The sequence below is a fragment of the Microcoleus sp. Pol14D4 genome (assembly GCF_036701245.1).
Lineage (GTDB): Bacteria > Cyanobacteriota > Cyanobacteriia > Cyanobacteriales > Microcoleaceae > Microcoleus.
Genome location: NZ_JAUBQM010000014.1, coordinates 1 through 57,671, shown reverse-complemented (window position 1 = coordinate 57,671; position 57,671 = coordinate 1). Strand labels below are relative to the sequence as shown.

Sequence of the window (57,671 nt, the reverse complement as noted above, 5' to 3'; positions counted from 1 at the left end):
TCAAGGAACTGCAACAGCTTCTATATCATTGGACCTATTATTTTGGCCCGATGGACGGTATCTTCGGCATCCAAGTTCAAAACGCGGTCAAAGGCTACCAACACCGCGTCTTTTTAAAAGAAGATGGGATTGTCGGCCCTATCACTTGGGAAGCACTATACTCTGGTGCACCTGTGAATATGCCGGTAGTAATGAAGGGCAGTTCTGGTAATGCTGTTAAAATTGTTCAGAATGTCTTGAAAATCAATGGATACTATTTCGGCTTCATTGACGGATCCTTCGGGACGATGACAGATGTAGCAGTGCGACAATTGCAAATTAGCATGGCTTTACCGCAAGATGGAATTGTCGGCTACAGAACTTGGCACGCCCTCAGCAAGTTGCCGCACTAATGACGGGTTGGATTCACTTTCAGTGATATCGCCCAAAATCCGTAGATAAATTAGGGATTTAGGCAAAGCCAAAATCCCTAATTTTCCTTAAGGGGAAGGCAGCGCGCGGGAAGGGGCGCCAATTCTGTTACCGTTCCCGGCGATTAAAAATATTCTTAAATTTCCTATGTTTTTTTGTTAGTATATCCTAGGAAATTGGGAGTCATTCGATTTGAGATTTTAAATTTTAGATTTTGTATTGACCCCACGGATAAATTAGGGGGCTTGAGGATTTTAGATTTTGGATTGATTCCACGGAGAAATTAGGGGGCTTGTACCATCAAGAAATTTTTGGTCACAATCCGGTTTATTTCCCTTCTGATTTAGTTGTAAATAGTTGCACTCAGAAAATTATTATTATTATTATTCCGATACTTACCTAACAAGACTTAGGCATGGGGGGCTTATTCCCGGTTTATACGAAAATTTCCAGGTTGAGTAACGAGAAATCTAGGAATCAACCGGGTTTTTAAGCCAAGCGCGCGCAAGTCCCGAACTAGCCTTTGATGAACTTTTCTAATTTGTGAGCCATCTTCTCTATAATTCCCTCTGAAGTATCTGCAGCCGATGATTCAGCTTCAATACGCTTGACCACATCCTCTGAAAGATTCAGCAACTGCACTAATTTTTGATAAGCTGCGGCTTCTTCAGCGTTAATTTTGGGTTCATCGGGAGTGCGAGAACTAGAAGAAATCACTTCATAGCCGAGTTGCAAGACTAATTCCTTTTCATCTTGAGTTTCTAGTTGACCTATCAACTCGTCAAGGGGGATATTTTGCATGATGTAATCCCGCAGTTCTTGTTGCATTTGTTGTCCGTCGGTATCTGGGGCAAACAAACGACAAAAGCGATCGAGCATTAAATTAACTTCTTCTGTGGCGAGTTCGCCGTCAGCCCAGGCCATCGAGGCAACAATTCTCAGCAGATTCATCTGGCGGGGCGTAATTGATGGAGGAGGTGGGGTTTGCATAATTAAAATGGGTAATTGGGAATTGAAAATTGGTAATTGGGAATTGGGAATTAGGAATTGAGCCTGATTCCTTCTTGTCTTTTCTTTCCCGTTCCCCTTCATTTATGTCACAATTTCGACAGAGGAACTCCCAGCCATCCAGTAAAGTTTTGTTTCTGAATAGCGGTGGGCTGTTCCACCGGCACGATCGAGTAGCGGCCAGGGCGGGGCGGCGCGAGAGTCACACGACGAGTCCGCAGTTCGTCTTGGTGAAAAACTGTCACCTCTATTGTGTCCCCCGGCTGATAATCTTTAAGCCTCTCGCCCGCTTGTTCTGAATTTACCCGAAAACCTTCGATCGCCAGCAACTCGTCTCCAGCGTCAATTCCCGCCAATTGTGCCGGAGAGCCTATTTCGACAAATTTAACCATTTCCCGCCCGTTTTCGGTTCCCAACGTCCAACCGATGCGAGGCGTTCGGTCAGTTTCATCTACCCCAATTTGCAGCCCAAAAGGTTCGAGATATTTGTTGTAAGGCAACTCTTCTGTGCCGTCTATATAGCGCGCAAAAAAGTCGCTCAAATCGATGCCGGCGACGGACTCGATCGCACTTTGCAACTCTTCGGGAGTAAAGCCTATTTCTGCAGGCAGCGAAGGAGAATTTAACTCTCCGTTTGATGTCAAATGCGCCGACTTGCCATCTGTTTCCGACTTCAGGTCAAAATCGCCATTTTGGGCAGAATTAGCATTGCCAAACTGCTGCCACATCAAACGCATCACATCATCGAGCGATCGCTCGTTGCCGTGTCTAGCTCGAATCAACAAATCGAGCAAAAACGAAACAACTTCCCCTTTCAAATAATAGGAAATCTGCGAATTATCACTGTTAGCATCCCGGCGATAAAGTTTAATCCAAGCATCCCAGCTAGACTCGCTCACAGGCTGCACGCTGCGCCCCGGAGTCGTCTGCAAGCGAGTAATTTCCTTAGCCATACCTTGGAAAAAACCTTTGACGTTGTAGAGACCAGCTCGAAAAGGAATCACCAAATCGTAATAACTGGTAGTGCCTTCAGAAAACCATAAAGAAGGAGTGTAATTCTCTTTTTCGTAGTCAAATACTTCCAGAGCTTTCGGTCGAATGCGCTTGACATTCCACAGGTGAAAAAACTCGTGAGCTACCAACTGAATAAAGCGTTCATACTTTTCCTTGGCCCGAAAACCAAAACGCGGATAGTTGAGAGTGCAACTCTCCTTGTGTTCCAAACCGCCAAAACCAGAGCCGGACAAATGCAGGAAAAACACATAGCGTTCGTAAGGCAAGCCGCCGAACATTTTTGCCTCGACTTCGATTATTTTTTGGATGTCTCGAATCGTGCGATCTGGTTCTAAATTGCCTTTCCCCCAAACAACTAGCTGGTGGGTTTTTCCCATCACTTCAAACTCGTACACTTCATGATAGCCAATCTCAAAAGGACTGTCTACGAGAGTGTCAAAATCGGCAGCAGCGAAAGTAAGATTTTGGCCGGGAACAGGTGGCAAAGTAGTAACGGTGCGCCATTGGGGCTTCGGTGGCACAACAGTCACGGTGTAGCAGTTGCTCTCAAAACCAGGCAAGAAAAAACATAAAGCCGCTGGATTGAAATAACCGTGAGTCGAGTCTAAATGATTGGTTCGCACTGTCAGTTCGTTGGCAAAAATGCGGTAGCGAACCGTGATATCTGACACCGAATCGGTCTCGATTTGCCAGTGATTTTTGCTTTTCTTGCGCCAAGGTAAAGCACGCGTGGCGTAGCTATCCCGCAGGGAATCGCCCGCCTGGGAGCTAAAATCTTGCAGGTGGCGGGCGTACTCTCGAACCAAGTAAGAACCGGGAGTCCAGACAGGCATTTTTAAATCCAGAACAGGCTCCGACCAACCTTGCACGCGCAAAGTTACTTCAAAGAGATGGGATTCAGGATTGGGCATCGCCACCGAATATTGAATTGTCGGTGCTGTTAGTTGCCCCTGACGGTTGCCGGCAGCCGACGAGGTATCCAAAGAAGTAACATCAGTCATTGACTTGCCAAATTAATCAAGTGCTTGAGGTTGATCAAATGGATAGTTTGGTGGTCTGGATCGATATTGATCCAACCTTTACTATCGAGTTTTTCCATAATTTTGCTGGTTTCATCTAGGGTGATATCTGTCACATCAGCTAAGTCTTCATAAGGAATATTGAAGATATCTTTGCCCTCAGCAGTTTTCTGACCGTAGTTTTCTGCCAGCTCGACTAAAGTATTTGCTAGTTTAACCGCTGGCTGCCGGTTTCGGAGTTGATAGCGGAGATTGGTTTGGCGGAGTCGCCGCACCATCAGTTGCAGCATCCGGTGGTGCAATTGCGGGTCTTTAAAGAGGGTTTGGATAAATCGCTGAGCTGTGACGCTGAGAAGTCGCACGGGCGATAGAGCAAGTACGTCATTCGATCGAGGAGATTCGTCCAGAATGGCCATTTCGCCGAAGAAGGCACCCCGTCCTAAAATAGCCATTGATACAGCTCGATCGTTTGACAAGCGCCGGACTTTTACCCAGCCAGACACGACAAAGTAAATTGCGTTGCCCCAAGAATCCTCCATCACCACAGCTCGGCCCGGGGGATACTCATGCTTGACGGCATTTGATAGTAGCCCTCCCAAGGTTTCTGGGTTAGCACCCTTAAATAGAGGGAATAGCTCACTGAAAGCTTCTGTCTTCATGCAAACTCGCGGAGGTGGGAAATATGATTAGGCGACACCCAACAGCTAGGGAACGATCGATGTTTGGGAACACAAACAATCTGTTGCTCCTTTAATTGATGATAAGGGTGCAGAGGCCCGGTTCACGTAAAATCGGCAGATTCTTTAATCTTAAACGGGTTTACAAGCCGGCCACTGCCTGTTGAACTTTACCCAACAGAGGTTCTATGTATTCCGGCCAGCCGATCGCGATTGACTGCGTGTGGGCCAGAGTTTCCGGCTCGATCGCATCTTTAGTCCACCTCAGCGGTTGACCTTGCAAGTCGCAACAAACCAATCCGGCTGCTTTTGCTAAAGCCAGAGGACCGGCGGTATCCCACACTTTAACTCTGCCGTTGAGATACAGGTACAAACCGGCTCTACCGAAGATAACTTCCATTACTTTTAAGCCAAAGCTGCCCAGCGAGTAAAATTCGGCTCCGGGGATGCTTTGGGCGATCGCCCGGGCGTAGTTTTTTTGGTCTTTGTCTCCGAGAATAATTTTACAATTTTCCGCTGTCGGAGCCGGGGGTGTGCACAGGGCGATCTGCTGCGGCGCTTGGGTTCCCACACTTTGGAACAATCCCCAATCTTTGCCGCCAAAATACATTTGGTCAAAAGCTGGGGCGTAGAGCCAGCCGGCCACCGGTTCCCCTTCAAGCAGCAGCCCCACCATCGAAGCGTAGTGAAGTTTTCCCCGAATAAATTCTTCAGTCCCGTCGAGGGGATCGATGCACCAGAGGCGCTGGTAATTGCCCCCATAAGCTGCTCTGGAGGCGCTGTTTTCCTCCGTGATCCTCCCATCTTCAGGAAACAAAGCGCTAAATGCTGCCGATAGTTGTCGGTCTAGGTATTGATCGATACTCGTCACGTAGTCGTTCGGCCCTTTCTCGGAAACTTCAAAAGGTTCGGCTGCTAGCTTGTAAGCTTCTTGACCGCACTCGCGTAGGGTGTAGCGAATTTTTTGGTCTTGCTCTGGAGAAATATACATGAGGTTAAACATAAATTCTTTAGCTAACTTCAGCATAAAAGCTTAAGTCCTTTGAATCGATCGGCGCGTGTCACTGTTTTTGATTCGTACAGGATTTGCGCCCGGTTGTCCGTAAACCCGGTTTCCTAAGCATGAGGGCCGTTGCTATACAAGCCCCAGACAGGATTGGTGAAATTAAAAAAATTTAGACATGACTGAGAACCCCCAGATTCATCATGTGTAGAGTCAATCTAAAATCTAAAATCTAAAATCTAAAATCGACTGACTGACCGCACCACCACTTTCAATAGTTGAGGATAGAATTTTCTGAGGTTAGATAATTTGTGCCATCACCAAATTGCAGTTTGTTTGGGGGGCAATAAATATGCTGCTGGAGTGCAGTTTTTACTGGAAGCAATGGCCTGCAAGCGCCCGGTCGTCATCACTGGGACTCAAGGTAGGGTCGAGTATTTAGCTGCCCCGGATCTTGGCAAAGTGGTAAAGGTGGGAGATGCAACAGGTTTGCGGGAGGCGATCGTCAATTTGCTAAAAAATCCTCAACAAGCTGAATCTCAAGCGCAGCCAGGCTACAAAATGGTTGTGAACCCACAACAGCGAACTTTATATCGATGTTTTGGTCGAGAAATTGCAATGCTTTGATAAAACTGTAAGGTGCGCCGAGGCACACCATAACTCACGTCCGAATGATGCAGCAGAATGCACACCTTACTGCTATAAATAGAACGTCAAAATGTTGACGATCTAAGTCATATTTAAAAAGTAATGAGTTATGAGTTGCCATTACGAATTTAATCTTACAGCAGTTACTCACCCCTACTCAATCAACAGGGTTTTCAAAACATAATCGAAAGCCTCAAACAAGTATTTTCGTCCATCCAACCCGGTTGATGCACCTATGATTATCTTACTCAAGACTCAAAACTCAAAACTATTAAGACTCCCGTCCACTCGCCCACTTATCCCGCCATTTCACAGTCCCTTCCGAAACTAAAACCCAGCGGCGACAAACCAGATTTTCTCGGAGAGGCGACAGTCCTTCCCGTAGAAGTGCATACTTATAAGAAATCAACTTCCCCGCACTTTCATTAAAAGGAATTTCACCAAACCAAGTATTAGTATTGATATACTCCAAGGGGAAACCCTTACTAATATCCCAATTCCCCAATTCAGGACAATCTCCAATCACCACAATTCTTTCACCAGGCTGAGTTCTAACGCTGTTAAGCTGGGCCCGCACAATAGTTTTTGCCTTAACTCGCTCTCCGACGCGGCTAAAAATCATTACTTCTCGCGCACCCAATTCTAAGTTGTACAGCATTCCATCTTTAACTTCAAACTTACGGCGCGATAAAACCTCCGTATGCTCTCCATCAGGCAGCTCAGTATCAACCTCTTTAATTGTAACAGCATTGCCACGATTCATCGCTACAAACACCACAGAATCGCGATAGCGGCGCACGTAACAATAAACATCAGCAGTTAAATATTTTTGCCACTGACTCCCCATCGAAATAGCTGGATTCAGCCGCCGCAATCCCGACAGCAACCGCACATCCCGGTAAATTGGCGAATCAGTATCCCACTTTTCCATCATCGGGCGGTTGTATGGGTCATTGCCCCCATCTGTATCATCGTGCAAATACTGTTCGGTGCCGTAATAAATGCAGGGAATGCCGCGAGTCGTCATAATTAAACATATCGCCAACTGCAGCATTTCTGGATCGGGATTCAACGACTGAAACCTCGGCATATCGTGGTTGTCAATAAAAGTAATCAACTCCGTCGCGCCGTAGTAGCGGTGATCTAAATTCAGGACATCTTGGACTAACTTAAATCCTGCCTCGGCACCCTTTCCTAATACTTCTCGAATGGCCACGCACAGACCAAAATCTAAAATAGTCATCCCCGACTCGTTGACAAATTCCACAGAACGATCGTTTCGAGGATCGCTGTAAATCCATTCGCCAAAAATGAAAACATCAGGTCTGTGTGTTAAAATGTCAGCAGTAAATTCCTGCCAAAACCAAATAGGCATATGCTTGACTGTATCAACCCGCAAAGCATCAACACCTCTGTCCAGCCATTGTTTAATTGCTGACTTAATGTAATTCCGGTAGGCAATATTATTTTCGTTAAAAGTTGCTAAACCCGACAGTTCGCAGTTTTGGACTTGCCATTCATCTTCCCAGTTGGTGACTTCGCCATAGTGGTGATACCAGTCATCTTCATCGTCATTAAAGTCAGCTATTTTTACGCCGTCGTCGTAGAGTTCCCCTTTTTTACCGCTAAAATCTGGGTTGCTGTGATTGCAGACAATATCGAGTACGAGTTTCATGTTTCGCTGGTGCAACTCGTGTACTAATTTGTCAAATACCGTATCTTTACTTTCTTGTGTTTGGTTAATAGAAGGATTGTCGCCTTTGGCAATAAAGCGGGGATTTAGTCGCTTGAAATCTTTAGTCCAGTAGCCATGAATTGCAGCTTGTTCGACAAATAATGCTTCAACTTGCTCGAACAGTGGCGTCAGCCAAACTGCGCTAACTCCCATATCTTTTAAGTAATCGAGTTTGTCAATAACTCCCTGCAAGTCGCCGCCCCAATATCTGCCCCAATCTTTGCCTTCGGGATCGTAAAGTTCTGGGTTTGGGCCTTCGTTATTTGTGGGGTCGCCGTCGTAAAAGCGATCGACTACAATGAAATAAATTGTTTCTTGTCGGAATTCAATGTCTCTGGTGTAGAGGAATTCTAAATCGAGTTCGCTTTCTGGCTTAACTTCTTCTACCAGAGACTCAATTTTTTCTTCTGGTTCGCTAACTTCGTATTGAGAGGAAGTTTGATTGGGAGTGACTGATGTCATGAGATGTATTTTTTTATATTGTAAGATTGGTCAGTTATTGGGATCTCAAGTCGGAAATAGCTTTCCCCTCGGACTGAGTTTTACAGCATCATACGGAATTTACTCGTTTAAAGAAATCTTCCTTCAGAGAGAGGGCAGACTCATCCTTAAGGATTAGGTGAATGAGAGTTAATATTTAGCGTAATTCTCCCTCAAAGAGGCAGATCCTCAAACACCTGCCGTACCAGACTAAGCCTGGTAATGAGAAAAGGTGTACTAATTGTGCGATCGTCCTTTTTTCCTTCCTTTCATTCCTCCCGCAAACTTTGGATATCTTCAACCCTCAAACCAATTGTTTGAGTAATGGTTTGATTGTCAATTAGATTGAGAAGCTGCCTAGGAATTTGCAGAGCATTTTCTCCCATTCCTTGCTGCATTACTTGCTACAATTCTTGTTGTAATCCTTGTGCAAGTCCTTTATCCTTATATCTTGCACCATTCTCGCTCGCACAGGCTTTCGGGCCGGTTCGACAAAGAGTTGATTTTTTTGTGGGAGGGCAGGAAAGCCCGATCTGAAAGGATTCTTGAGAATCGTGCCACATCTCAGCTACCCTGACTATGCAGCAGTATTTAACTAGAGCGATCTACTTATCCCAAAAAAGAACGATCGCCCGACATCCACCCCAACCCTAGCTAACCACAGCCACCGCAGACTCTGGAACCTGAGAATGCTCCACCCGAAAAACATTCGCGCTCAAATTAGCAACAATTTGTTTCCCCTGCTGCGTTAGTTCCAAATAGCCGATCGCATCCTTCACATATCGATAAACCACATTCCAATAAAACTTCGGATAACCATTTCGCAACTCTCCCGGATTTTGATAGCCCAAAACCAGATTTTGCCCAGTCTCCTCAAACTCATAAAACAGCGCCGCAATCTTTTGCAAATATCGTGGATCGCTCAACTGACCAATTAAATCAGCAGCGCGCACTAAACCTGGATAATTGACAGTCTCTTGATAATCTTCATCGGCAGGAACTGGGAAACGAGTCAGCTCAATATTACGCTTAACCACCTCAGCATCAATCAGTTTGTGACCGCCAAAACGCTCATCAATAAACATTTTTCCGCGATCGACATGATAAGGCGTCAAACTCGCATCCGTCGCCCCCGGAGGTAGCTTCACTTGCGAATCCTCTATCCCCGTTGCATACAGCCTCAAATCAGTTCGATCTTGCCGACAAACCCCCTTCACATACCCGATATCGTGACACAGCAAAGCAATGTGGAAATGCAACCAATGTTCACATAAAACACCACCCTCCCGGATGTGCTTGCCGCGCAAAATCTCCTGTCCCACCAAAGTCACTAAAATAGTGTGTTCCACATTGTGATAAAGAGCATCGCTATTAGCAATATTTTCCAAAGCCATACTCGCTGCCCAAGCAATAATTTCACTATAGTCAGATTTCAACCCGCCGTAGGTGTACCGGTAGCCTTCAATCAGTCGATTTACAAAAGCATTAATCAGCAGTTCAGTTGCATTAAACATATTCACTTCCCTGAGCCCACGTAGATCATTAAATTATTTTTATAGTTATTGTTTTTGGTGCTACCGTTTAATGTTATTTTTGGCTTAAGCGCGACGATGGAGACCAACTCCTATCGAGACGCATCCATTGATATTATCAACAATTATGGCTTAAATTATGGCTCTCGCAACTACCAGAGCGACACACCCCATCAATAATTGAGATAAATGGACGATCGAGGTATGACACCCCTCAATCAGCAGTACGGTGTTCCATCTTCCGTGCATACGTCAGTCGATTTTAAATTTTAGATTTACTCGACAGATACATCTGGGGGCGAGAAGTAGGATCTAAAATTTTGGGTTGCTCACCACTGTTGTCGGAAACTTGTATCTGTTTTCGCTGCTTCCGCCCAAAAACGAGAGCGATGGAAAACGCAACCCCATTAATTCCTCATACACAGGATTAAGCTTGCACATAGGCGGTATGTAGAAAAGATGGTGTCCCAATAACTGAATATATCTCTCTCAACAACACCGTGCGAGTATAACTTGGCACACCGCTAAGTTACTGGCGGCTCTCCCCCTGCATGCAGTGCTATCAAGTCACTGTCGCACTGCTTGCACGAGGCGATCGCTAAAAGTTAAGTCTAGGCAGTGATTTTCCGGGAAAATACTTACAGTCAACTTCATGATTTATCTCAGTAATCATTACTAACAAAAACTTAGGCATCACCCGACTTAATTCTCAACGAAACCCACTGTTGCTCCGATGACCTGAATAAGTTTTATGGGTGACATTCACAGTCGCCAAATGTGATGCGAAGAGCTAGCATTTGTGATTCAAAACTCGCTAAAGTGTGAGACAGATCACGCCCTCTGTTCCCTACAGAATCTATACTTGGATAGATGGCAAGAAAATAAGACAGAATCAGTGGCAGCCCTCCCTCGCAGCTCCCCTCTCCGATCATCTGCGATCTACGACTCTGTATACTTACTAATATAAGGTTTCAGGCAATGATTAAACAAAAACATAAATATGCCGACCTTGCTCAACTCCCCCACACAGATACCGTGCTCCAAAAACTCCCTGTAGAAGTTAAAGATTGGGCCCAAAGCTTGCCTTGGAACCAACGGCGCTATGTCTTGTCTCTCTGCTACATATTGTGTGCATCTACTCCCGACTTGCAAGCAGAATTTTTAGATAATTATACAGCCGACGGTTTAGTCTCAAAAATGTTTGAAGATGTAGATACTCTACACCGAGTCAAAGAGTATTTAATCAGATTTAGGGTCAAAAAACAATTAAACGAATCAGATTTAAGAAGCTACATCAAACAATTTTATATCCACTCAGCTCAACAATCGCGCCGAGAAACTGACCAATATTTAGAATCTGCACTCCGCTTCGTCTTGAGTACAGAAGAACGCAATAATGTTTTTAACTATATTTTGGGCTTTGAATTTATTAAAATTGTGTTTCAAATGAGCTGGTTGCAACACGAAAGATTAGCGAGACTGCAAAAAAATCAGTCGCAGTTTATTGAAACCTATATCAAGCCGATTCAACACGCACACAGAATTAATGGCATAATTATACCGAAAGATGAGAGAATCTTTTTTGCCAGACGCACCTATTACGTTCAACTACCTAACATTTCCTACAGAAGACTCATTGAGTTAGTCATGGCAACTTTTACTACAGAAATGGTGAGTAATTGCGGATTTTCTATCAGCCGCCACTCTCAAGCTCTGCGTTTTGACTGCGATTACATTTATGATCCAGAACCTGAAGAAGAAAGATTTCCTACTGACTTGCAATTTATTCATTAACTTGACGCAGTAAGGTGTACCCTAATTTGCTTTTTTCTCTTTACTTTTAGTTGCGCTTTGGGAACAGGATAGTTTTTGAATCATGGGACTTTGAGTCGGCCGGTTAAAACCGAATTTTTCAGCCGGATTAGATATAAAATAGGAGGGCTGTATCAACTAACCTTCCGCTTGCATTTCTTCAATGTCAAACCAGCTAACTATCACTCCCGCTAGCGGAATTGCCAGAAATATACCTAAAAGTCCTGCTGATCTTGCTCCGACTAACAGTGCAAAAAATACCACTACCGGATTGAGGTTAAGGGAATTTTGCATCAGTCTCGGATGAATAAAGTTGTCTTGAATTTGCTGCAAAACAATGCAAGCTGCCAATACTTTTAAAGATAGCCACACATTTTGAGACAATACAATAAAACAAACTAAGCTAATTCCCAGCGTCGCTCCGATCCCTGGAACTAAATCAAACAATCCGATAATAAAGGCTAAAATTAAGGGAAATTTCACATCTAACAGCAGAAAAATTAAAAAACTTGCTGTTGTCAAAAATAACATTAATAGGATTTGTGCCTGAAAAAATCCTAAAAAGTTTTTCTCTATTGTTACGCTTAAACGCCTGTGCAGGTGTCGAGGTATAAATTTGAGAACTAACACCCACAGCCTCTCTCCATCAAGTAACATGAAAGAAGCCACCACCAAAATTAATATTAAATTCAATAAATTGGTTAAAAATACTTGTAAAAAAGCAATACTCGATACAACTCCGGCCAAAGCTTGATTTCGCAGTTGTTCCTCAATAACTCGCAGGTTAACTTGCAGGTTTCTCGCCCGCAGAAATGCTTCGATGCGCTCGGACAGAGGCGCCAGAGCATTCAAAAATTCAGTCACGCTGTCAATTAATTGCTGTCCTTGAGATAAAAGAGTGACGCCTACAGTGACGGTGAGACCGCCCAAAACTAAAATGGTGAGCAAGACAACGAAGGCGACAGCTAAACTTCGCGGTAAAAATCTTTGGAGAGTTCGCACCGGATAGTTGAGCAAAAAAGCCACGAGTGCAGCAATGGTGAAAACCGCGACGGCAGTTTCAAAGTAAGCTAAAAGTTGCAGTCCAGCCCAACCAGAAGCAAATAAAAGCAAAAACCGGACTAAGGCTAAATTGCTTAGCATATTCCAAAAATTGGGAGGGGTTCTTTCTTGCTCTTTCACAGGGATTTTTAGGGGTTAATAATAGCTCAAAACTATTGCAGAGTGATCTTTTAGAATCGCACCCAAGATATATCTGCGGCTATCCCCCTCAAGGCAGAAAACAGATGACGAACGGAGGCAGGAGTGGATTCTATTCACCATAAGTTCGATCGTAACCAATGCCCAATGAAACACGCCCCCGATCGAACAAACAGCTTTTCTGACTCTAAAACCGCCTCGGAAACTCTTGGCGATGGTAGTATTGGTGGCCCAAGCCCGATCGCAACTAACACACAAACGCTCAAATTTGCTGGCGTCGAAAAACCCGGTTTCCGTGTCAGCCGCGAAAAATTTCAACTCTGCCTCCTGGAAGATAGTATGAACAGGTCAATTTTTGGGATACTAGAAACTAGCACTCAACTTAGCTGAGGAACAAACGTGCTGCTATCAAAAGGCTTTGAAGTAGAAATGTATACCGGCACTCCCGAAGGTGAGGTTGTCGGTCTCTCCGATCGCATAGTCGCCGATCTAGAGGGATTCGTCCGGGAGCCTGATAGCCGCAATGTGGAGTACACGACCGCCCCGCTGTGCAGCTACGATCGCCTGCTGTGCGCCTTAGTCAAGCCACGAGTCCGGCTGCGCGAGTATCTCAAACAATTGGGCGACTATACCTTGCTGCCGGGAAGTACCTTGTCTCTCGGAGGGAGCGATCGATTTTACAGATCCGATCCCAACAACCCCTACCACACTTACATCGAGCAAACCTACGGCACCAAAGTCGTTACCGCCAGCATTCACATTAACATCGGCATCTCCCAACCAGAAATGCTGATGCGCGCCATCCGCCTAGCCCGCGTCGAAGCACCGCTATACCTTGCCTTGAGCGCCTCTTCCCCCTTCCTCGACGGCGAAGTCACTGGCTATCATTCCACTCGGTGGGGTTTGTTTCCCAAAACTCCCGCCATCGTCCCCTTGTTTGAAAGTCACAAGCATTACATTCAGTGGACTGAAGAACAGCTAGAACTCGGTACTATGCAAAACGTCCGTCATCTGTGGTCGGCAGTGCGACCAAATGGCGATCGTCGCCCCTACTGTCTCAACCGCCTCGAACTGAGAATTTGCGACCTCGAAGTCAATCCTCTGGCTTTGTTAGCCATCACTGCCTTACTAGAAGCTCGCATTTGGCAGATGATGGAAGACCCCAGCTTAGACCCGTTAGAACTCAGCACCTTGCCGGTGGCCACCCGTAACGAAGACTTAGTTGCCCTCACAGACGCCAACGAAATTGCTGCCTCCCGGCAAAGTTTGGATGCCGAACTCACCCACTGGCAAGACGGCAGAACTATTCTGGCACGAGATTGGATTGAGGAAATTTACCGAGAAGTGTGGCCTATAGCCAAAAAACGCGGCTTTAGCTGCTTTCTCTCACCGCTCAAAAAGATTCTCCGGGAAGGCAACACCGCCCAGCAGTGGTTGAAGCTGCACGAGGCTGGTTCTGACACCCGCAGTATTATTCTCCAAGGGATTCAGGGGATGGCTCACCAAGAATGGGAGCTAGAAGACAACTTGTGTGCCCAGTTAGTTGCCTGAAGTACCCGCCGTTGTTATAACGGGGCTTTCACTAGCCCCCTGGCTATGCGTACTCAGCCAATACAAATAGCCCGAACCTCTCGGTCAAAAGTTGCAGAGCGACTCCCAAAAACAAATCAGAATATTTAATCAATGGAGCTCGACAAAGGTTATAAATAAAAGCTATAAGGTATATCTACCTTTGGGTAGTTTTATAAATTTCCCAATAGCTGTATTTTTCGCTGTTTAATTAGCTTCATGCCCCAACTTGTCTTGATTCACCCGCAAATCCCCCCGAATACTGGCAATATCGCCCGCACTTGCGCTGCCACAGGCACCGAACTGCATTTAGTGGGCCCCCTGGGGTTTGAAATTAGCGATCGCTACCTGAAACGGGCCGGCTTAGATTACTGGCCCTACGTCAACCTCCACTGCCACGAAGACTTAGCGGCTTTTCTGGCCTATCGGCAGCAGCGCGGGGGACGATCGATCGGATTCAGCACTGGCGGGCGATGCAATTACGCGCAATTCCAATTTCAGCCCAGCGACTGGCTGATGTTTGGCTCGGAAACTGTAGGCATTCCCCAATTCGTGTTGGATGCCTGCGACGCCACAGTTTTTATTCCTATGAGCCAGCCTGGAGTCAGGAGTTTGAACCTCTCCGTCAGCGCCGCTGTGGGTTTATTTGAGGCTAAACGACAGTTGGGCGAGCTGGGATAAATCATTATCAACACATAAACATATAGATATTTAATAGCTGCTGCAGGCTGCCAAATCTTCTTTTAAATATAAGAAATTTGTATCTAAGGGGTGAAAATCTAGATAGCAGACATTAATATATTTTATTCATTCAAAAACAGATTGTTATCAGCAACACCAAATTACTCCCAAGATGATTCAGCAACAAAAACCGAGGATTTTAGCGATTTAGGGCGTGAGCGAGTACCAGCTTGGGTCTGAACACTATATCTAGTAAATATACGGTTGTAGGTTGTCCGGAAATTAGCCTAAAGTCTGATAATAGGTGAGAGTTCAGAGCCTTACCGGAACGAAGATTTTATGTATTCGTTCCAGCTATTGCGGTGTAAGGCTTGTGGGGTTAATTGCAGCAGGTTTGACCGAGAATTTTAAAATTTCTGACGGTTTGAGCTTGTCTAAATTAAAAAAGCAAGGTAATCTGGCCTAAGCATGATAGCTGTCAACAATCAGAATATTTTTGGTTGTTGATTTAAACTCAGCGTCATGCGATCCCCTTGAGTGTTTCCAAGGACAGTTAGCGCTTCTCAGTAGGAGGTCGTTTTTTTGAAACGAACATATCCCCAAATTAAGCCTGTTCAGGCTAGTGAAATCGACAGAGACGGTTCTGCGGAACCATCCAAACAGACAACGCTCAGCACAGGCAGAGTTCGCTCTCTCGCCACGATCGGGCTGGCAATATCGGTAGGTGCTTCTGGCATTCTGCTACCGAGAAATGGAGACAGCGCTCGCGCGTCTGAACTCGCACCGACATCAGAATCCACCGCTGAAGTACAGCCAGTCTCGGCCAACGGGCCCGCTACCTCCGCACAAGTTGACGGTTCCAGGGCCGAACAGCCCGGATCACCTTCTGACTCGGTTGCGGTTAAGGTCCAGCAGGGGCAAAGCCTTTGGGAGCTTTCTCGGGATTATGAAGTTGAACCGTCGGCACTAGCAATTGCCAACGACATCAAACCCGATACCATACTCCAAGTTGGCCAACAGCTCAGAATTCCGACTGCGACGGAAGCCACACCACAACAGAACGCAGGCTATAGCACATCGGCTGGGCTAGAGCACGCAGCGACGGTAAATCCCGAACAAGAGTTAAATCTGACTGGCTCCGAGCCATTGGATAGTGCAGCCATGACAGCGCTGCCATCAACCGCAGCGACCCCGCTGGTCACGGCGGTACCGGAACAAAGTTCGATCGACATCCCGAATGCAGACGGGGCGATCGACAGTTTGAAAAAACAGGAAAACCGCACCACAGAATCGGGTCGAACCCTGTTAGGGTCTGAGGCGGGAGCAAATTTATCTACACCTGGGGCATTTTTACCCGAGTCAGCACCGACGCAGACCTCTCCGGGATATGCAACTGGGACAACTATTCCTGACCTCGATGCCACACCTGTAATTCCCAATTCCGGGGGAGGTCAAGCAGCATCGCCCGATCGAGCATTCGAGTCAATTGAACAGTCTTTGGCAACACCCAGTTTGCCCTCGGCTGTGCTAGTCCCCCCTGCGGGAAGTACCGCCGCGCCGGCTGAGGCCCTATACAGCGTGCGTCCGGGAGATACCCTAGATGCGATCGCCAAAGGTCACGGCGTATCGCCCAAAGATCTGATCTCCGTCAACAAGCTGGGCAACCCCAACTTGCTGAATGTCAATCAACGGCTCAAAATTCCCCAAGTAGGGTTTAAAAATCCAGGGGTACAGGCGGCAGCCTCTTATTCTGCCTCCAACTCTACATCTGTATGGGCGGCGAGTTCGGTTCCCGCATCTTTAAACCCCAGCTCGTCTACCTCGGAAATAGCCGGTGCTGGTGTTGCAGCACCCGCACCCACAGTGCCTGTTGTCTCTCCCCTGGAGAACCTGGAAGGTCTGAACAATATTTCAGCGCCCATGGTTCCCCAAATTAACAGCATTCCGCTGACTCAAGTTTCCCAAACCATTAGCGATCCACGGAAGCTGGATCTCCAAGGCGAACCAACATTTACAGGTGCAGTTGACACCAGTGCCCTGCCTGGACCAGCCCGTGAAAATGCTACCGCTATGGCTACGGGAGCATACCCGCAGCCGATCGGCTTCGTGGCAAATACTAGCGCCCAGGCTTCAAATGCCGATCCAACTAGCGCTTTACCAGACTCGAATTCGGAGGCTCTCCCCACCGCAGAAGCTCTCAACCCTTATTCCGAACGCTTGAGGGCAGAAGTGGTCAGGCTGCGAGAGGAATATCGTGCCTCGCGCAATTCGATCGGCTCCAATGCGGTGTCCCTGGCTCCAACTGACGGGCCCTCGGTCAACCCGTCTGAGGATATGCCAAGTGTCAATCCATATCTCTACACCCCCGACTATACTGAGGCGGTGCAGAATGAAATCAGCAGACCGCCATCGAGAGCCTGGTCTGAGCAGGTTCAGAAGCAGCAGCAAGAGCGTTTAGACCCCTCTCGCGCCGCGGAACTGCAACCGATAAACCTGACGCCGACCTCTGCTGGGCAGCGGCCTGTGGTAGCAACTGCTCCTTTGGGAGCCGACGGTTACGATCCCCTAAGCAACCCGTCTTTGGGACGGATGGTTTCTCCAGAACTGCCTCCGCTTTCGAGCCCTGATACTTATCTGCCTAACGGCAAACAACAGTCGGCTAACGGGTTTATTTGGCCGTCGAAGGGTGTTCTTACTTCTGGCTACGGCTGGCGGTGGGGACGGATGCACAAAGGAATTGATATTGCAGGGCCGATCGGCACGCCAATTGTGGCAGCATCAGACGGGGTGGTTACCTATGCTCAGTGGAACGACGGCGGCTACGGGTATCTGGTGGAAATTACCCATCCTGACGGCACTGAGACTGTCTATGCCCACAACAGCCGGATTTTGGTGCAAAAGGGTCAGAAAGTTGCTCAAGGGGAACAGATTTCCGAAATGGGCAGCACGGGCTTCAGTACCGGGCCTCACTTGCACTTTGAAATTCATCCCGCCGGACAGGGTGCTATCAACCCAATGGCTTTTCTGCCAGACGATGCGTCCAGCGCTTCTCGGTAACGACTGGTCGGAAGTTATGGGTTTTGAATGATTATCAAAACTCATAACTTTTACTGGAAGTTATGAGAAATAATGTTGTGTGAAAAGAAGACATAGCTAGCCCTACCGTGCTACGATAGTAAATCGTGAAGTAGATTTGGCTCAGTGGCGCAGTGGTTAGCGCAGGGGACTCATAAGCCCAAGGTCGCAGGTTCAAATCCCGCCTGAGCCATTATTAAATCAAAAAAAATACGCTCTCAAAATTGAGAGCGTATTTTTTTTGATTTATCGAGAAGATACTTGTAGTCGTTATGAGTATGATATATTTGTAACAGTTCGTAAAAAAGGAAACAAAATCTATGACCAGTGAATGCCTCCGGGTTGGTCAAGCTGCACCCGATTTCGCAGCAACAGCCGTAGTGGATCAGGAATTCAAGACTGTTAAACTGTCAGACTATAAAGGCAAAAAGTATGTAGTCCTGTTCTTCTACCCCTTGGACTTCACCTTTGTGTGCCCGACTGAGATTACAGCATTTAGCGATCGCTTCGAGGACTTCAAGAAAATCGATACCGAAATCCTCGGCGTATCCGTTGACAGCGAATTCTCTCACCTCGCTTGGATACAAACAGACCGCAAATCAGGCGGTGTCGGCGACCTCAACTATCCCTTAGTTGCTGACCTCAAAAAAACAATTAGTTCAGACTACAACGTCCTCGACCCTGAAGCAGGCGTTGCCCTCAGAGGTCTGTTCATCATCGACAAAGAAGGCATCATCCAACACTCTACTATCAACAATCTTGCCTTCGGCCGCAACGTGGACGAAACTCTCCGCACTCTGCAAGCTATCCAACACGTCCAGTCTCACCCCGATGAAGTTTGTCCCGCCGGCTGGCAGCCCGGTGACAAGACTATGACTCCCGATCCGGTCAAGTCTAAGGTATTCTTTGCTGCAGTTTAAGCACATTATAGGTGTAGGGACACGGCAGTGTCGTGTCCCTACCCGCAGGGGAATTCATTTAACGGGATTTTGAATTAACAATTAGCAATTAGCAATTACCCAATTAGGAAATATGCTGACTTCTACTAATTTTAGCGGCTTGTTAAATGAGCGGTTTTTCCAAAATTTGTTGCCTGTGCCGGCGACTAATGTTCTGAACCTGGGGCAGATGACGCCAGATTTTGAATTGCCGGATATTAATAATGGCAAATTGGTACGGCTGTCGAATTATCGCGGCGATAAGCCGGTAATTTTGGCTTTTACGCGGATTTTTACTGAAAAGCAATATTGCCCTTTCTGTTTTCCTCACATTAAAGCTTTGAATGAAAACTGGGAAAAATTTGCCGATCGCAATATAGAATTATTGATGGTTGCCAGTACCGACGATCGCCAAAGCCAAATTGTGGTTAGAGATTTAGGCTTGAAAATGCCTCTGCTTTCTGATCCAGGCTGTAAAGTGTTTCGGGCTTATCAAGTCGGTCAGGCTTTAGGTGCTCCTTTGCCTGCTCAGTTTGTTTTGAATGCAGATGGAAAACTCCTCTTCAAACATTTGTTTTCTTTCATAGACCACAATGCTAGTGTGGACACTTTATTGAAATATGTCGATCGGTAAGGACACCGCTGCTGTGTTCTAATTAGGAGTTTTTCACCGCTGATGTACGCTGGTTTAGGCCCATCAGCGGGATTTTTTCACCGATTGACACTGGTTGCGACAGCCCTTTAGTTATAAATACTTATTGTGCCAATTTCGATGGCGGAATGTTGCCATGTTCGCTCGACATTAATCTAGGCTATAGCTTGAAGGTACTTAGTACAAGTTTAAGCCAATGTCGTCTCCCAAAGATCGATCGAGCAAAATTGAATTGAGCGTCTTAGCGTCGCATCCTGAGTTGTTGACAGGTTTAGAAGCGTGGCTGCGTCTAGGTTTGCTTTCGCCCGCTGAGGTTGAGGAATTGTGCCGCCAGTATTTAGTCTGCCCACTCACAGAGCCCGCTGTAGACCTTTCTGAAATTGAGGAGTCGCGAGATCCTATTGCCGAGCCAAAAATACCTGCCTTATCAACGCAAAAAGCAGTACCTAGCAGCAGACAAAGCGTTGCTAGGCCCACAGAAACTACTCAAACCCCTAATTTTATCGCTCAAATTTTGCACTCGCTAATGGCAGAAATTAGCGTGGTGTGGCTGTTGTTTTTAGGAGTGTTCATGGTAGTTGTCTCCTCTGGAGTCTTAGCTGCCAGTCAGTGGGAAAGATTTCCTGCCGCCGGACAATATGGAGTTTTGTTAGCTTATACTTTAACTTTTTGGGCGATTAGCAGTTGGGCCAACAGACAGGTTAATTTGCACTTGACTGCTCAAACTTTGCAAGAAGTGACACTGTTGCTAGTGCCGATCAATTTTTGGGCAATGGATACTTTTGGATTGTGGCGGTATCCTTGGGATTGGGTGGTAGCAATCGCAGCGGCACTTATTTTGACTTGGATAACTGCCCGGATTATCAAAGATCAATATCAAAGCTGTTCCGGAAAAAACATCACTCGTTCGATCGCCCTAAATCACTTGGGATTGAGTTATTTGCACTGGGGGTGGGCATTTGTCGGCTTTTCCCTTACTGCGGTTTATGTGGGTACAGTGGGAACTGCTGCTATTACAGTTTATCAAGTTCAGCAACAAAGATTGCAATTTATCCAACGTGGGGTAACTACTGAAACATTCCCCGCTGCTTTCAGTTTGAGCAGAGATTTTCTGACTTACAAAAAAGCGGCTTTAATAGCTTATTCGTTAGGAATTTTACTGGGTCGAGCGATATTTGTCAAAGATGTAAATATCGCTGAAATGGGTTTAGCTTTGGCGATTTGTGGCGTGCTTTTAGCATGGCTGGATTGGCAGCACCCCCTCGCATCTGAAACTATTGAAAATAATATATCCGACCAGCCAAATCCTAGCAACTTTTTTAACTGGCAATTAGCGGGAATGGGCTTGTTGGGTTTGGGGTACCTGGTTTGTTTTCGCGACATTCCGCTACAGGCGATCGCAGTTAGCGGATTGGCTGTTTGGTTTTTTTATAACCGTTTAGTGAGATTTTGGCAAGAGTTTGATTTGCTAATGCTGGAGGCGGTGGGGCTTCAGAGTATTTGGCTGTTTTGTCGAGGGCTTCCTTTAGGGATTAGAACACAAGTTGTGGCATTTTTAGCTCAGCTTACAAACTCTCAGGAAACTCCTTGGGCTTTTTGGGGTGTTCTGCTGTTGCCTTATGTAATTTTAATGGTAAGTGCAGCGCAGTGGCTCTACCGCAAACGAAGGTTTCAACTTGCCAGTTTTGGCGAAAACCTTGCTCTCGGTTTGGGGAGTGGTTTAACTATTATTAGTTGTGTCAATCCGTTTTGGCGATCGCTCAATTTATTCGTCTCTACTTTAATTCTAGGTTGGATTACTTGGAAATACGTAATCCCAGATAATTCTCGGCGAGTTTCGAGGTCGGCTTCTGCGGCTGAACAACCTGGAAATCCGGCAATTTTAATTACCATAACTCACATTATTGGTTTATGCGCGATAGCTTCTGCAATTGACTTATTTTTGCCCAACCAGCCACCCAATATTTGGTCGGCAATATTATTGATTTTTATGGCGGCTGAGTGGGTATTTTTTGTCTGGATGAAAGCGGCGACTTTCCGAGAAAATTCTGGCTTTTTCCGCTGGCATCCTGCTTGGTCCCAAAGTTCCTGGTATTTGGGCTTAGTATTAGCAGGATTCAGCTTTATCTTGTTGCAAAATTATGTGATTGCGGGTACTGCCACTCATCGCCCTCAGTGGAGTTTGCTCTGGCTGGCGACTCCTTTGGCATTGACTGGTGTTGCTAAATATACTGAGAGTCCTCACAAAAAAGTTGCCAGTACATTTAGTACAATCGCCCTAATATTTGCACAATTTATAATTTTTATTTTTCCGGGGTATCGGTTAATTGGTTTGGGCTTGGCAGCCGGATTAATGTTGGTTAATACTTACTATTTAGTCGAATTGCCAGCGGCTGTAATTGAAGTGGGATTTGGCTTGAGTTTCGTAGCTGCAGCGATCGATCAATTAGGTTTTGTGTCTGGTTGGCTTTGGGGAATTGCCGGGGCGATCGCTCTTTTGTGTCTGTGGTTGCTTCGCAGCATAATAGTTCGTTTTTCCAGCCGTTTGCCTGAGCCTTCTCAATTAGCTGAAATTTACGAGCGAGCTTTAGATGGATGGGCAATCTTACTGGCAAGCTTGCTGTTAACAACTATTACTTTTTATTCCTATGAACTCTACGCAGGCATTAGCTTAAGTTTCCTGCCCTCTACTGAAGTTTTGGCTGCTATTTTGGTGATAATGGCTGCGATTATTTTCCGAAATTTACGCCAACTTTCCCCTCTGGCAATTTATGCCTTGGCTTGGAGTTTGGAGTTGTTGACAGCAGTGGGTTTGAGTTTTGTAGATCGTACTGCGATTAATTTGGCAGTTGCTAATATCGCTCTCGGATTGTTTACTCAATTATTGGGTGATTTGTGGCGGCGCCGCCACCCCGATCCAACAATTTTACCTGGCATTCATTTTATACCTTTGGTTTACGGGGTATTGGGTTTAACTTTCCGATCGCACACTTTGACTAATTGGACTGGTTTAACTGTGTTGGGGGCGTCTTTAATTGCGATCGGCATTGGTAGGCGGGAGCCAGAATTCAAACCTTTGGTTTATTTGGGATTAATTGGCTTCTCCGTTGCGGCTTACGAATCGCTACTATATCAACTTTTTCAAACACCGGGAGGAGCTTTTGGCGATGGCTTAATTGTCCTGGCAACTCTCGGCACAGCTTTAACATATATCTATCGCATTTTATCTCCTTGGCTCAGCAATTATTTACATTTAACTAATGCAGAGTTAAAAATATTTGCTCACCTGCACTGGATTTTGAGCAGTTTGCTGCTGATTTGGGCTTCTGCCGATGACATTAAGTCCGGCCTAAATTTAGGATTAGTCACTGGTGCTTTATTAGTTCAATATGCTTTCTTGCAAGGGCGAAATAATCTCGATCGCCAATGGGGAGAAATTTGGATTTACTTGGGCTGGCTAGAAGCCTTTGGCATCCGGCTTTATTGGATCAATACGCCTTTAGTTAAGTATATTTCCGGGCCGCTGGGGCCTTGGAAAGTTGCCCTCGCTTCTTTATTAGCTTATTTCATTTACATTTTGCCTTGGGACAACTGGGGTTGGTCAAAAAAACCTTGGCAGGTAATTGCTTCGCTGATTCCAATAGTTACTATTTTGGAAAGTCCGGCTAAGTTTTATCCGATTAGCTTGCTGATAGCTGCTACCTTCTATTTTTTCCTGGCTTGGGAAAGGGAGGAAGTTCGTTTTACCTATGTGAGCGTGGCGATAATTGACTGGATAATGCTGCGGTGGTTCTGGCAAATAGGATTGACTCAGCCAGAGTTTTATGTTACTCCTTTAGGACTTTCTTTACTTTACATTACTCAGTTCGATGGCACTCTCAAATTACCAGCACAAAAACCGCTCCGCCACACTCTGCGAATCCTCGCAACTGCGCTGATTTGCGGGATGCCTCTTTTGACTCAGCAAAGCCACGGTTTAGTTGCAGGAGCTTTTAGTTTAGTGGCGATTGCAGCGGGTTTGGCGCTGCGAGTTCGGGCGTTTTTGTTTGTGGGAACAGGAATTTTTTTAATCAATGTTTTCTATCAGTTGGTGGTTCTTATCTTCGATTATCCGCTGATTAAATGGGCAATTGGTTTAGCTTTTGGAATTGCGTTTATCTGGATTGCTGCTACTTTTGAAACGCGGCGCGATCGCATTTCTGCTTTGGTGCAGCATTGGATTGGGCAATTGCAATCGTGGGATTAGGTTCATCGATTGTAAGGCGGGCAATGCCTGCCCTGCTGAACGACTAATGGTCGATGTAGTATAATCACATTATTAAACCTGGATCGCAGACAAAAACTTTAATATTCCTGTACGAAACAATGATGACAACTCAGTTAATCAAGCGGTTATTTACAGTAAAAGAATATCATCAGATGATTGAAGCTGGTATCTTGACTAAAGATGATCGAGTTGAATTAATTCGAGGAGAAATTGTTCAAATGGCCGCCGTTGGTAGAAGGCATACATCTCATGTCAAGCGTCTGACAGAGTTATTCTATATCTGCTTATTATCGAGAGTAACCATTGGAGTTCAAGATCCGGTAGAATTGGACGATCGCTCGGAACCTGAACCGGATATTTCCTTGCTGCGACGGCGCGATGATTTTTACGAATCGGGACATCCTCAGTCTGAGGATATTTTACTAATTGTGGAAGTAGCGGATGCAACCGCTGAAACTGACAGAAATATCAAAATTCCTCTTTATGCCGAAGACAATATTGTAGAAGTTTGGCTAGTAGATATTAACGAGCAATGTGTAGTAGTTTATCGCGAACCTTCTCCTTCGGGATACCAAAATATTCAAAGATTTCATCGGGGTCAGGTTTTATCTATTCTAGCTTTTCCAGATGTAGAAATTGCTGTAGATAATGTGTTGGGATAATAGAGTCATAACTCATACCATTTTTGATTTTTGATTTTTGATTTTTGAATTGGGAATGATATCGTTTCCGGTTGTATCGGAATGATTTAACCGCAGAGGGCGCAGAGAACGCAGAGGGAGAGAATACAGAGAGGAATAATTCCGATGCTACCGAATTTGATCTGACTGATTATATAAGGATTTGGAGCTTGCCTAAAGTTGCTTTTTTTGGACGGCTATTTTTTAATTAAAAGCCCGGTTTCTCCGAGAAACCGGGCTTTTAATTAACAGTATTTATCCGTTTGTAGAGCGCATTAATGGCTCAATGCGAATTCGGGCAATTTCGGCTCAGATGAACCATCGGGCACTACCTTAACCTGACCGTTTTCATCCACATCAACGATCGCCTTTTGGCCGTCTTTCAGCTTCCCAGACAGCATTTCCTCAGCCAGCACATCTTCCAACAACCGCATGATTGCGCGGCGCAAAGGTCGAGCACCGTAGCTGGGATTGTAGCCTTCTGTAACTAACAAGTCCTTGAACCGGTCTGTCACCGACAAAGTAATACCCTGTTCGGTTAAGCGGCTGAAGACTTGCTGCAACATAATGTCCGCAATCTGCTTGACTTCTTCCCTGTTCAACTGGCGGAAGACGATAATCTCATCCAAGCGGTTGATAAATTCGGGACGGAAAAACTGTTTCAGTTCTTCGTTTACCAAGCTGCGAACGCGGTTGTACTGCCCGTCTGCGGCACTTTCAGCAAACTCGAAACCGAGACCGCCGCCACCTTTTTCAATCACTCGCGAACCGATGTTTGAGGTCATGATCAGCAGTGTATTCTTAAAGTCTACTGTCCGACCTTTAGCATCAGTTAAGCGGCCGTCTTCCAAGATTTGCAGCATCATGTTGAAGACATCCGGGTGAGCTTTTTCGATTTCGTCGAACAAGATGACCGTGTAAGGACGGCGCCGGACTGCTTCGGTTAGTTGGCCGCCTTCATCGTAGCCGACGTAACCGGGAGGCGAACCGATGAGTTTGGAAACCGTGTGGCGTTCCATGAATTCGGACATATCTAACCGAATCATGGCTTCTTCGGAACCGAAGAAATATGTTGCTAGGGCTTTTGTAAGTTCCGTTTTGCCGACGCCTGTGGGGCCGGAAAAGATGAAACTGGCGATCGGGCGATTCGGATTTTTCAAGCCTACCCGCGCGCGGCGGATGGCCCGAGAAACTGCGGTGACAGCTTCTTCTTGACCGATCAAGCGCTGGTGCAAAGTGTCTTCCATGTGCAGCAGCAATTCCGATTCGGATTCTGTCAGCTTGCTGACCGGTACTCCCGTCCAATTAGCCACGATGTGGGCGATGTCTTCTTCGGTGACGACAGGAGAGGTTTTGAGTTGGCTTTTGTTGATCGTAGCTTCGGCGATTTCGGCTTCAATTTCTAATTCGCGATCGCGCAATTTTCCAGCTTTGTCGAAGTCTTGCTCGCGCACTGCTGCATCTTTTTCTTTTGTTACGGCAGGCAGTTGCTTTTTGAGCTCTTTAACTTCGGGCGGGGTTTGTGAATTCATCACGCGGACGCGGGAACCTGCTTCGTCAATTAAGTCGATCGCCTTGTCTGGCAAAAACCGATCGTTAATGTATCTGTCTGACAGTGTAGCCGCTGCTTCTAAAGCTGCGTCGGAAATTGTCAGTCTGTGATGCTGTTCGTAAGCCGATCGCAACCCGTACAATATTTCTATTGTTTCAGCCACGCTCGGTTCACCGACTTTGATCGGTTGGAAGCGGCGTTCTAAGGCAGCGTCGCGTTCGATGTGCTTGCGATATTCGTCCAAGGTAGTGGCGCCGACACACTGCAATTCGCCTCTAGCAAGGGCGGGTTTGAGCATATTGGATGCGTCCATGCTGCCTTGAATTGCGCCTGCACCGACTAAGGTATGAATTTCATCAATTACCAGAATGATGTTGCCGGCAGCGCGAATTTCGGCCATGATTTTCGTCAGCCGTTCTTCAAATTCGCCTCGGAACTTTGTACCAGCAATCAGCGAACCCATATCGAGGCTGATTACTTGTTTGTCTTCTAAAATTTCCGGGACGTTTCTATTAACAATCCGCTGGGCTAGGCCTTCGGCGAGGGCTGTTTTGCCGACTCCCGGTTCGCCTACTAACACTGGATTGTTCTTCGTGCGGCGGCCGAGCACTTGGATCACGCGCTCGATTTCATTTTCGCGACCCACAACGGGATCGAGTTTGCCTGCTGCGGCTAACTTGGTCAAATTTGTCCCGAATTCTTCTAAAGTCGGGATTTTGCGATCGCCGCTATCTCCCCTACCTCCGGGTACCGCCGCGACTTCTCCCACGGCACGAATTACCTGGGTGCGGACTCTCTGGCGATCGATTCCCAAGTTTTGCAGCACCTTCGCCGCTACCCCTTCATCGTCCTGAATCAGCCCCAGCAGGATGTGCTCGGTGCCGATGTAATTGTGGCCTAACTGCCGTGCTTCGTTTAGCGCCGTCTCAAAAATGCGCTTGACGCGGGGCGTAAAAGGAATTTCCGGCGGGAGGAACCCAGAACCTCTACCGATGATATTTTCGATTTCATTGCGCGCCTCTTTCAAGTTGAGGCCCATATCCAGTAATACTTTTGCAGCGATGCCAGTGCCTTCGCCGACGAGTCCCAGAAGAATTTGCTCGGTGCCTACAAAATTGTGACCGAGGCGCCGCGCTTCCTCTTGGGCTAGCATGATTGCTTTAATGGCTTGTTCTGTAAAGCGTTCAAACATATTTTTTCTATCCTACTGTCTTGGCGAGGGCTGTATCGCTGCTGGTGAGGAGCGATTTGGAACACTACACAAATTATAGATGTAAATTTTTGTGTATTTCCTTCTCTAACAATGTATCTTGCTAAAGGGGTAGGGACAGTGGGGAGACCCGAATAGTAGGGGTGTGGTTGCCGTCCGCTGTCGATCGGATATTAATTGAGAATAATAGTAGCAAAATGGCTTTATTCCATGAATACTATCATTTTATGTATAAATTATATTCTTGTCCGAGTAAATAAAGCTTGATTTTTCTTTGCCTAAGTACATGGTTGAATTAAGCATATAACAGTTGCCCTGTCAAGACTTTTGACGGTTGAGAGTGTTCGTGCCGTCAGCCAACAGCCAACAGTCAACAGCGAACAGCGACTAGAATCAGATATATTTTCAACTCTGAGCAGAACTCCATGCAATTTCTCTCGCAATACGAAATCCATTCCACTCTCCACGAAGGTATCGAAACGATTATTTATCGAGGAAAAATCCCCACCCACCAGGATACAACCGTACTCAAAATCCTGAAAGCTGAATATCCTACACTCGATGCAATTACCCGGCTCAAGCACGAGTATCGCATTCGCCAACATTTAGACCATCCGGGCCTAGTTAAAGTCATTAGCCTAGAAACCTTTGATAACCGTCTCGGCTTGCTTTTAGAAGACTTTAATGGCGAATCTATCGATCGCCTCATGTCCAGAAAAAAACTCGAAGTCATCACCTGTTTGAGGTTTGGCATCCAACTCATAAAAAGTTTAGAATATCTACACCTTCAAAAAATTATTCACAAAGATATTAAGCCGAGCAATATCATCATCCACAGCCAAACAGGAATTATTAAACTGACAGATTTCGGGATTGCTTCACGATTGTCCAAAGAAAATCCCCAAATTAATAATATTAACTCGATTGTCGGCACTTTTGCTTATATGTCTCCCGAACAAACCGGGAGAATGAACCGCACCCTAGACTACCGCACCGACTTTTATTCTCTCGGTATCACTTTATATGAAATGCTGACAGGTCAATTGCCATTTATGAGCAACGATCCTTTAGAAATAGTTTACAGTCACATAGCTTCTCAAGCAATTTTACCGCATCAAATTAATTCAGACATTCCCCCATCAATTTCACAAATTGTGATGAAATTGATGGAAAAAAATGCCGAAAATAGATATCAAACAGCAGGCGGATTATTAGCAGATTTAGAAATTTGTTTGCATCAGTTAGAAACTACAGGCAAGATAGTAGACTTTACCCCCGGAAACTTAGATATATTGAGTCAGTTGTTGATTCCTCAAAAATTGTACGGTCGGGAAACACAAGTCAGCGAACTATTGGCAGCATTTGAACGTGTAGCTAATCCTTGCGAGGAAAATTCTTCCCCTTCACAAATTGAACTGATCCTAGTGTCGGGTTATGCAGGTATAGGCAAATCGGCCGTAGTTAGCGAAATTCAAAAACCCATCACCAGACAGCGCGGTTATTTTATTTCAGGTAAATTTGACCAATTCAAGCGAAATATACCTTACGCATCTTTAATTCAAGCTTTTCAATCTTTGATCCAGCAGTTACTTGCCGAAAATAGCAAAAAATTACAAGATTGGCAACATAAACTTTTAGCCGCACTAGGCGATGCCGGACAAGTAATTATTGACGTGATTCCCGAACTAGAATTAGTAATTGGCAAACAGCCTGCCGTTGCGGAACTTGCCTCCACAGAAGCACAAAACCGCTTTAACAGGCTATTCAAAGAATTTATCCACGTATTCGCGCAAAAAGAGCATCCATTAGTTATATTTATCGATGACTTGCAGTGGTCAGATTCAGCGACATTGAAATTAATGGAATTGCTAGCGACTGACCCAGATAGCAAATATTTATTATTTATTGGAGCTTATCGAGACCATGAAGTTAGCTCTACACATCCTTTAATGCGAACAGTAGAGTACCTTCAAGAAACGGGGATTATTCTCAAGAACTTAGTGCTGGAACCTCTTTCTTTGGCCCAGGTGACTGAGTTAATTTCTGAGACATTGAATGACTCAAATAGAATTCAACCTTTGGCGGAGTTAATTTGGAATAAGACTGGTGGTAATCCTTTTTTCTTGACGCAATTGATCAACACTCTTTATCAAGAAAAACTTTTGAGATTTGACTTTACCCGGCTGCTGTCTCCCGGAAGAAGAGGGGAGTGGCAGTGGAACATTGAGGAGATTCACGCTATTGGCATCACAGATAAGAGCGTAGTTGAACTGGTAGCCAGTCGGATTCAACAATTGCCAGAGATTACACAACAAGTTTTGAAATTGGCGGCTTGTGTTGGGGACAAATTCACTTTAGATGTTCTCTCTACTGTCAACGCAAAATCTCCATCAGTCACTGCGACTGAACTCTGGGATGCTTTGCAAGCGGGGTTAATACTTCCCTTGAATGAGAGTTACCTCATTCCTTTATTTTTAGATGGAGAAGGAGGAGCTAATTTAACTTTCGATTCTTCGCGAATCAGCTATAAATTTTTGCACGATCGCGTCCAGCAAGCTGCATATTCGCTGATTCCTGATGATGAGAAGAAAGTCACTCATCTTAGCATCGGTAAATTGCTGTTTGAAAATACGCCCGCCGATAAAGTAGAAGAGAAAATTTTTGATATTATCAACCAGTTGAATGTAGGAATTGATTGTCTGGTCCTGCAATCAGAAAAAGATGAATTAGCAGGATTAAATTTAATTGCTGGACATAAGGCAAAAGTAGCTAATGCTTACGAACCCGCTGTTAAGTATTTGAATGCGGGAATGTCGTTATTAGCACCTGATAGCTGGGATCGCAACTATAGCATGACGCTGCGGTTGTATGTAGAGACGCTGGAAGCGGAATACTTAAACACCAACTTTGAGCAAGCAGAAGTTTTGGCAGAAGTGGTTTTGCGATCGGCTAAACACCAGCTTGACATAGTGAAAGTGTATCAGCTAAAGGTCTTATTTTATCAGGCTCAAAGCCAGATGCTAAAAGCTGTTGAAACAGGTCTAGAAGTGCTGGAAATGCTGGGACTCAACCTATTAGACAACGAAACCATTGCAGTGCCAAAATTGCCGCGAATTGAGGAATTAGAAAATCTGCCAGTTATGACAGATCCATATCTACTGGCAGCTATGGAAATCCTGACAGCCCTCTATCCTCCTGCTTATATTGCCAAACCTGAAATTGTGTCTTCCCTCGTCTTGACTATGGTCAATCTTTGTATCGATCGCGGTCATTCAGCATTAGCTACTTTTCCCTATACTCTTTATGGAATGATTCTGTGCGGCATCGAAGGCGACATCGAAGCGGGCTACTACGCTGGATTAATCGCTTTAAAGCTGCTAGAACAATTTAATGCTAGCCAACAGAAAGCTAAGGTTTATGTAATGTTTAATGCTCATATAAGAATCTGGAAAGAGTCTACTAAAAATACACTTAATTCATTTATAGAAGGGATGAAATTTGGTGTAGAAAATGGTGATTTAGAATGGGCGGTTTATAATTTTATGCACTATATAACTAATTTACTGTTAGTGGGAGAACAGTTAGAATATGTTGAAGAAAAACAAAGCGTTTGTATGGAGTTTTTACTAAAAAATAAACACGAATTTGCCATAGGTTATGCTCAAATTTGGCAAATAACTGCTTCAAGCTTAAGAAGCAAAACAGCAGAGCAAGTACGGTTAGTTAGCGGCAGGTTGGATGAACCTGCTGTGATGTCCCGTTGGCAGAAAGAAAATAATCGAATGTCGCTGTTTGCAGCGTATGTTGGTAAATTGATCGTGCTTTATTTATTGAAAGATTATGCTGCGGCTGTTGCCCGCGGTAAATTAGCGGCAGAATATGCAGATGGGGCGATCGGCTTAATCACTGTTGGGGTACACAATTTCTACTATTCGCTGGCTCTCCTCGCTCACTATCCTGACAGTGAAAATCAAGAAGCATACCTAGCTATTGTTAACTCTAATCAACAAATTATGAAAAAGTGGGCTTACCATGCACCCATGAATTATCAGCACAAGTACGAGTTAGTTGAAGCTGAGAAAGCTCGAGTTTTTAGCGATAAACTTGCAGCCATGGATTATTATGACTTAGCTATTAAAGGAGCGGCTACTAACGGTTACATCCAAGAAGAAGCATTAGCTTATGAGTTAGCTGGAGAGTTTTATCAATCTTTGGATAAAGATATAATTGCTCGATCTTATTTGACAAAAGCTTATTATGCCTACATCCGCTGGGGAGCTATAGCAAAAGTTAAATACTTAGAATCCCGTTATCCTTATTTAGTCAATCGCAATCAAGGAGCAATATCTAAGAATGTTGATCTCATGACTGCTACCACTACTGTTGACAATAGCTTGATGCTGGATTTACCAACTGTTGTCAAAGCATCTCAAGCTGTTTCGAGCGAAATTATCCTCAGCCGTTTGCTAGAGAAACTCGTACAGCTTGTCAAGGAAAATGCAGGTGCTCAAAAAGTATTATTTCTTGCCAAGACAGGTAATCAATTATTCATAGAAGCTGGACTTACAGGTCAGTTTAATGATGTAACCCTGTTACAATCTCTCCCGATTGCCGAATCTGAAAACCTCCCACTTTCATTAATTAACTATGTAGAAAGAACAAAAAAACACTTGGTTTTAGATGATGCTACCCGATCCGAGCAATTCCAATTTGACCCTTATATTGCCGCCACTCAACCCCTATCTATCCTGGTATTGCCAATTATCCATCAAGGCAACCTTACGGGAATTTTTTATTTAGAAAACAATTTAACAAAAGGTGCTTTTACTAGCGACAGGTTAGAAATTTTGGGAATCCTGTCTGCACAAGCAGCTATTTCTCTAGAAAATGCTCGTTTTTATAATATTCTGGAAACGCGAGTAGCCCAAAGAACTGAGAATTTGCATACTGCACTGGAAGAACTTCGCCACACTCAAGTGCAGCTAATTCAAAGTGAAAAAATGTCCAGTTTAGGTCAAGTTGTCGGGGGAATTGCTCACGAAATTAATAACCCGATTAACTTTATTTATGGAAATTTATATTACACCAACGAATACGCTGAGAACTTACTAAATCTACTACGTTTATACCAAAATAATTACCCAAATCCAGTGTCCGAAATAGTAAATGAAACAGAGCAAATAGATTTAGATTTTTTAATGAATGATTTCACTAAAATGATAGATTCAATGAGAGTGGGCGCTGCTAGAGTTCGCGATATTGTGCTGTCGCTGCGAAACTTTTCTCGGCTAGATGAATCAGATAGAAAATGGGTTAATATTCACGAAGGTATCGACAGCACGTTGATGATTTTGGATCACAAATTAATTGATATTCAAGTTATCAAGGAGTACGACAATTTGCCTTTAGTGAACTGCTATCCTGGAGAAATTAATCAGGTATTTATGAATGTCCTGACCAATGCGATTGATGCTTTTTCTCGCGAAAGAGGGAGTGAAGTTGACTGGGAAAAGACTCCGACTATTCAGATTTGCACTGAAGTCGCTGAAGGAAATCAAGTAGCGATTCGCATTGTTGATAATGGTGTGGGGATGAATTCGGAGGTGCTGGGTAAAATATTCGATCCGTTTTTTACTACTAAACCGATAGGTAAGGGGACTGGTTTGGGATTGTCTATCAGTTATCAAATTGTGGTAGAACAGCATGGAGGAAAGTTAATTTGCAAGTCGGAACATGGAGAGGGCAGCGAGTTTACAATACTGCTGCCGTATTGATGAATTAAAGCCATCGTGAAAGCAACTGTTTAATTACTTCCACAAAGCCGATCGCAATTTGAATCAACGGCCAACCCACAAAACAAATTAACACCGCCCAGCGAGTTTGAATATCCAAACCTTGGCGAACCGCCACAATTACAGCTAGCAAACTCCAGACAGCTAATATCCGCTCTATTCCTTCTCCCAGCAAGGGAATTAATGTTAAAAAATTCAGAACTTGGGGGGCGTAGGCAAACCCGATCGGAACCAACAACTCCCTATAAGCTACGTGACCCGGTTTCAGCCACTCCCCGATTTTAAAGATAGTAAAAGTCCAAAAATAATAACCCCCCGCAACTGCCAAACCATCTATCCAAAGTGTTAAAAATAACACTGATAGCTCAGTTCGGTTGATTAACAAGATGACGGCACTGCCCAGCACGCGGGACAGCGCTGCTAAAATTACAATTGTTAAAGCTATGCGCTTAGTTCTGCCAGTGTAGGGAGTTTTTTCGTAAAAATTGCCGTTCAAAGAAAGTGCGTTCCAAAGCGTTGCGCCCAAACCAGCAATTGAATCTTCTCCCTTCACGTTGAACTCCTGCTCCTCAAGATAGTTGACAATTTTTACAGAATAAGCTCTAATACAGCAGAATCACCGAACAATTTCTAGGTAATTAAGTAATTAATTGGCATTCTACCAGATTTTATTAAATGCTAAGATTGATATTACGGATACTTGCATGGCTGCGCGGGGGAAGTTTAAATTTGTTGCTCATCGCAGGTGTAATTTTGATAATTTGGGGCATTCTTTCGCCGGTGGGGACTGTTATATGGTGGCTGAATCAAAGTGCCGAAACTTTTGGTATCAAGAAAAGTCCACCGGAGATATTGCCATCTAAGAAGGGCAATCTAGAAGCGCGTAAGTCTTCGCCACTTAATTGCTATATCATCTTTTTACCGGGAGTTGGCGATTTTTCGGGAGATGAATTAACCCCGGGCGAAGAGTTGTTTCTCAAGCGCTTAGTTAAAAGTCACCCGCAATGCGTAGCAGTGGGCGATGTTTTTCCTTACTCAGTTTCTAACAAAAGTTTAGGAGGAGAGCGGTGGCTAGCTCCTTTTTGGCGGTTTGCAGAACAGGCAAAAAAAGGGCCGATTGCGGGGGATATATTCATCAAAATTCGCAATCTTTGGAGGTTTGCAATTTCTCTAGATTATCGCTACGGCTTTGCATACAATCAGGGAATTGCTAATGCAATTATCGAACGCATGAATGCTCAATCTCCCATTTCAGTAAATTCTCAAAAACCTTTGAAAGTTATTTTAATTGGCACTAGCGGCGGCGCACAAGTTGCTTTGGGTGCTACTCGCTATCTTAAAGAATGGCTGAAGGCAGAAATTACGGTTGTTTCGGTTGGGGGCGTCTTTTCGGGAGAAAATGGTTTTGCAGAAGCCGATCGCATTTTCCACTTTCGCGGCACTCGCGATTCAATTGAGGATATTGGCGGCATAGTTTTTCCGAGTCGCTGGTACTGGTACGCGACTTCTCCTTTCAATCAAGCTCGTTTGCAAGGCCGCTATGCAGAAGCTTTGAGTGGCCCTCACAAGCACGACGGGGATGAGGGATATTTTGGGGAAAATCTGGCGGCGGACGGTAAAAAGTATGTAGATATAACGCTGGACAAGATTAATCAATTGCCTGTTTGGTCTAAGGGCGCGTCCGATTGATGAGTTCTTGCATATTTGATCCCTGTACAATTATAATTAAGTTATGACGAAAAATTTGAGTTTTAATTTCTTCATAAATACAGGAGTGCCGTTCATCATTAAAAACTAATTTTATTATAGTCAATAATAAGAAAAAAAATCTGGTAAGTTGCTCAGAGGAACGCCAGGAATATACAATTTAAATACACAACTGCTTAGTCATTAGTCATTAGTTATTAATGGTGTCATTGTTGGTGGAGCGTCGCTTGAAGCTTGGCATTGTTGCCTTCCAATCTCTACCGCAATTCCAGATCCCCGATGCCCAATTCCCAATTCCCAATTCCCCATTCCCCATTCCCCATTACCAATGTCTCGACCAACATTATATATTGCCATCACCAATCACGGATTCGGCCACGCTGTCCGAGTTGCGTCCGTAGCTGCAAAAATTCAAGAATTAAATCCAGATATCTTACTAATTATCACAACAACAGCACCTCGCTGGCTGCTAGAATGTTATATTGGTGGCGACTTTATCCACCGTCCCCGAGCTTTTGATGTGGGTGTCGTGCAAGCTGACAGTTTGAATATGGATAAAGACGCAACGCTGGAAAAATTACGGGAAATTCGGAAAAAGCAAAATTCCCTAATTGCAAGCGAAGTTAATTTTATCAATCAAAATCGGGTGGGTTTGGTGCTGGCAGACATTCCTCCTTTGGCAACGCGAATGGCGGCCTCGGCTGGGGTTCCTTGCTGGATGATGAGCAATTTTGGGTGGGATTTTATCTATCGCGATTGGGGCGGGGAATTTGTAGAAATGGCAGATTGGATTGGTGAATGTTTCGGAATGTGCGATCGGCTTTTTCGTCTTCCTTTGCACGAACCGATGGCAGCTTTCCCCAATATTCAAGATGTGGGCTTGACTGGCGGCAACCCGCGCTACAGTCACGAAAAAATTCGGGAAGTATTCGGCATCGAAACACCGCTGGAAAAAACTGTATTGTTGACTTTCGGCGGATTGGGTTTAGAAGAAATTCCTTATCAAAACTTACAGCTATTTAGCGACTGGCAATTTATTACTTTTGATGCGGGATCTCCCGATTTGCCGAATTTGATTTATGTCAAAAATCAGGAGTTGGCAAAATCTCTGCCGATTTTACCGCGTCCGGTTGATATTATGCCTGTCTGCGGGCGCTTAGTTTCTAAACCGGGATACAGCACTTTTGCGGAAGCTTTGCGCTTGGAAATACCGGTTGTTTCTATAATGAGAGAAGGTTTTGCGGAAGCTGCGGTGTTGCTGGAAGGGATTCAAAATTATGCGGAACATCAAATTGTGACGGCGACGGAGTTTTTTGAGGGAGATTGGGAGTTTTTGCGACAACCGCTGCATCCGGCACGTTTGTCGGATAAATTGGAGAAAAATGGTACGGAGGCGATCGCCCAAGCTGTTGTAGACTATTTTTCATAAGTGCGATTAGAAATCGATCTTACACAAACAAAGTCTACCTCCGCCGACAGAAGACTTTTACATCAGTCTCATCCAAAATCTAAAAGCTAAAATCGAATGAATCACTATCAACAGATACTCAAGATTCAAACTACAGGGAAATCTCTGTGCAAAATCACTCCTAAGATAGAAGATGTGGTGGCGAATTCAGGTATTAAAACGGGACTTTGTAGTTTATTTTTGCGCCATACTTCTGCTAGTTTGGTGATTCAAGAAAATGCTGACCCGGATGTACTTAAGGATTTGGCTAACTTTTTGGCTAAACTGGTACCGGAGGGCGATCGCTACATTCACGATGCGGAAGGCCCAGACGATATGCCGGCACACATTCGCACTGCGCTGACTCACACTTCCGAACAAATCCCGATCGATCGCGGCAGGTTGCTGTTAGGAACTTGGCAGGGAATTTACCTGTGGGAACACCGCCAGCGGGGCCACATTCGCGAGTTAGTTGTTCACGTCAGCGGCACTTGATCGGAATTTGTACCTCGCTGATTTTAGTTGCTTCCGGCGTCATCGGGGAATTGTAAAAAAAGCGGCGCGGCGGCCCGACTATTTCGTATTCAGGATGTTCTTGAAGCCAATCTTTGAGTTTCTGGAGGTTATTTTCGTAGCTTTCCCAAGTGTAGGCCCCGCGCACGCCGATGCTGACAACTGTCATCGGAGAAGTATCTGTGACTTCTACAGCGGAGTTAACGCTGCTGGGGGCGATATTTGGTTCGGGATAGAGGAACGAAACTTCTGCTTGGGGAACTGCATCGATTTGCCCGGAATTTTCCGTGTAGCGCGCTTCTACTGGCGTTGTCATCGCAATTTGGTTGTTGCTGATGTGTTGAAATAAGGGATTGAAGGCGATGCCAGTTGCTTGTCGCAAATCGCCCGCATGGGTGTAGGTGACAGCGCGGTAGTGAGGATATTGCTTAACTTCTATGACCCCAATCTGTGCGGGTTCAGGGAATCCAGTAGGTAATACCATTTGAGATTTAAAAGTTGAGATTTTACATTGAAGAATGGGGAAGACTGACTCCGCAAGGGTTTGGAACTTGCTTGCAGTTGCATGGTTTTTGGCAACTGGTATAAATAGGCTGAGATTGTTTGCAGACAATCGTTCAGGTGGCACAATTAGTTTAGCAGTTATTTAAGGCGCTGCTAACTATCGATCGCCTAGAATTAGTTGAGAGATTATTAATTAACCTCGTAATAATACGGACGGCACTGACTAAACAGAGAAACATTAATCTAGTTGTGCTTGAAAAATTAGTGTTTTCAGGCGTTTGCTATTTGTATCGGAAAATATTCGGCTGTTGGGTCGATCGAGCTGTACGTTCTCAGTTATTGCCACGCTTATCGCGTTCAGTAACGCCTATCAATTATGTCGCTTTCAGGGAATGACGTATGAAAAAGATTCTAGTGATTGAGGACGAGCAAGTAATTCGGGAGAATATTCTCAAACTCCTCAAAGCTGAAGGTTTCGACGTGACGGGTGCAGAAAATGGAGCAAAAGGTTTATATGCGGCGGTATCAAATCTTCCCGATGTGATTATTTGCGACGTGATGATGCCAGAACTTGACGGCTATGGGGTGCTGGTGGCCTTGCGATCGAATCCTGTTACTGCTACAGTACCTTTTGTTTTTCTGACCGGTAAAGCCGATCGCTCTGAAATGCGTCAAGGTATGGAATTGGGAGCAGATGATTACCTGACTAAACCTTTTAGTAAAGCGGAACTTGTGGGCGCGATATCGAGTCGCTTGAAAAAACAAGAAGCTGTCGCCGAACAGTACAATATTTTGCGAGGGCAAGGCAGCGAATTTATCGAAAATACTGCCGACAAATTAGAACACATAAAAACCAGTTTGTGCAACGCACTGGAACGAGAAGAATTCCAAGTTTACTATCAGCCGCAAGTCAATGTCCAGACAGGTAAGATTATGAGCGCAGAAGCTTTAGTGCGCTGGATACATCCAGAAAAAGGGCTGATTTCGCCCGCAGAATTTATTCCCCATGCCGAAGAAACTGGCTTCATTGTACAGTTAGGCGAGTGGGTGTTGCAGACAGCTTGCAGGCAAATGCAAGTTTGGCAAAATGCGGGTTTTCCGCTCCGAATAGCGGTAAATCTGTCGCCGCGCCAATTTCACCAACCGGATCTCAGCAGCAGAGTTGCCCAAATTTTAGCAGAAACTGGTTTGGAAGCGAGCAGTTTGGAATTAGAACTGACAGAAAGTTTGATGGTAGAAGATGCCGAAAGTGCGATCGCAACTTTGCAACATTTGAAAAATTTGGGAGTTTGTATATCTCTTGACGATTTCGGAACTGGGTATTCTTCTTTAAGCTATCTGACGCAATACCCTTTCGATACTTTAAAAATAGACCGCTGTTTTATCAGCAATATCACCGATGGTTGCACCAATGCAGCGATTGTGAAAGCTATTATTGAAATGGCGCACAGTCTATGTCTTGAGGTAATTGCCGAAGGAGTTGAAACAGAAGCAGAAAAAGATTTTCTATGGCGCCATAAGTGCGATATAATGCAAGGATATTTGTTCAGTCCTCCTTTGGCAGCAGCGGATTTTGAACAGTTGTTGGTGGCAGGAAAATAAAATATCTATTAAGTCAATGTGGGTCCTATAATTAAGTGCGATCGTCGGGGTGGGAGATGATAGAAGAATCCAGAAGTAACGTTGACTCACTCAAATCAAGCAATAAAAAAAATAAGGAATTTTACATAGCTGTTCAACTAGCTCTACTGATAGTTTTCCTAGCTATTCTGTCCAATTTTTTTGTCATTGTCAACGCTGGAGAACGGGGCGTACTGATGCAGTTTGGGAAAGTTCAAGAACAGGTACTCGGAGAAGGAATCCACGTAATATTCCCCACAGTTTATACTGTAAAAAAGTTGACAGTCAGGGTACAGAAACAGGAAAGTTCCGCTGAAGCTTCCTCAAAAGATTTACAAGATGTTTTCACAGATGTAGCACTCAATTGGCATATTATCCCAGAAGAAGCAAATGCTATTTTTCAACAAATAGGTGACGAAAAAGAAGTCGTTGCTCGCATTATAGATCCGGCTGTTGAAGAAGTATTAAAAGCAGTTATGGCTAAATACACGGCTGAAGAGATTATTACTAAACGGGGAGAAGTTAAAGCCGCCGTTGATGATTCTTTGACCTTGAGGCTGGTTACGTATCACATTGCAGTTGATGATATTTCTTTAGTACACGTTCACTTTTCTGAGCGGTTTAGCGAGGCAGTGGAGGCAAAACAAATTGCCGAACAGGAGGCAAAAACAGGGGAGTTTTTAGCGCTAAAGGCAGTAAAACAGGCCGAGGCTAAGGTGAATTTAGCCAAGGGAGAAGCCGAGGTGCAAAGGTTGCTGCGGGACAATTTGACTCCAGAACTTTTGGAAAGGCAGGCTATAGAAAAATGGGATGGGAAATTGCCGCTGATTACTGGTGATGGGGGTAAAAATTTATTGGACTTAAGGAAATTGGTTGAAAGATAATTATAATCCTGGATGCAGGGGTCGCCAGAAACCGGGTTTCTTTACACACATACAGGGAGTTTAGCTTTTTATGTGGGTAAAAAACCCGCTTTAGTGAGTATTCGTGGGGCAGTCCTGAATTACCAATTACCAGCACCTTAAGTTAATATCTGTTCAAAAGCTTTAGTAATTCTAGTTTGAAAACGCTGTCGGTGCTTCAGTTTTAAAACAGGTTTAATTATTTCAAAACATAAATTAGAGCTTGGTTGGCTATCTATAATTTTAATCGCTCGCAGTGTAGATAGCTGCACTTCTTTTTTTACCATCAATTCAGGAATAGCCGCTGTACCTGTGCCACTTTCCACTACTGCTTTTACCATTTCGCTGCTATTCAAAACTAAAGTTACATTTAATTCATGGGGATTAATGCCCCAACTTTGCAAAGCTTGTTCCAACATTTGCTGCACTCCAGAACCAGCTTCTCGCATCACCCAATCCGTTTTCGCAATTTCCGTTAAACTCACCTCTGCCCGTTCAAACCAAGGGTGAGATTGGCCAACTACAATCAGCAAGCGTTCGCTGCCTACAACTTCTTCCTCCAGAGCGTTCTTAAGCGAAGCTTTGATGTCTCCCGTCACTAAACCTAAATCAAATGTTCCCGTCGCCGTCCCCGCACAAATTTCTTCGGCATTTGCCAGAGTACAATTCACGGAAATACCAGGATATTGCTGTTTAAACTTGCTAAGTTTGTCAGGCAACCAATAATTGCCAATGGTCAGACTGCAACCCAAGTTTAATTCGCCTCGCTGCAAGTCGTTCAACTCCCGCAAACCTCTCTCAGTCAAAGCAACTTGGTCGAGAATTTTCTGAGTTTCAACTTGCAGCAACTTCCCAGCATCTGTGATTTCGATGCGGCGGCCGATGCGGTGAAATAGTTTTACTCCGTATTGCGCCTCTAAGCTTTGGATTGTCGCGCTGACAGCAGGTTGGGTGATGTAAAGTTCCTCCGCTGCGCGGCTGAAGTGCAGGTGTTCCGCGACAGCTAGAAAAACTCGCAGTTGGTCAAGTGTCATTCCGGCCATGCTGAGTAACCTTTTACTAAATACAGTTATTTTTTGAGACTAAAATCTATTGCGGCTAAGCTTTGACCTGAACTTGTCCACTATCTTGTACAGGTTGGAATTACCAATAAAGCACGGTTGCCAGCCGCTATTTTAACTTTCCTTTTAACCTCAAGGGTTTGAGCTGGTGGCGACAGATACGTCTGGTCTTCCAACAGTTCTTTGGCCGCGGCACTGCATCACTTGTATTTATTAATTCGATAAAAAACAACATTTGATTCTACCCCTGAAGAGCCTTAAGGTGAGACTTAAGCTTCTAACGCAGGGCCCGATACTGAAGCAGCACCGACAAGTTTAAGCCGATCGCCAAAAGTCGATCGACAAAAAGAGAGAAGATAAATGACTAACAAAACGCCAAAAAATCACAGTCCCCACGGCTTAAAGCCTGACTGTCTCTCCTTCGGGGAGGTTTTAGCTCAATCCTTTGCCGTCATTGCACCTACAACGATACCAGCCTCTAATATAGGGTTAATTGTCGCTCTTTCAGGTAACGGGGCTTGGCTGAGTTTTGCGATCGGCTTGATAGGCCTAGTATTTGTCAGCATCAATATCAACCAATTTGCAAGTCGATCGGCTTCTGCCGGTTCTCTTTATTCTTATATTGTTAAAGGACTTGGCCCGACTGCCGGCGTAATTTGCGGGTGGAGTTTGGTACTGGCTTATCTATTTACTGCGATGGCCGTTTTGTGCGGTTTTGCCAACTTTACGGGTATTTTCATCGGTCATTTAGGCATCCATCCCTCACCGATTACGCTGTTAGCGATCGGGGCTGGCGTTGCTTGGTATGCAGGTTATAAAGATATCCAACTCTCAGCTATGGCGATGCTGTGGCTGGAAGGAGCATCGGTGGCGGCGATCGCACTTTTAGGAATTATCATCTGGGCGCACAAAGGTTTTGCCTTAGATATGTCGCAACTGACTTTGGAAGGCGTAACTCCGGGGAACATAGCGACGGGGCTTGTCTTAGTAATGTTTGGTTTCTCTGGTTTTGAAAGTGCTACATCTCTGGGCGACGAAGCGAAAAAACCCTTAAAAAATATCCCCAGGGCTGTCATGGGCAGCGCTGTGATGGCAGGCTTATTCTTCATTTTGATGACCTATATTGAGGTTTTGGGTTTTAGCGGTACTGGAGTTTCTATTACTAATACTGAAGAACCTCTGAGTTTTCTGGCACAACAAGTGGGCATGGGTTGGCTGGGAGAGTTAGTGGCTTTCGGCGCTTTATTTAGCTTTTTTGCTTGCGTGCTCGGCAGCATCAATCCAGCGGCGAGAGTATTTTTTATGATGGCGCGCCACGGTTTGTTTCACTCTTCATTAGGTGTAGCGCATTCCTCTAATAAAACTCCCCACGTTGCAGTAACGATGTGTACATTTCTGACATTTCTTGTGCCGGCGGTGATGTCTATGTTTGACATCAAACTGTTCGATTGTATGGGTTATTTGGGGGCAATTTGCAGCTACGGATTTTTAACCGTGTACGTCTTAATTTCGATCGCAGCCCCGGTTTACCTGCACAAAATTGGTAAGTTGCGCCTGCGAGATGTAGCGTTCTCGGCTGTGGCGATCGCATTTATGATGATTCCGGTTGCGGGCAGCGTGGGCATTCCCGGCAGCACTATGTTCCCACCTCCAGAAGCTCCTTACGATGCCTTTCCTTACTTGTTCTTGATGTACTTGGTGGTTACTTGCGGATGGTTTTTCTGGCAGCGGCTGCGTTCTCCTGAACTGACGGGCTCGATGCAGCAGGGTATTGACGCAATTCACGCCAAATTCGAGGAAGAAAATGCAATTTATGGTGGTGTTCGATTGAAAGCCGTTCCCTTTGACAGCGACCGTTTTTGATTAGCAGTTATCAGTTCGCATTCAGGACGAAAAGTTTTTAGCAACGGGGTTTTTACTGAGTTCTTACAGCATTGTCGAGCAGCATTTCAAAGGTTGACTAGGAACAACAGCCCACAAGAAAGTTTAATTTTTGGGAATCCGGAGAGCCATTTGCTAATATACTATTCCGGCGCCTACAACGAAATAAAAAATATCAAGAGACACAGAAATGAATGAATTACTAACAGCAACTTCTACCGCCATGACAGCTTTTACGGCTACGAATCTAGACGATATTCTGATTCTGCTGCTGTTTTTCTCACAGGTGAATGCAGTATTTCGGCGCAGGCATATCATCTTCGGTCAGTTTCTGGGCTTTACTGCACTGGTTTTGGTTAGCCTTCCGGGGTTTTTTGGCCGCTTAATCTTTCCGCCAGATTGGATTGGAATGCTGGGTTTGCTGCCAATTGCGATCGGGCTTAGCCGCTTGCTGAATTCCGAAACTGACAATTCGGAAGCTGAGGCAGAATTAGAGCAATCTGAGAAATCTTTTTTTAGCAGTTTTCTGTCTCCTCAAACTTACAGCGTAGCAGCGGTGACGGTGGCAAATGGGGGCGACAATATCGGCATATATGTGCCGCTTTTTGCTAGCAATACTTTAGAAAGTTTGGCGGTGGTTCTCACTGTATTCTTCGGGATGGTGGGCGTTTGGTGCTACGCTGCTTATCGGTTAATTCAGATGCGGGCGATTGCGGATAATTTGACTCGCTACGGCAATCAGATTGTGCCTTTTGTCTTGATCGGATTGGGAATGGCGATTCTGGTGAAAAGCGGCACTCTGGCAAGCCCAACTTTAAGTATAATATCTTTAGTTGGTTGCTGTTTCTGTTTGATAACTATGAGTAGAAGTAACGCCAGCGAAACAGAAGTTTAGAAAAATTGCAGGGACAGCACATGAATTGGATTGCAGCAGCGATTATTGCCGGGATTACATCTTTTGCCGCAACCAATATCGACGATATGGTGATTTCGATGCTGTTCTTCGCCCAGGTAAATGATACTTTCCGTCCCCGGCATATCTTTGTCGGTAAGTACCTCGGATTTGCAGCACTCATCGCTGCTAGTTTGCCCGGTTTTTTTGGCGGTTTAATTGTTCCGAAAGCTTGGATTGGCCTGCTGGGTTTGGTTCCGATCGCGATCGGCATCAGTCACTTAGTCAAGAGAGAAAATCAGGAAAATGACGTACAAGCCGTCTCTGGCGAATTTAACCGTCAATCTAACTCATCTTTACTGTCAAAACTCGTCAATCTTTTCAATCCCCAAACTTTGAATGTGGCTGCGGTAACAGTGGCCAACGGGGGAGACAACATCGGCATTTATTTGCCGCTGTTTGCTAGCAGCGATTTGCCGAGCTTGGTGGTGATTTTGGCGGTTTTCTCGGTGATGGTAGGTGTTTGGTCTTATGTCGCTTACCGATTAACTCGCCAAAGGGCGATCGCTCATATTTTGACTCGCTATACCAAGGCTGTTGTCCCTTTTGTATTGATTGGTTTGGGAATATTCATTCTGATTGAAAGTGGTAGTTATCGGCTGCTTCAGGCATTTCACTCTAACTAGGAATTAGCCCCGGTTCCGCAACTTCCATCCCTCTATAGGTAGATAATTTTTAGGGAATTCATAAGTTCTAACTCATCATTTTTACCTTGCCAATTTTTTCTTTAAAATAGTGTCTAAATTACTTGCCATATATCACCTATTATGCTAAGTTAATAATGAACTAATTAACCGAGCTAAAAGCAGCTTCAAACTAATTTAGCCTCGAGTTTTTACGAAAGTTCAAGCCATTTTGTGAGCTAGCAAATTGCCAGACTTAGGCAAGAATATACCTTTCATTTCAATAATAGTGTAGTGGTGAATCAAACTAAGCTAAAAACTTGAGGAGTAATCCTTAAAATATCGCCCGATCGCTTCGCCACTACCCCACGCCGCTCAACTTTGACAATAGGTCTAATCCTAAACCACCAGATTTTTAGATGCTGCAAAATTTGGTTTCTCAGGCAAACCAGTTAAAGAGATATCGTTTTTGCCTAAGTCCTAAGATAGCAAGCAAACAGAAAGTTGGAAAAAACCTGACAACCGAGAAAAGGAGAAAAATTGTGAAAATCTTCAAATTTGTTTTAGTGCTGTTGGTAATGGCCGCCAATTTAGTATTCGTTCCCCCATCCTGGGCCGACGCTCCAAAAACGCCGAGATATGCGAGCAATCCCGACTACATAGAGGTGACTGAAGCTCTGAACACTCTCAAGGCAGCGAAAGACGCACCCGATAGCGCCCAGAATTATACCCCTGAGGAACTCCGGAAAAAAATCGCTCAATTGGAGTTTCAAAAATACACTTTAGAAACGGGAAAACCTTGGGGTCAGTGCCGCAACGAGACCGGAAAAACCCTGGCTGTCTACGGCCCGAAAGGCAAAAAAGCCGCTTCTTCTACTTACGACAATGCCCTTTATTTTCTAGCTGACGGCCAAACAACTGAACATAAATGGGATTGCGATGGAATTTTTCTCCCCAGTGATATCAAAGCAACCGATTTAAGGGCGACCGATCAACCTTCCGAAGAATTGACTGGGGGTCTAGCTGTTAAGATAGTTGACGGAACTCAAGTTGTAGCCAGAGCTAATCCCGATACGGGGGCTGTAGAATTCAACGTTCCTACTGCTAAGGTTTTCCAGCCTGGGGACGCGAATTGGTTTGTTCCTGATGTGACTCAGGCTTACATAGATACGCAAGTTCCCAACGCACCTACTGAGGAAAATGATTAGTTTTGGTGAAGTTGTAATGCGATCGGCTGTTTAAAGCCCGTTGCAATGCAAAATCCCGCCGGGGAGCAATCCCCGGCGGATAATCATCCAAGCGAAAATATATCGGTTTACCTTCTTATTTCCCATTAAAATTAAAAGGTTAATCTATGCTATTAAATTGGAAATCCACGAAAGTAAATACAGAAAAGACTAAGCGACCCAATCCGTCGCGGGTTCGGGATCACTTGGCAAACGAGCGCACTTATTTAGCATGGATGCGGACAGCAATATCCCTGATGGGTTTTGGCGTAGTTATTGTGCGCCTTCGCACCTTTCATCCCCCTCTACTCCCAACTCCCGGCAATGGCTGGAAGTTGGGTTTGCTTTTTTCAGCAGTGGGTTTGCTGACGGTGTTATTCTCAACTAAGCACTACTTTGGCGTCCGTCACGATATCGATTACGATACTTATGAACCTACCGATCGCTGGGTAATTATTTTCAGCCTCGCGATCGCAATCCTAGGGGCTGGGGTAATTTATTATATGTTCACCGTTCCTTCTAGCTCATTTGGTTTGATGGCACCTGAATAACGGTGGCGGTTTAATATGAATATTAAAGAGTTCGATCGCGTGCAATTATCGTTCAAACCGATGCAAGTAGATGATGAGAAACTACAGCAGGCAAATCTGTCGCGGGCGATCGATCGATCGGCAAATGAGCGCACCTTCTTAGCCTGGATGCGGGCCGCGATCGCCCTCATGGCTTTTGGCGTCGTCATCATCCGACTTCGCGTCGTGCAAATGCCCGTACATTACCGTCAGGCGATGGGGTGGAAGTTGGGTTTAATCTTCTCTCTAATAGGTTGGGTGACAGTCTTAATCTCAACTAAGCATTACTTCACCGTTCGCCACCAAATTGACCGCGATACCTACAATCCCCCAGACGCCATGGTTTTATTTTTCAGTTTTGCTGTGGGCTTATTGGGAATTGGAGTAATTTATTCGATTTTGGCAGCAGCCCTGGGCCCAAGTAGTTCTGTCATACCCGATTGATTGTCAACAGAAGTTAATTATGAACAACGATACAGTTGCCACGATCGCTTCCATTCTCATCTTAGGTGCTGCTGTCTGGGCAGCATTCGTAGTGCTGGAGACTGTCGCGAAAATAGTCCCTAAATTGCTCGGCGTGACAGTCGCGATCGGGCTTTTGCTCGTTTACCTGCAATATTACTGGGGCATCGATACTGCATATCTTTGGCAAACTGTCAAGCATTTGCCTGAAGCTTTCAATTTCTCGATCTCAGTCTAAACAGACACCAGCCAGCATTCTCAACAACCTCTCCCTCATCGATATTTTTGTACCCGAAAGAAAGTAGATTGAGCCGATCGACAACAAAATACGGTAAGTCGATTGACTTACTAGACATAAGTCAGCTTTGCTGCTAAACTACGGTAAGTCGATCGAGTTATGAGCTATTATCGTGGAAAACGCTAAAAAAGTCAGTCAAGAGTACCAGCTTGCAGGACAACTGACCCAACAGTTGCCACAAGCTAAGGGTTTTAAGGAAATCTGGTTTAAAAAAATCAGAGGCGGGTTACTTCTGGGAATTGGATATTTGCTATCACCGCTGTGTTGGTGGAACGACATATTTTTCAATCTGCCAATTGCCTACGCCTTTGGGTATATCTGTAGTGGGCTTTCCCCAGATTTACTGTTTCCTGGCACAATTGTCGGCTACTGGCTTTCCAATATTGCTGGAATTCTGTTGATGCAATTCGGGGCTGTAGATGTTTTTACAGACAAACCCAAGGAAAAAAACCTCAAAAAAGAGTTATTGACGGGTTTAGTTTCCTCAACCGCCTTCACCATTGTCGTTGTGGCATTGATTCATTTTAATGTTCTCGATACTCCAGATTTCTTTGCCGGCAAAGAGTCGGTTAACCTCAGCTCTGTTTTACCTATGACCATAGTCACTTCAAGGTAGAAGGCTGAACATAAACCATCAATTCATCGAGGGTTTTTAATCAGTTACACAGGTAAATATAATAAAATCAGGGAGCTTTTACACTACATTTTCTTGTAGCTTTGTTTAATTGCATTTACTGAGTTCAACCTAGAATATTGTAGCTAAACACGAAAAAAATTTAAGCGTTGAATAGCAAAAGTTCGGGTAACAAATATTGAAATGCGAGTAAGATTTTGCCTGTGTTGCTGTGTGGCAGGAGCCGCCCAAGTTATCTATTTGTTGGTTGGCAGCGGTTAAATACACAGTTTTTGGGCATAACAGTGAACTACTTATTACTATCCTTTCTCAGCTTTTTTGTTGGCATTATCGTTGGTTTGACCGGAGTTGGCGGAGCGTCGCTCATCACCCCAATGTTAATTTTTGTTTTCCAAGTTCCGGCATCAATTGCTATTAGTTCGGATGTCGTAGCTGCTACACTGATGAAAGTTGTTGGCGGCTTTAAACACTGGCAGCAAAAAACCCTAGACTTGCAAGTAGTTAAGTGGCTGGCTTTGGGCAGCGTGCCCGGTTCGCTGACTGGGGTGTGGATTTTACACTGCATCAAATCCAGCGGAATTCAGGACTTAGACAGCATATTGCTGCGCGTTCTCGGAGTAGCGATCGCCCTAATTGTCGCTTTATCGCTGATCCAATTAGCGGTCAAAACTTTTTTCCCTAATTTTAAATTGCCTTCGCCCCCTGAATGGGACTTAAATACTAATTATGGTCGTATTTGTACTGTGAGTGCGGCAGCAATTTTAGGCTGCATAGTTGGAATCACTAGCGTGTCTTCCGGTTCGATGTTTGCACTGTTGCTGATTGCTTTTTTCCGCCTGGATACTTCTAAATTGGTGGGGACAGATATTTCGCAGGCGGCAATTTTATTGATGTTTACATCTCTGGGACACCTCAGCCTCGGAACAGTAAACTGGGGTTTAGTTGTGCCAATTTGGTTGGGTTCGGTGCCGGGAGTTTTGGTAGGGGCTAAATTCTGCCAAATTATGCCTCAACGCCCGCTAAAGTTTGTGATTTACGGAATGTTGGCAATGGCGAGTTGGAAGTTGTATCAAGTCTGAAAGGTAGGGTAAGGTCAGGAGTATTGCTGTCAACAAATATGCGCTTTCGCTGCCGTCCGGCAGGGGTTTAAACCCCTGGCGGTCTTTCGGGTTAAGCTGATAGCAATGTCGCAGTAATGACGATCGCCCCTACTACGTATTAATAATTGCTGACTAATGCTTCGAGTTCGCTGACTGTCGGCAATTCTAAGTCTTTAAACAGCACTGTACTGAGGTAGCGTTCGCCATAAGAAGGCTGCACAAAAACTATCAATTTTCCTGCATTTTCGGGACGCTTGCCGACTTGAATAGCTGCAAACAAAGCCGCGCCTGCTGAGATTCCTGACAACAATCCTTCTTCTCTGGCTAGTCGGCGACTGTAGGCGATCGCATCTGCGTCGCTAACTGCAATCACCTCATCAATTAACTCGGGTTTCAACACTTCCGGAATAAATCCTGCACCAATCCCTTGAATTTTGTGAGCACCAGATTTACCTCCAGAAAGCACGGCGCTGGTGGCTGGTTCAACTGCGATCGCCTTAAAACTCGGTTTCCGCTGTTTAATTACCTCAGCAACTCCAGTCATCGTACCGCCGGTGCCAACTCCAGCCACTAAAAAATCTACTTTACCTTCTGTATCTTCCCAAATTTCCTCGGCCGTTGTTTCCCGGTGAATTTTTGGATTGGCGGGGTTGCGAAACTGTTGCAGCATGAAAGCATCGGGGGTTTCTTCTACAATTTCTTCCGCACGGGCGATCGCGCTTAACATCCCTTCATGTCCCGGAGTTAATTCCAACCGAGCTCCGTAAGCTTTCAGCATCGATCGGCGCTCTAAACTCATCGTATCCGGCATTGTTAAAATCAGACTGTAGCCTTTCGCCGCCGCGATCATTGCCAAAGCAATTCCAGTATTGCCTGAAGTCGGTTCAACTAAAATAGTTTTCCCCGGTTGAATTAGCCCCGCATCTTCTGCCGCCTGAATCATGCTCGCCGCAATCCGATCTTTCACCGAAGCAGCCGGATTCATCCCTTCCAATTTTGCTACTATATGAGCAACTACTCCTTCGGCTTGGGGAATTTTATTGAGCTGAACTAAAGGAGTTCTGCCAATTATTCCTGTAACATCCTTAGCAATTCTCATGGCTTAATTTCTCTCCCTTTAAATGTAGTACATGGGATGTGCTTGTTTGCGAACATCCCGCTGTTCGCACAAATCTTGTAATGTGTATTTGCCCAAAACAGCCCAAGATGCCTGTTGAGCTTCCTGCCAGATTTCTAGCACCGCAGTTTTTTCTATTGTTACAGATTCCGAAACTTTTTGAGTCGGGGCACTGCCGTCGCCTTCGAGTGTCGAAAACACCTCTAGCAAAGTAATCTGCCAAGGCTCTTTTGCCAGCAAATAACCGCCTTTAGCGCCCCGCAGACTTTGGACGATACTCGCACGCCGCAGCACGGCAAGAATTTGGTCTAGATAGCGTTCCGGTATCTCTTGAGAAGCAGTAAGTTCGTTTACTGTTAGGGGCGAATCAGTCGGGTGGTGACTCGCCAATTCCAAGAGCGCTAACAGGGCGTATTCTACTCTAGAAGATAGTTCCACATTCCCCACTGGCGATCGAGTTTAAATTGTACATTATATAATAGTACACAATTCCGGTAGGTGTACAGGTGTTAGTATATTTTTATTACAAAAACGGTTGGATAAATCCCGTGAGCAACGTCAATGTAAGTTTAAGCTGTCGGCACTGTCGGTATTACGAGCAACACGGGCACAGGGGCGGAAACTGCCTGATGCTTGGCGTGGTGGTCAAAGGTGGGTGGAAAGCTTGTCCGTTTTTAGTTCCCCCATTTGCACCGTCTTGGGAACACCCAGAAGCCGGTAGATCCCGAAAGTCTCAAATGTTGCAGGGAGCGACTATTTTACAGGCAATACCCCCGCCTTAAAGTAACTGCTAAGTAGGTAGGCGGATATATGCTGTGTCATCGTTAAGTTTATTCATACTCACCTACTTGGCGGCAGTCAACAGGTGCGAGATATCGCATCTGTTGGCAGTGAGAAGAAAGAAATCAGGAGAAACAGAAAAGCAAGGGCGACGATCGCACTTGCTTTTGAACCTATTGACGAGTCGATAATAAAATTTAATTAACGCACATTTAATACAAATTATTTGTTGTCTAGAGAACTGTGAATTTGCTAGAATATCGCATTGTCAGCGAAGATTGTTTTTGCACCGCATTCCTACCACCTACATCAGCAACCGTAAACCATTAACAGCTAATATCCTTTTATATTTCGTAGTGCCACACCTCAGAAGGTTGCAGAATAATCCGGTGGAATGGCAGACGATCGATCAAGCCTTGCTGCTCAAAATGACCGAGGGTTCGAGTGACAGTTACGCGACTTGTACCGATAATTTCTGCAATATCCTGATGCGTTAAAATCATATCGATCAGATGTCCTCGCTCTACCTCGGAACCAAACCTCTTAGCCAGCCAATTTAATAGTTGATAGAGCATAAAATCAACTCTTTTGTAACCTCGCATTACCATAAAATCTTCAGCCTGCTGAATGTGAGTGAGCAAAATATCTTTATTTAGCCAGCGCTCGCCACATAGTAAAATTGCCTCGACTTTAGTTAGGCATTCAATTTGAAAAGGCTCGCATTTTGATATCGGTTTGCCGATCGTATCACCAGGTCCCCACAATCCCAAGGTGATAATTGTACCATCTTCAAGCCACGTTACAGTTCGCACTACTCCACTTTCAATTCGCCACAGAGCATTGCTTCTGTTGGGCAAGTGCGAGCGGCGAGAAAATATATGTCGGCTCGTTTCATCAAAAGTTTTAGTGGAAAGAGAAGCAATAGTCATAGCCAGTTACTGAAAGAATAAAAGTTAGTTTTTCCAATGACAGCAGGATAGTGTGGTTGGCAAAAATCTATATAAATTAAAGCTTTACTAGATTCCGGCACCGTCTAAAAACTGTGTAATGAATAAATCCGAAGACAAGAATAATTTATGTTTTTCGACCTCTGCTTGCTCTGATTGAGTTGTTTTGAGCGGAGATAATTGAGATTTTAAAAAATCCACCTGCTCTTCTAAATCCTTAATTCTATCGAACAAAGCTCGAATCGCTTGAGCTTCCAAATCCGGTAAGCCTTGAGAATTTAGAGGATCTTCCACCTGCTTTTTTCGAGAGATAATGCGGCCGGGAATTCCCACAACAGTGCAATCGCTAGGGACATCCCGCAGCACTACCGAACCCGCACCAATCCGAACATTATTGCCAATTTGAATATTGCCTAAAACCTTAGCACCGGCTCCCACAACTACATTTTCTCCCAGCGTCGGATGCCGTTTTCCTATTTCTTTACCCGTGCCGCCAATTGTGGCTCCTTGATAAATGACAGCATAATCTCCAACGATCGCAGTTTCGCCAATTACCACCCCCATGCCGTGGTCGATAAACACGCCCCTACCAATTTTTGCTCCTGGGTGGATCTCAATACCTGTTAAAAAGCGGCTTAGTTGGGAAATCAAGCGCGGTACAAACGGCAGGCCAGCGAAATAAAGCCAGTGTGCTATCCGGTGCAAAAAAAGTGCTTGCAATCCGGGATAGCAAAATAATACTTCCAGCCAGTTGCGCGCCGCAGGGTCGCGTTCGTAAATAATTTGCAAGTCACTGAACATATTTACTCTCGCCGTGTTTGGGTTATACAGTATCGGCAGTGCCAACGGTTTAAGCTGCATCAAGCAGTATTGATTGTGGCATTATTACATATAATACTATAATCCGACCGAATTACAGTAGTTAATGAGAAAAAAATTTTCCTTCCCCAGCCCTTTCTAAGCTGCCTCGGATATTTTCCGCGAAACAAACGGTACAGCTTGTCTGACTTCTTGCCGCAGCGGAATCTCGATCGAGAATTCCGTCCCCAATCCCGGTGTCGAATCGCAGCGCAGCGCACCCTTGTGCTTTTCTACGACAATTTTATAGCTGATGGACAGTCCCAATCCTGTCCCTTTTCCTACTGGTTTAGTCGTAAAGAAGGGGTCGAACAGCCGTTTTTTGACATTTTCTGCCATACCGGGGCCGTTATCAGATATCCGCACAATTATTTTGTCAGGGAGTGAATATTCTGTGGTTATGGCGATCGCGATCGGATTGGCTTTCGCTGCTTTGGGCCCGCGCTCGAAGTTGTAACTCTCAAGGGCGTCGATCGCATTAGCCAGAATATTCATAAACACCTGATTTAATTGTCCGGCATAGCACTCTACCAAAGGTAAATTGCCGTAGTTTTTAACAATCTCGATCGGCGGGCGATCGCCTGTAGCTTTCAGGCGACTTTGCAGAATTAGCAGAGTGCTGTCAATACCTTCATGAATGTTGACAGGTTTCATTTCGCTTTCATCTAAGCGAGAGAAATTCCGCAAAGATTGGACGATTTGAACAATGCGATCTGCTCCGATTTTCATCGAAGACAGCAGTTGCGGCAAATCTTTGCTGAGAAAGTCAAAGTCAACCTTTTCTAAATACTCGTAAATTTCCGATGGAGGGTGTAAATATTGTTTTTGGTATAGTTTTACCAACTCTAACAAATCGCTAGTATATGCGCTGGCGTGGTGGATATTGCCGTAAATAAAACTAATAGGATTGTTCACTTCGTGGGCGACACCAGCGACTAATAAGCCCAAACTAGACATTTTTTCCTGCTGAATCAGTTGACTTTGAGTTTGCTGCAACTCTTGCAAAGTTTGTTCTAGCCTTTGAGATTTAGCCGTGCGTTCTGCTGCTATTTTTTCAATTAAAGCGGTATAATTCCACAAGCTCATTAGATAAAGTGTCGCCGCCAAAGTTAAAATTGTCCCAAAAATTAAAACCGTCAAAGAACGCCAAAATCTTAGAGGATTAATGTACTCTGGCGTTAACCGCAGTTGCAGCAACCACCTGCGATTTTCAATATTGAGAATGCGGGTGCAACTGCTGCCATCCGGGCAGTAAGCTCTTTCCCCAATTTGGAGTTGATTTTTAATATTTTCGTCGGTGACGATCCTTTTAGTCTTTGCTTCGTAAAAAGCGAGAAATCTTTCCGCTTCAGGAGCCATAGCATCTTGAAGATACACATTAACAAAGTTGAGTTGAGTTTCCTGCAAAGCCGACTTCACAATAGCATCAACGAGCAAAATACCGAAAGCAAAACCTTTCAAATTTTCTGGGTTTCTAGAAAGTAATTTTGGCGACAATTCTGCGGTATTGTTAGAAGAAATTTGACTAAAAATTGGTAGAAATACGAATACGCTTGGTTGATTTTGTGAAGACCATTTTTGACGGTCAGTCGCGATAATTTCTTGTCTTTTGGCGGCTTTTTCTAATGCTGGTCGATTGGCAGTCAAATCTAAACCTAAATCTATTTCATCAGTCAGGAATTGCGGAGAGTCAGAAACACGGGGCAGCCAAGCGATCGCCTTAAGGCTCGGATGGCGGTACAGGGCAGGACCAACAAATGTATTAATTTCGGGTTTTTTAACGCCGTCAAATACGCTGTAAAATGCTCCCACCGCCCGAATTATTTCTAAATTGCCGCTAACATCTCTCTGAATGTCTGTAGCTATTTTGTCCAGCCGGTCTTGCAGTTCGGCTTGCATGGATTTATATTCCCAATTGTACGCAACTGAAGAGGCGATCGCAGAAAGTCCCAATCCTGCAAAAAGTGTTAATCCTGCCTGGATGTAACGGCGATAAGTAAGTAAAGTGCTAGTTGCTAAATTGAACAATTTGTTAGCATTCATATTCTTCGCTGACCTTTTTTTATGGTTCCCACTCAAAATTTCAGGAGGAAGCTTTTTCCCCTTCCCAGGCAGAGCCTGGGAATGAATTTCAGGAGGCTCTGCCTCCGATTTAGAGCCACGAGACAGCATTACCAGGCACGTGCCTGGTAACGATGTGAGAGCAGTGTTTTGTAAAAGCTCCCCGATAGTATTTTGAGTAAGATGCAGCCGCTGATTTAAATTGAATAAGCAGGAAAAGTCATCGCGTGTTTGGGCTTGACGTAAACCTGCTGATCTCGCGTTAAATTTAGAGAATCGAAGCGCTCGCGACTCACGTAAGCTGTTACTACCTGCTCGGATTCTAACACTAACTCGGTTTGTATTTCCCGCCCTAAATGAATGATGCGGCTGACTTTTGCTAATGAAAAACCAGACTCCGGCTTAGTTTTAATTTCCACGTCGTGGGGGCGCAAAAACACTACGTCCGAATGAGCTGCTCCATTATGGCGAGCCGTTGTGCCGTTGCTGGCGAACAAACCTGCAGCATTCGAGAGCACATTGACCGGCCCAATAAAACTCATCACAAAAGCTGATGCCGGTTTGTCGTAAATTTCAGCAGGAGTGCCAACTTGTTCGACTCTACCTTTGTTCATCACCACAATTTCATCGGCTACTTCCATAGCTTCTTCTTGGTCGTGAGTCACAAAAACTGTAGTGATGTTAACTTCTTTGTGAAGGTTGTGCAGCCACGATCGCAATTCTTTGCGGACTTTAGCATCTAATGCTCCAAAAGGTTCGTCTAGCAGCAGCACTTTTGGTTGAACTGCTAGAGCTCTGGCCAAAGCAACCCGCTGCCGCTGGCCGCCGGAAAGTTGCGAAGGATAGCGATCGCCCAAACCTGTCAACTGCACTAAATCCAAAAGTTCCTCAACCCGCCTGCTAATAGAACCTTTAGGAACTTTGCGAATTTCCATCGCAAAAGCAATATTTTTCCGAATACTCATGTGTTTGAATAAAGCGTAGTGCTGAAACACAAAACCGATATGGCGTTCCTGCACCGACTGATGAGTAGCATCTTCACCGATCAGGTAAATCTGACCGCTGTCCGGCGGTTCTAGCCCCGCGATCATCCTCAGCAGAGTCGATTTCCCGGAACCGGAAGGCCCCAACAGCGCGACTAAAGAACCCCTTTTAATTTCCAAATTCACGTTGTCAATTGCGTGGAAGGAGCCGAAGTGTTTCGATACGTTCTGAACTGTAATGCTCATAAGTTTATTTACCTATTTTAGGAGTTAAAACACTAAACTCCGCTTATCTGACAGATTTACAGTAGTATATCCTGAAAATATTATTTTGCAAGGTCTGTAACTTTTTGTATAGGATCTCGATGCTCTCCAGATGGGGACTGCGTTTCAAAGTTGAGGCCGGCGGACCGTCCGAGTTAAGCCGTCAGCGTTTCGAGATGTGGCTGTAGCGGTAAATGCGATCGTCCCAGAGTAAGCAATGCTGAAATTACGCAGAAACCGGGCTTGATGGACGAAAATACTGCATCAAAACCTTTAAAACTTTTAATTCCCCTAAAAAACCCCGTTTCTTGGCTGTCGATCTATATTTTACGGCTGCCGACAATTCCCCGACTCCCGGCGATATTGAAGATTTCAGGTAGGAATTGCTCAATCTCAGGTGCGATCGCCCACAATTTATATGACAATAGTTAGTTCATAAGCATACAGGCTTCAGCTTTGACAAACTACCAGAATAGTAAATTCTAACCAGAACACCACTATGGGAAAACCAACAGGCTTTATCGAATTCTTGCGCGAATTGCCCTCTGAACTCTCACCTGTCGAGAGAGTCCACAACTGGGACGAATTTCACCTGCCAATGGAGGAGGACAAACTCCGCACCCAAGGCGCGCGCTGCATGGATTGCGGCATTCCGTTTTGCCACACGGGCACAATTATCAGCGGCATGGCAAGCGGCTGCCCGATTAACAACCTCATCCCCGAATGGAACGACCTCGTATATCGCGGACTCTGGAAAGAAGCCCTAGACAGACTCCACAAAACCAACAACTTCCCTGAATTCACCGGCCGCGTCTGTCCCGCACCCTGCGAAGGCGCTTGCGTGCTCGGCATCAACAACCCGCCAGTCACGATTAAAAACATCGAAGCCTCGATTATCGACAAAGGCTGGGATGAAGGCTGGATTACTGCCGAACCGCCAGCCAAACGCACCGGCAAAAAAATCGCCGTCATCGGTTCCGGGCCCGCCGGTTTGTCCGCAGCCGCGCAACTAAACAAAGCCGGTCATTGGGTAACAGTATACGAAAGAGCCGATCGACCGGGCGGCCTGCTAATGTATGGCATCCCCAACATGAAGCTAGACAAAGAACAAGTCGTGATGCGCCGCCTGAAAGTCCTCGAAGACGAAGGCGTGACATTCGTCTGCAACACCGAAGTCGGCAAAGACTTACCAGCAGAACAACTGCTAAAAGAATACGACTCCGTTGTGCTCTGTACCGGCGCCACCAAACCCCGCGACTTGAGCATCCCCGGCCGGGAATTAAAAGGCATCCACTTCGCAATGGACTTCCTGACTGCGAACACCAAAGCAGTTTTAGACAAGAGCACCAACGATAACTTCATCTCCGCCGAAGGCAAAGATATCGCGATCATCGGCGGCGGCGACACCGGCACCGACTGCGTGGGCACCTCCATCCGCCACGGCTGCAAAAGCCTGGTACAGCTAGAAATCCTGCCGAAACCGCCCTCGGAACGGGCGGCCAACAATCCCTGGCCCGAATGGCCAAAAGTCTACCGCCTCGACTACGGCCAAGAAGAAGCCGCAGCCAAATTCGGCGACGACCCGCGCGGCTATCTCACCACGGCGACCAAGTTCGAGGGCGACGAAAACGGCAATGTCAAAGCCGTTCACACCGTTGAGGTGGAGTGGACGAAAAACGAGAAAGGCCAGTTTATTCCGAACCACATCCCGGGAACGGAAAAAGTGTTGCCGGCGCAGCTTGTCTTGCTAGCGATGGGCTTCCTCGGCCCGGAACAGCCCTTGCTGGATGACTTGGGATTGGAACGCGACGCCCGCAGCAACGTGAAAGCCGAGCACGAAAAATATACAACCAGCATTCCGGGAGTTTTCGCGGCTGGTGACTGTCGCCGGGGACAAAGTTTGGTGGTTTGGGCGATTAACGAAGGGCGCGGCGTGGCCCGAGAGTGCGACCTTTATCTGATGGGGAGCACTGATTTGCCGTAAGACTCCCAACCAATAACCGAGATTAACCTGATGTTCGAGCTCATTCAAAAAATGTAGAGGCCGATTTACCTTTGGGCGGGGGCGGGTTTATTATATTGTTGGTTTCAGGCATAGATAGTTGGTGAAACTCGCCCCGACGATGGTCTGTAGATACTGTCTTGACCTGTCAAGGGGTAGCAGTCAAATAATTAGGATCGAAAGGCTTTTGGGACTTTAAAATCCC

At 45.2% G+C, this 57,671-nt stretch carries 47 protein-coding genes and 1 tRNA gene (1 of these 48 running past the window's edge); 29 read left to right on the top strand and 19 right to left on the bottom strand.

Annotated elements, in window-relative coordinates:
* Positions 1–392, top strand: partial view of a peptidoglycan-binding protein gene (locus QUA33_RS08325; protein ID WP_333147988.1) — the 3' portion only. It extends 139 nt beyond the left edge of the window; the window shows 392 of its 531 coding nt (coding positions 140–531); the start codon falls outside the window, past its left edge; the stop codon is at positions 390–392.
* A gap of 535 nt (positions 393–927) precedes the next feature.
* Here the strand turns inward: QUA33_RS08325 and QUA33_RS08320 are convergent.
* The 4 genes from QUA33_RS08320 to QUA33_RS08305 all read right to left on the bottom strand — a co-directional run bounded on the left by QUA33_RS08320 (position 928) and on the right by QUA33_RS08305 (position 5,156).
* A complete protein-coding gene (locus QUA33_RS08320) occupies positions 928–1,401 on the bottom strand; it encodes a TerB family tellurite resistance protein (RefSeq protein ID WP_333147986.1) in 474 nt (157 codons plus the stop codon).
* A gap of 107 nt (positions 1,402–1,508) precedes the next feature.
* Positions 1,509–3,434 (bottom strand): M61 family metallopeptidase, encoded by a 1,926-nt coding sequence (locus tag QUA33_RS08315; protein ID WP_333147984.1) that lies wholly within the window; start codon positions 3,432–3,434, stop codon positions 1,509–1,511.
* Complete coding sequence (locus QUA33_RS08310; protein ID WP_333068980.1) at positions 3,431–4,111, bottom strand: Crp/Fnr family transcriptional regulator; 681 nt, start codon at positions 4,109–4,111, stop codon at positions 3,431–3,433. The genes QUA33_RS08315 and QUA33_RS08310 overlap by 4 nt, the downstream gene beginning before the upstream one ends.
* 160 nt (positions 4,112–4,271) lie before the next feature.
* Positions 4,272–5,156: an inositol monophosphatase family protein gene (locus QUA33_RS08305; protein ID WP_333147982.1), complete on the bottom strand. Its 885-nt coding sequence runs from the start codon at positions 5,154–5,156 to the stop codon at positions 4,272–4,274.
* 285 nt (positions 5,157–5,441) lie between these two features.
* Between QUA33_RS08305 and QUA33_RS08300 the strand changes: the two genes are divergently transcribed.
* Positions 5,442–5,759, top strand: a complete 318-nt coding sequence (locus QUA33_RS08300) for a glycosyltransferase (RefSeq protein ID WP_333147980.1) — start codon at positions 5,442–5,444, stop codon at positions 5,757–5,759.
* A 292-nt stretch (positions 5,760–6,051) separates the two neighbouring features.
* Here QUA33_RS08300 and QUA33_RS08295 read toward each other — a convergent pair whose 3' ends face one another.
* The 4 genes from QUA33_RS08295 to QUA33_RS28200 form a co-directional block, all read right to left on the bottom strand.
* Complete coding sequence (locus QUA33_RS08295; protein ID WP_333147978.1) at positions 6,052–7,977, bottom strand: alpha-amylase family glycosyl hydrolase; 1,926 nt, start codon at positions 7,975–7,977, stop codon at positions 6,052–6,054.
* Between the two features lie 287 nt (positions 7,978–8,264).
* The gene (locus tag QUA33_RS08290; protein WP_333147976.1) at positions 8,265–8,393 is read right to left on the bottom strand and encodes a hypothetical protein; all 129 of its coding nucleotides are present in this window, start codon (positions 8,391–8,393) and stop codon (positions 8,265–8,267) included.
* Positions 8,394–8,645: 252 nt separating this feature from the next.
* Complete coding sequence (locus QUA33_RS08285) at positions 8,646–9,509, bottom strand: Npun_R2479 family HD domain-containing metalloprotein (RefSeq protein WP_333072745.1); 864 nt, start codon at positions 9,507–9,509, stop codon at positions 8,646–8,648.
* Between the two features lie 330 nt (positions 9,510–9,839).
* Positions 9,840–10,007, bottom strand: coding sequence for a Mo-dependent nitrogenase C-terminal domain-containing protein (locus QUA33_RS28200; protein WP_445243230.1), 168 nt, complete (start codon positions 10,005–10,007; stop codon positions 9,840–9,842).
* A gap of 498 nt (positions 10,008–10,505) precedes the next feature.
* Between QUA33_RS28200 and QUA33_RS08280 the strand changes: the two genes are divergently transcribed.
* Entirely contained in the window at positions 10,506–11,321 is an 816-nt protein-coding gene (locus tag QUA33_RS08280; protein WP_333072746.1) for a cobyrinic acid a,c-diamide synthase, read from the top strand.
* A 156-nt stretch (positions 11,322–11,477) separates the two neighbouring features.
* Here QUA33_RS08280 and QUA33_RS08275 read toward each other — a convergent pair whose 3' ends face one another.
* Positions 11,478–12,521: an AI-2E family transporter gene (locus QUA33_RS08275; protein WP_333147974.1), complete on the bottom strand. Its 1,044-nt coding sequence runs from the start codon at positions 12,519–12,521 to the stop codon at positions 11,478–11,480.
* A gap of 123 nt (positions 12,522–12,644) precedes the next feature.
* On the opposite strand from QUA33_RS08275, the gene QUA33_RS08270 reads away from it, so the two are divergent.
* The 9 genes from QUA33_RS08270 to QUA33_RS08230 all read left to right on the top strand — a co-directional run bounded on the left by QUA33_RS08270 (position 12,645) and on the right by QUA33_RS08230 (position 24,383).
* Positions 12,645–12,929, top strand: a complete 285-nt coding sequence (locus QUA33_RS08270; protein WP_333147972.1) for a hypothetical protein — start codon at positions 12,645–12,647, stop codon at positions 12,927–12,929.
* 9 nt (positions 12,930–12,938) lie between these two features.
* Positions 12,939–14,090: a glutamate--cysteine ligase gene (gene gshA / locus QUA33_RS08265; RefSeq protein ID WP_333072747.1), complete on the top strand. Its 1,152-nt coding sequence runs from the start codon at positions 12,939–12,941 to the stop codon at positions 14,088–14,090.
* A gap of 237 nt (positions 14,091–14,327) precedes the next feature.
* On the top strand, positions 14,328–14,789 hold the full coding sequence (locus QUA33_RS08260; RefSeq protein WP_333068971.1) for a tRNA (cytidine(34)-2'-O)-methyltransferase: 462 nt from the start codon (positions 14,328–14,330) through the stop codon (positions 14,787–14,789).
* Between the two features lie 582 nt (positions 14,790–15,371).
* Positions 15,372–17,846, top strand: coding sequence for a peptidoglycan DD-metalloendopeptidase family protein (locus QUA33_RS08255; RefSeq protein ID WP_333147969.1), 2,475 nt, complete (start codon positions 15,372–15,374; stop codon positions 17,844–17,846).
* 138 nt (positions 17,847–17,984) lie between these two features.
* A tRNA-Met gene (locus QUA33_RS08250) sits at positions 17,985–18,057 on the top strand.
* A gap of 127 nt (positions 18,058–18,184) precedes the next feature.
* Entirely contained in the window at positions 18,185–18,784 is a 600-nt protein-coding gene (locus QUA33_RS08245; RefSeq protein ID WP_190663488.1) for a peroxiredoxin, read from the top strand.
* Positions 18,785–18,896: 112 nt separating this feature from the next.
* Positions 18,897–19,436: a redoxin domain-containing protein gene (locus tag QUA33_RS08240; protein WP_333147967.1), complete on the top strand. Its 540-nt coding sequence runs from the start codon at positions 18,897–18,899 to the stop codon at positions 19,434–19,436.
* 214 nt (positions 19,437–19,650) lie between these two features.
* On the top strand, positions 19,651–23,700 hold the full coding sequence (locus tag QUA33_RS08235; RefSeq protein ID WP_333147965.1) for a hypothetical protein: 4,050 nt from the start codon (positions 19,651–19,653) through the stop codon (positions 23,698–23,700).
* A 122-nt stretch (positions 23,701–23,822) separates the two neighbouring features.
* Positions 23,823–24,383 (top strand): Uma2 family endonuclease, encoded by a 561-nt coding sequence (locus QUA33_RS08230; RefSeq protein ID WP_333148013.1) that lies wholly within the window; start codon positions 23,823–23,825, stop codon positions 24,381–24,383.
* Positions 24,384–24,676: 293 nt separating this feature from the next.
* On the opposite strand, the gene QUA33_RS08225 is transcribed toward QUA33_RS08230, so the two are convergent.
* Positions 24,677–27,145, bottom strand: coding sequence for an ATP-dependent Clp protease ATP-binding subunit (locus QUA33_RS08225; RefSeq protein ID WP_333147964.1), 2,469 nt, complete (start codon positions 27,143–27,145; stop codon positions 24,677–24,679).
* Positions 27,146–27,588: 443 nt separating this feature from the next.
* On the opposite strand from QUA33_RS08225, the gene QUA33_RS08220 reads away from it, so the two are divergent.
* Positions 27,589–32,937 carry an AAA family ATPase gene (locus QUA33_RS08220; RefSeq protein WP_333147962.1) on the top strand — a complete coding sequence of 1,783 codons (5,349 nt, stop codon included), beginning with the start codon at positions 27,589–27,591 and terminating at the stop codon, positions 32,935–32,937.
* Positions 32,938–32,941: 4 nt separating this feature from the next.
* Here the strand turns inward: QUA33_RS08220 and QUA33_RS08215 are convergent, their stop codons facing one another.
* Positions 32,942–33,508 (bottom strand): hypothetical protein, encoded by a 567-nt coding sequence (locus QUA33_RS08215; RefSeq protein WP_333097534.1) that lies wholly within the window; start codon positions 33,506–33,508, stop codon positions 32,942–32,944.
* 122 nt (positions 33,509–33,630) lie between these two features.
* Here QUA33_RS08215 and QUA33_RS08210 point away from each other — a divergent pair, with 122 nt between their 5' ends.
* The 3 genes from QUA33_RS08210 (at position 33,631) to QUA33_RS08200 (ending at position 36,604) form a co-directional block, all read left to right on the top strand.
* Positions 33,631–34,644, top strand: coding sequence for a hypothetical protein (locus QUA33_RS08210; protein WP_333147960.1), 1,014 nt, complete (start codon positions 33,631–33,633; stop codon positions 34,642–34,644).
* 346 nt (positions 34,645–34,990) lie between these two features.
* Positions 34,991–36,091, top strand: coding sequence for a glycosyl transferase (locus QUA33_RS08205; RefSeq protein ID WP_333147958.1), 1,101 nt, complete (start codon positions 34,991–34,993; stop codon positions 36,089–36,091).
* 96 nt (positions 36,092–36,187) lie between these two features.
* Positions 36,188–36,604, top strand: a complete 417-nt coding sequence (locus QUA33_RS08200) for a secondary thiamine-phosphate synthase enzyme YjbQ (RefSeq protein ID WP_333062634.1) — start codon at positions 36,188–36,190, stop codon at positions 36,602–36,604.
* Here the strand turns inward: QUA33_RS08200 and QUA33_RS08195 are convergent.
* Positions 36,591–37,106 carry a heme-binding protein gene (locus QUA33_RS08195; RefSeq protein ID WP_333097529.1) on the bottom strand — a complete coding sequence of 172 codons (516 nt, stop codon included), beginning with the start codon at positions 37,104–37,106 and terminating at the stop codon, positions 36,591–36,593. The two genes, QUA33_RS08200 and QUA33_RS08195, sit on opposite strands and share 14 nt — an antisense overlap.
* A 419-nt stretch (positions 37,107–37,525) precedes the next feature.
* Between QUA33_RS08195 and QUA33_RS08190 the strand changes: the two genes are divergently transcribed.
* Positions 37,526–38,728 carry an EAL domain-containing response regulator gene (locus QUA33_RS08190; protein ID WP_333147956.1) on the top strand — a complete coding sequence of 401 codons (1,203 nt, stop codon included), beginning with the start codon at positions 37,526–37,528 and terminating at the stop codon, positions 38,726–38,728.
* 56 nt (positions 38,729–38,784) lie between these two features.
* Positions 38,785–39,630 (top strand): prohibitin family protein, encoded by an 846-nt coding sequence (locus QUA33_RS08185; RefSeq protein WP_333147954.1) that lies wholly within the window; start codon positions 38,785–38,787, stop codon positions 39,628–39,630.
* Positions 39,631–39,767: 137 nt separating this feature from the next.
* Here the strand turns inward: QUA33_RS08185 and QUA33_RS08180 are convergent, their stop codons facing one another.
* Positions 39,768–40,682: a LysR substrate-binding domain-containing protein gene (locus QUA33_RS08180; protein ID WP_333147952.1), complete on the bottom strand. Its 915-nt coding sequence runs from the start codon at positions 40,680–40,682 to the stop codon at positions 39,768–39,770.
* 387 nt (positions 40,683–41,069) lie between these two features.
* On the opposite strand from QUA33_RS08180, the gene QUA33_RS08175 reads away from it, so the two are divergent.
* The 9 genes from QUA33_RS08175 to QUA33_RS08135 all read left to right on the top strand — a co-directional run bounded on the left by QUA33_RS08175 (position 41,070) and on the right by QUA33_RS08135 (position 48,433).
* Positions 41,070–42,572, top strand: coding sequence for an APC family permease (locus QUA33_RS08175; RefSeq protein WP_333147950.1), 1,503 nt, complete (start codon positions 41,070–41,072; stop codon positions 42,570–42,572).
* Between the two features lie 208 nt (positions 42,573–42,780).
* The gene (locus QUA33_RS08170) at positions 42,781–43,485 is read left to right on the top strand and encodes a cadmium resistance transporter (RefSeq protein ID WP_333147948.1); all 705 of its coding nucleotides are present in this window, start codon (positions 42,781–42,783) and stop codon (positions 43,483–43,485) included.
* 20 nt (positions 43,486–43,505) lie between these two features.
* Complete coding sequence (locus QUA33_RS08165; RefSeq protein WP_333147946.1) at positions 43,506–44,168, top strand: cadmium resistance transporter; 663 nt, start codon at positions 43,506–43,508, stop codon at positions 44,166–44,168.
* A 539-nt stretch (positions 44,169–44,707) separates the two neighbouring features.
* Positions 44,708–45,373: a hypothetical protein gene (locus QUA33_RS08160; RefSeq protein WP_333147944.1), complete on the top strand. Its 666-nt coding sequence runs from the start codon at positions 44,708–44,710 to the stop codon at positions 45,371–45,373.
* 146 nt (positions 45,374–45,519) lie between these two features.
* Positions 45,520–45,942 carry a DUF202 domain-containing protein gene (locus QUA33_RS08155; protein WP_333147943.1) on the top strand — a complete coding sequence of 141 codons (423 nt, stop codon included), beginning with the start codon at positions 45,520–45,522 and terminating at the stop codon, positions 45,940–45,942.
* Between the two features lie 15 nt (positions 45,943–45,957).
* The gene (locus QUA33_RS08150; protein ID WP_333147940.1) at positions 45,958–46,404 is read left to right on the top strand and encodes a DUF202 domain-containing protein; all 447 of its coding nucleotides are present in this window, start codon (positions 45,958–45,960) and stop codon (positions 46,402–46,404) included.
* A 19-nt stretch (positions 46,405–46,423) separates the two neighbouring features.
* Positions 46,424–46,660, top strand: coding sequence for a hypothetical protein (locus QUA33_RS08145; protein WP_333097512.1), 237 nt, complete (start codon positions 46,424–46,426; stop codon positions 46,658–46,660).
* A 172-nt stretch (positions 46,661–46,832) separates the two neighbouring features.
* Positions 46,833–47,336 carry a hypothetical protein gene (locus QUA33_RS08140; protein WP_333147939.1) on the top strand — a complete coding sequence of 168 codons (504 nt, stop codon included), beginning with the start codon at positions 46,833–46,835 and terminating at the stop codon, positions 47,334–47,336.
* Positions 47,337–47,638: 302 nt separating this feature from the next.
* Positions 47,639–48,433, top strand: coding sequence for a sulfite exporter TauE/SafE family protein (locus tag QUA33_RS08135; protein WP_333147937.1), 795 nt, complete (start codon positions 47,639–47,641; stop codon positions 48,431–48,433).
* 139 nt (positions 48,434–48,572) lie between these two features.
* Here QUA33_RS08135 and cysK read toward each other — a convergent pair whose 3' ends face one another.
* Together cysK and QUA33_RS08125 are read right to left on the bottom strand one after the other, a co-directional pair.
* A complete protein-coding gene (gene cysK / locus QUA33_RS08130) occupies positions 48,573–49,553 on the bottom strand; it encodes a cysteine synthase A (RefSeq protein ID WP_333147935.1) in 981 nt (326 codons plus the stop codon).
* Between the two features lie 18 nt (positions 49,554–49,571).
* On the bottom strand, positions 49,572–50,009 hold the full coding sequence (locus QUA33_RS08125) for an Rrf2 family transcriptional regulator (protein ID WP_333147933.1): 438 nt from the start codon (positions 50,007–50,009) through the stop codon (positions 49,572–49,574).
* A 68-nt stretch (positions 50,010–50,077) separates the two neighbouring features.
* Between QUA33_RS08125 and QUA33_RS08120 the strand changes: the two genes are divergently transcribed.
* A complete protein-coding gene (locus QUA33_RS08120; protein ID WP_333147932.1) occupies positions 50,078–50,353 on the top strand; it encodes a hypothetical protein in 276 nt (91 codons plus the stop codon).
* 342 nt (positions 50,354–50,695) lie between these two features.
* On the opposite strand, the gene QUA33_RS08115 is transcribed toward QUA33_RS08120, so the two are convergent.
* The 4 genes from QUA33_RS08115 to QUA33_RS08100 form a co-directional block, all read right to left on the bottom strand.
* Complete coding sequence (locus QUA33_RS08115) at positions 50,696–51,280, bottom strand: Crp/Fnr family transcriptional regulator (RefSeq protein ID WP_333147930.1); 585 nt, start codon at positions 51,278–51,280, stop codon at positions 50,696–50,698.
* Positions 51,281–51,367: 87 nt separating this feature from the next.
* Entirely contained in the window at positions 51,368–52,099 is a 732-nt protein-coding gene (gene cysE / locus QUA33_RS08110) for a serine O-acetyltransferase (RefSeq protein WP_333147927.1), read from the bottom strand.
* Positions 52,100–52,255: 156 nt separating this feature from the next.
* Positions 52,256–54,199, bottom strand: a complete 1,944-nt coding sequence (locus QUA33_RS08105; protein ID WP_333147924.1) for an ATP-binding protein — start codon at positions 54,197–54,199, stop codon at positions 52,256–52,258.
* Between the two features lie 215 nt (positions 54,200–54,414).
* On the bottom strand, positions 54,415–55,446 hold the full coding sequence (locus QUA33_RS08100; RefSeq protein ID WP_333147922.1) for a sulfate/molybdate ABC transporter ATP-binding protein: 1,032 nt from the start codon (positions 55,444–55,446) through the stop codon (positions 54,415–54,417).
* A gap of 517 nt (positions 55,447–55,963) precedes the next feature.
* Here QUA33_RS08100 and gltD point away from each other — a divergent pair.
* Positions 55,964–57,448 (top strand): glutamate synthase small subunit, encoded by a 1,485-nt coding sequence (gltD, locus tag QUA33_RS08095; RefSeq protein WP_333147921.1) that lies wholly within the window; start codon positions 55,964–55,966, stop codon positions 57,446–57,448.
* Positions 57,449–57,671: the final 223 nt, after the last annotated feature.

Excerpts from the sequence above, each read along its gene's own strand:
- QUA33_RS08320 (WP_333147986.1), bottom strand. The coding sequence starts at position 1,401 with ATGCAAACCCCACCTCCTCCATCAATTACGCCCCGCCAGATGAATCTG.
- QUA33_RS08315 (WP_333147984.1), bottom strand. The coding sequence starts at position 3,434 with ATGACTGATGTTACTTCTTTGGATACCTCGTCGGCTGCCGGCAACCGT.
- QUA33_RS08310 (WP_333068980.1), bottom strand. The coding sequence starts at position 4,111 with ATGAAGACAGAAGCTTTCAGTGAGCTATTCCCTCTATTTAAGGGTGCT.
- QUA33_RS08305 (WP_333147982.1), bottom strand. The coding sequence starts at position 5,156 with ATGCTGAAGTTAGCTAAAGAATTTATGTTTAACCTCATGTATATTTCT.
- QUA33_RS08295 (WP_333147978.1), bottom strand. The coding sequence starts at position 7,977 with ATGACATCAGTCACTCCCAATCAAACTTCCTCTCAATACGAAGTTAGC.
- QUA33_RS08290 (WP_333147976.1), bottom strand. The coding sequence starts at position 8,393 with ATGCAGCAAGGAATGGGAGAAAATGCTCTGCAAATTCCTAGGCAGCTT.
- QUA33_RS08285 (WP_333072745.1), bottom strand. The coding sequence starts at position 9,509 with ATGTTTAATGCAACTGAACTGCTGATTAATGCTTTTGTAAATCGACTG.
- QUA33_RS08280 (WP_333072746.1), top strand. The coding sequence starts at position 10,506 with ATGATTAAACAAAAACATAAATATGCCGACCTTGCTCAACTCCCCCAC.
- QUA33_RS08260 (WP_333068971.1), top strand. The coding sequence starts at position 14,328 with ATGCCCCAACTTGTCTTGATTCACCCGCAAATCCCCCCGAATACTGGC.
- QUA33_RS08245 (WP_190663488.1), top strand. The coding sequence starts at position 18,185 with ATGACCAGTGAATGCCTCCGGGTTGGTCAAGCTGCACCCGATTTCGCA.
- QUA33_RS08240 (WP_333147967.1), top strand. The coding sequence starts at position 18,897 with ATGCTGACTTCTACTAATTTTAGCGGCTTGTTAAATGAGCGGTTTTTC.
- QUA33_RS08235 (WP_333147965.1), top strand. The coding sequence starts at position 19,651 with ATGTCGTCTCCCAAAGATCGATCGAGCAAAATTGAATTGAGCGTCTTA.
- QUA33_RS08230 (WP_333148013.1), top strand. The coding sequence starts at position 23,823 with ATGACAACTCAGTTAATCAAGCGGTTATTTACAGTAAAAGAATATCAT.
- QUA33_RS08225 (WP_333147964.1), bottom strand. The coding sequence starts at position 27,145 with ATGTTTGAACGCTTTACAGAACAAGCCATTAAAGCAATCATGCTAGCC.
- QUA33_RS08220 (WP_333147962.1), top strand. The coding sequence starts at position 27,589 with ATGCAATTTCTCTCGCAATACGAAATCCATTCCACTCTCCACGAAGGT.
- QUA33_RS08210 (WP_333147960.1), top strand. The coding sequence starts at position 33,631 with ATGCTAAGATTGATATTACGGATACTTGCATGGCTGCGCGGGGGAAGT.
- QUA33_RS08205 (WP_333147958.1), top strand. The coding sequence starts at position 34,991 with ATGTCTCGACCAACATTATATATTGCCATCACCAATCACGGATTCGGC.
- QUA33_RS08200 (WP_333062634.1), top strand. The coding sequence starts at position 36,188 with ATGAATCACTATCAACAGATACTCAAGATTCAAACTACAGGGAAATCT.
- QUA33_RS08195 (WP_333097529.1), bottom strand. The coding sequence starts at position 37,106 with ATGGTATTACCTACTGGATTCCCTGAACCCGCACAGATTGGGGTCATA.
- QUA33_RS08190 (WP_333147956.1), top strand. The coding sequence starts at position 37,526 with ATGAAAAAGATTCTAGTGATTGAGGACGAGCAAGTAATTCGGGAGAAT.
- QUA33_RS08185 (WP_333147954.1), top strand. The coding sequence starts at position 38,785 with ATGATAGAAGAATCCAGAAGTAACGTTGACTCACTCAAATCAAGCAAT.
- QUA33_RS08180 (WP_333147952.1), bottom strand. The coding sequence starts at position 40,682 with ATGACACTTGACCAACTGCGAGTTTTTCTAGCTGTCGCGGAACACCTG.
- QUA33_RS08175 (WP_333147950.1), top strand. The coding sequence starts at position 41,070 with ATGACTAACAAAACGCCAAAAAATCACAGTCCCCACGGCTTAAAGCCT.
- QUA33_RS08170 (WP_333147948.1), top strand. The coding sequence starts at position 42,781 with ATGAATGAATTACTAACAGCAACTTCTACCGCCATGACAGCTTTTACG.
- QUA33_RS08165 (WP_333147946.1), top strand. The coding sequence starts at position 43,506 with ATGAATTGGATTGCAGCAGCGATTATTGCCGGGATTACATCTTTTGCC.
- QUA33_RS08155 (WP_333147943.1), top strand. The coding sequence starts at position 45,520 with ATGCTATTAAATTGGAAATCCACGAAAGTAAATACAGAAAAGACTAAG.
- QUA33_RS08150 (WP_333147940.1), top strand. The coding sequence starts at position 45,958 with ATGAATATTAAAGAGTTCGATCGCGTGCAATTATCGTTCAAACCGATG.
- QUA33_RS08145 (WP_333097512.1), top strand. The coding sequence starts at position 46,424 with ATGAACAACGATACAGTTGCCACGATCGCTTCCATTCTCATCTTAGGT.
- cysK (WP_333147935.1), bottom strand. The coding sequence starts at position 49,553 with ATGAGAATTGCTAAGGATGTTACAGGAATAATTGGCAGAACTCCTTTA.
- QUA33_RS08115 (WP_333147930.1), bottom strand. The coding sequence starts at position 51,280 with ATGACTATTGCTTCTCTTTCCACTAAAACTTTTGATGAAACGAGCCGA.
- cysE (WP_333147927.1), bottom strand. The coding sequence starts at position 52,099 with ATGTTCAGTGACTTGCAAATTATTTACGAACGCGACCCTGCGGCGCGC.
- QUA33_RS08105 (WP_333147924.1), bottom strand. The coding sequence starts at position 54,199 with ATGAATGCTAACAAATTGTTCAATTTAGCAACTAGCACTTTACTTACT.
- QUA33_RS08100 (WP_333147922.1), bottom strand. The coding sequence starts at position 55,446 with ATGAGCATTACAGTTCAGAACGTATCGAAACACTTCGGCTCCTTCCAC.
- gltD (WP_333147921.1), top strand. The coding sequence starts at position 55,964 with ATGGGAAAACCAACAGGCTTTATCGAATTCTTGCGCGAATTGCCCTCT.